This is a genomic window from Streptomyces speibonae (genome assembly GCF_984686075.1).
Map to the genome: position 1 here is coordinate 1 of NZ_OZ480260.1, position 57,671 is coordinate 57,671.

The window sequence follows — 57,671 nt, forward strand, 5'->3', positions numbered from 1 at the left end:
TGCGCTTCGAGCCGACGGTTCCTTCGTCGCTGCGCTCCCAGAAGGAACCCCTGGGGGTCCGTCCGCTGCGCTCCCGGACCCTGCCCGCGTTCGCGGGCGGCTGGCTACAGGGCCGGGTGGTGGTTGGGCAGGTTGCCTTGCCGCTCGTGTCGTCAACTTCGGGGTGTGTACCAGGGTACGAGCCGCAGCAGGAGGTCGAGGGTGTGGCGGGCTGCTGTGCGGGTGGCGGTAGTGGGGGCGAAGGCTGCGGCGAGGGCGAGGGTAGCGGTGGTCGCGCCGAGTGCGGCCGTGAGGATGAGCAGGATGCTCGTCAGGTGGCCGGGGTGGTGGAGGGCGCTGGCGATGAGGAGGGTGAGGAGCGCCGTGGTGAGGCCGGCGGCGGTCCTGGTTCGGATGCGGTTTCGGTGCTCTGGGGTCATGGACGGGCCTGCTGTCTGGAGTTGGCGGATTTCGGGGTGGTGCCGAGACCAGTGAGCCAGAGCCGCGGGACCGCAGAAAATTGCGCTTCTCGGGGTTGTAATGGAGGGCATGGCACGAGGAGCACCAAGTCCGGCTGATCTGCAGGTGGTACGTGAACTCGCGGCGCGCGATCTGGTTGTGACGGTCAGCCAGCTGGAGAGCTGGCGGCGGACGGGGCTGCTCCCGCGGCACCGGCGGCGAGGGCTGGGGCGGGGCCGGGGTTCGGTGGTGGACGTGATTGATCCGGTGGTGGTGGAGTGCGCGGCCGTGCTGGCGCGGCATCTTCGCCAGGGGCGGGATCGGCGGTTGGCGGTGCTGGAGTGGTTCGCCGAGGCGGGCGTGGCCGCGCAGCCGGGAGCGGTGCAGGTGCCGGAGCCGCCGCTGGCCGCCGTGCGGGAGGCTCTGGTGTGGGTGCTGCGGGGGTCGATGTCGCATCGGCTGGTTGAGGTAGCACGTGGTGCGGCGGGGGCGGGTGAAGAGGCAGCCGATGGGCTGTATGAGGACGCCGGCCGGCTTCTGGCGGCACATCGGTACCGCGGGGCGGCGAATCCCGCCCTGGTGCGCTCAGCGCTCGAGGCCGATGAAGACGTTGATGAAGACGTTCCGGACGGGCCGGACTTCAAGGGGATGGTGCACCTGGTCGCGGCGATCGGTCTGGGGGCGCAGGAGGTGGGTGCGGATGCGCTGGCCGAGGCGTTCGCCGCCTTCGGCTTGTTCGGGCTGACGGGCGAGGACTGGGCGCAGATGCTGGGGGCGGTTGAGCGTGGTGAGGGCCCGCCGGTGGACTGGGGGCTGCTCCAGCAGCGTGCGGACGTGTTGGGGCCGGTTCAGCAGGCCGGTGATGAGGAGTTGCTGCGGGCCCGGACGGTGCTGCTCGGGCTGCGGTGGTTCTACGGGCTGTATGCGATGCACGCCTTGTTCATGCCGGATACTCCGGCGCTGGCCGCGTTGCGGGCGCGGATCGACGAGTGGGGCATGTTCGCGCTCTTGGACCACGTCATCTCTCTGAGCCCCTCCCCCAGGCACTTCGCCCAGGGCCTGGTCATCTGTCTCGAGCCGCTCTTCGACGGGCTGTACGAGACGCTCATGGAGCAGCTCGCCGCCGACCCGGCCCTCTTCGAGATCCCCGGAGACGAGGCCGGCGGCGCGGCTAGCTTCATGGAAACGTGGACCCGTACCCTGCGCGAGCAGACCGCAAGGGCCCCGGGAGCGGGTGGATGAGAGCGGTGAGGGGCCCTTGTAGGGGGTGCCGTTTCCGCTTGGCCTGGGCGATACGCCCAAATAGTGCTGTTTCCGCCATGTCGATGGTCCGGGTCGAGGTGTATCGGTCAACGCCCGTTTTGATCGTTGTAGCAATTCGGCAGGGGTAGGGGCGGGCTGACGTACACTCGGTGGTTGTCGGCGCTAAGTGCCGGCCGCGCACCGCTCTGGATACACGGAACTGCATGCCGCAGGGTTCGAACTGAGGCATGAAGAGCGGCTGGCACCCGTCGTCGACGGGAGTTCGGTCCTAGGACCGGCTGACCAGCAGCTCGCCTGGAACCGTGGAATGCCGGTCGGCACGGGACATCACGGCGTGGGAGCCGCTGATCGAGCGTGACGGCGCTCGCCGCCCCCTGTGGACGGCGCGCAGTGGAGGCAGGGGTGTCCCTGCCCGTGGGTTTCCTGCTGCGCGCTACGCCCGGGAGGGCGAGATCATGACTTCTTTTGACGCTTTCGACGGTCTGGACGGGGCCGAGCCCGATGACGGCCTGCCTCCGCTGCTGCGCCGTCCCCAGCCGGTGGCGGACCCGCTGCCGGTGACCAAGCTCCGCGGTACGCGCAAGGTGCTGCTCGACAACCCCGACACCTCGCTGGACGAGAACGCGGCGAGCGCCGTCACCTCAGGTGCCGTGGATCCCGTGCGGTTGCGGGCCCTGGTGGACGGTGAGCCGGTCAGCCTGCTGACGGCCAAGCCGGTCGTGGGCGGCACGCTGTACGCGACAGCGCCGCACTTTCGCTACCTCGACCTCGATGTCCTGCCGGACTTCATCAACCAGCGGTGGGCGGACCAGCTGCACACGGCCATGGATGTGGCGCCGTCGCCGGCGCTGGTGACGTCGTATGAGACGCTGACCGATGCCGAGACCGGCACGCCGTACGCGGTCTTCACCGTCCACATGCAGGATCGCAAGGCGCTGGCCCAGGCGGTCGCCGAGAGCATGCGCAAGACGTTCAACGCCCAGAAGCGCGAGAACGACTACACCGCGAGCGTGCTCCAGCAGGGCGTGAAGGAGCCGCTGATGCTGTTCGTGATGCGCGTCACGTACACCGACGGCACCACGGACACGTATCTCGTCTCAGGCGACGGCAACAGCCGGCTGGTGAGTATGTGGCTGGCGCGTACCGGCGGTGACATCGAGGCGGCAATCTCGGCCTGCACCGCCTCCGTCATCGGCTCCACCGAGCACTCCGGCGAACGCAGCCGCGCGGAGCAGACGGCGGCGCGGCGGCGGGTGGGCGAACTGACCGCGCGGGTTCGCAAGAATCTGGCGGCGCCCACGCTGACCGAGGCCACCCGCCGCGAGGGCCACACGGTCGCCTTCCCTGCGACCGTCGTGGTCGGGGCGCGGGCGGACGACGGCGCTCGCCTGCCGGACCTGGTGGCAGCCCGCGACGACCTGCTGGCCAACCTGCACGTCCACGTCACCGCGTGGACCCCGGGAGCGCAGAACACGCAGGGCATGCAGCGCGTCTACCGGCATGCCCGGGGCGAGGACCTGATCACCCCGGACGTGTACCGGGTGCTGTCGGGCACGGTGGGACCGCAGCTGATGCACGAGCTGCTGGGGATCCCGGCGCACCGGCTGTGGTCGGCTGCGGTCCACCAGCACGCCGTGCTCGCGGCCCCGCACGCGGACGGCATGAACCGCCTGATCAAGCAGGAATTCGGGATGGGCAAGGCCGACCGGCAGCGCATCAGCGACCACCTGGCTCCCATGGCGCTGTCGGCCTACCGCAGCCAGGAAGGCATCGAGCAGCCGCTGCGGGCCTTCGGCAACGGCGGCACCATCACCGACACGGTGTGGAAGCGGGCGTGGGAGCTGACGAAGGGCGACGACGTCTTCGAGGTCCTCGACGATGTCCTTCGCCGGGCCCTGGCCGGTGAGGCGGGCGCGGTGGCGGAGCTGACCGTGCTCGGCGGGACCGCCGCGATCCTCGACGGCTACATCACGCGGGACCGCGGCTCGAAGGAGGGCACCGACCGCGACAGCCGCAAGGCGCCCTTCCGGGCGACGCCGGTGAAGCTTTTGGAGCTGCTCTCGAAGACGGCCGGGGGCCTGCAGATGCTGCACTCCATCGCCCACGCCCACGTCGCCGCCGACCCGGCCGTGCTGCCTAAGCTGTACCACACCCAGGACCGCGACGTCGACGGGGTGCGGGTCCGCGACGGCGAGCCCATGCTCGACAAGACCGGCGAGCAGATGATCATCGACTACGAGTGGGACCTCGTTTACGCCGCCGACCCGGCCCTGGCTGTGGCCACCGTCGCCAAGAACCGCGCGGAGGCCAAGGCCAAGACGGACGGCAAGCCGGAGGATCCCGAGGCGGAGGACGCGCGCCAGCGCCGGATGCTCGAGCAGGGCATCACCTCCGCGTCCAAGGCCGCGCGGGCGCTGGCCCGGATGAGCCGTCAGCGCGGCAAGGGGGTCTTCGGCACCTTCGACGGGGTCCAGGCTCTGCGTGACCAGCTGGACAAGCTTGACGAGATCCTCGTCGCCTTCGGGCCGGCCGACACCTCGATCATCGTGATCGACGACGAGGACGAGGAGGGCGGCGAGTGAGCGCCGGTCTTGCCCTGCCCGCGCAGATCAGTCGGGCGCTGCGGCCGGTGCTGCGGCTGGTGGGCCCGGTGCTCGACCTTCCCGCGGCCGGAGACGGCCGCGGAGGCTCGCCAGTGGTGGTGTGTCCGGCCGGTCCGGCACTCGTGCGCCGCCGGGTGGCGGCGAGTTGCGCGGTGTATGTCGCGTGGGACAGCCGCCGCGGCTGCCGGTATGTGGGCAGCGTGTGCCGCCAGGGAGCGAGCGCGGTCGGCGACCGGCTGGCCGAGCACTACAGGCACCCCACGGCCGGACTGGCCCGGCAGGAGGCCTGGACCCTGCTGACCGTGCTGCCGCTGGCCGACCAGGCCGACATGGAGGTGGTCCGCAGCGCCGAGGGATGGACGGCCCGGCTACTGAACCCGGTGGACGGATCCGCCCACCCGCGCGTCGACCTCGCGCAGACGCCCGCCGAGCTGGTCTCCCGGCCGTCCCGGCAGGCGCAGTTCACGGCCACCGTCGGTGCCGAAAGGGACACGGCGTAGCTGTCATCGAGGCCCGGTCGGCGGCCCCGGGGTTCCACGACACCCGGGGCCGCCGACCGGCCGCAGGACGGGCACAGGAATCGGCCCGGCCAGACCGGGGGCCGACCGCGGCCCCCGGAGGATGTCTGGGGTCGCGGTCTTTCACGGGAGTGGAAAAGGGGGCATCTGCCTTCCGTGCCCGTGTCATCCTGGCTGGTTGGCCATGGGACGAGGGGAAGGGGGCGGGACATGGCAACACGTCACGAGCCTTGGCCGGCAACAGTCGTCACGGCGGTGGCAGGTGTGCTCGGCGACACCGCTCACGGCTTGACCGGGCGGGAGATCGGGCAGCTGCTGGCTGTCGTGAAGGTGCCGGACGCCGACGGCGGCAACAAGCGGGACCGGCTGGCCGCAGCGCTGCTGGCGCAGCAGGCACGCCAGGGTGTGTCGAACTGCGTGATCGCGTTCATCAAAGTGGCGATGGCCCCGGTGCGCTACGTTCAGCAGCCGCACACGTTCTCGCGCCGGCAGGACGACCTCAACGAAGTCCTCGTCCATGTCGGGCTGCGGGTGAACGACCAGGGGCAGGTTGCCAGGGGGCCGGCGGCTGCCACGCTGAGCGAGGCCGCACGGCACGCCAGTTCCCTGCGGGCCGAACTGCGCCGCCGCTCCACGCATCCGGAGGTGCTGCGCTACTGCACCCTGGAGATCCTGGCCAAGAACCCCTTCCACGCCAGCCTCGAGGCGGTCAAGTCGGTGGCCGACCGGCTGCGTCAGCTCACCGGCCAGGGCCTGGACGGGGCGCGGCTGGTCGACGCAGTGCTCACGCCCGGCCATGGCACGGCCCGGGTAGCCATCAACGCGAACGCCACGGGGCCCGAGCTGGATGAGCAGAAAGGACTGGCGAACCTGGTCAAGGGCCTGTTCAGCATGTACCGCAACCCGGCCGCACACGAGCCGCGCCTGCACCGCGCCGTCACCGACGAGGAACTGCTGGAACTGCTCACCACGCTGTCGATGGTGCACCGGCGGCTCGACGGCGCGCACGTCACCCCCTGATGACGTGTGGGCGGTGAGCCCACCTTCTCGGTGCTGGCCCGTGCCGCGAGCCGCGGGCACAGTCTGTCCGCGTGTTCCGAACTGCGACGCCAGCCGGAAGGGAGTTCGTAGGCTGGCGGTGGACTCGGAGATCAGGCTATAGCTGAGTGAGCCCTAACCGAGGCCGCCGCCACCCAGGGAGGACAGGATGAGCAGCCGCGATGACATGCACTTCCCGGTCATCATCAACGGCCTTGACTACCTGCACAGCTCAGTCACCTCTCTGATCGACGAACCGGAAGGCCGCGCGCTGAAGTACGCGGTGCTTCACCTTCAGTTCGCGGCGGAGACCCTGTTCAAAGCGCGTCTGGAGCTGCATAACCCCGCCCTGGTCTGGGTGAAACCCGAGAAGTTCGACGAGCGGCTCCACCGCCAGGGTGACTTCAAGAGCGTCGGAACACCGGTCGCACTGGAGCGCCTGCGCGACGACGTGAAGGTCTCGAACCCCATCGCTCCGGAGGACGCCGCCCTCAAGGCGCTCGTCGAGCTACGCAACCGTCTCACGCACTTCGGCGCGACCGACACCGCCGTCGCCGTGGAGGCGCGCGCCATACCGGTCCTCGACCTGCTTTTGACGTTCATCGACGAGGAACTGCTGCCCAACGACACCAGTGATGCAGCAGAAGAGGCATGGGAACTGATGGAGACCATCCGGCCCCTGGTCGGCCGGATCCGCGGACTGGTCGACCACCGCCTTGGCCCCCTGGGCGAGAAGCTCGGGCCTGCCAGCGAGTACACACTGCGTTGCCTGTCCTGCGGCCACTTCGCAGCGCCCGTCACCCCCGGAAACGACGGTGTGCGGCCCGTCGGCTGCCTGCTGTGCGGCAAGGCATACGACGACCTCGAAAGCACAGTGGACGCGTACGGCGCGGGGAGCTTCTACGAGGCGGTCACCCAGGGCGGTGACCCACCGGCCTACCCGTGCGCAGAGTGCTTTACGGCTGAAGCGTGCGTCGTGCCGACCGCGACAGCCGACGAGCCTGACGGTTACGTTCTGGTGTGCTTGTGGGGCGCGCATACGCTGGAAGGAGTGTGCGACTTCTGCCAGCGGACGGCTATCCTCGCACTCCCGGAAGCGCAAATGTGCAGCGACTGCCTCGATGTCCGGTACGCCAAGTTCTGACCGGCACGCCCGGGCCCGATCTGCGTGCGTCCGCCCGTGGCCGGCCGATGCTGCAGCCGCCGGGCAACCGGGCACACACCCGCCGCACCGGCGCCGCGACACTGACGGGGCGCGGCCGTCCACACGAGCGTTGTCAGACACCGGGCGGGCCAGGAGTAGGACGGGACGGACTCTGTGGAGCTGCTCCGCGTCGTCGGCGGCGGGACCGGCGTCGTGGGTGGCTCGGCCCACACGACAAATCGCTGAGCAGACACTTCATCGGAACGCAGTGGCCGGGTGACGTGTCAGGCCGGCACCGCGATCGGTGCCGGCCTGAGCAGAGGGCAAGCGCGGGCCAACGCGCTTGCCGAGTCCTGAAGCGGTTTCGGGTGTGCGACCAGTAGCCGTGTCAGGAGCACCGGCGGCGGGCCGTCGGTGCGGTGATGTGGCTACCGTCTTCGGAAGGGGGTCTAGGCCGCAAGCCTGCTGGAACAAAAGGCGGGCCGGGGCAGGGGGTGGGCGGCATGCGGCTGTCCGCTGCCAGAGGGACGGCGCTTGTAGCCGACAACGCCCGGCAGGTCTCCCGCGGAGCGCGGAACACCAGCGAAGCCGTGATGCCGCAGAGCGGACATACCGGCCATCGGTAGCGGGCGGAGGGGGGCTGCCAGGTGGAAGACTGTCTGCCGCGCAGCCGCTCCCGGGCAGGGCCAACTGCCCCTGACTGCGCACCTTTTGCGACCAGTAGCTCCCCGGGCCCGGCGTGTCCGCCGACGGCCCCTGTCAGGACGGACCCCCTCCCCCATGAACGAATTCGGCCCACTTGCCCGCTCCGGCGGCCCGAGTCGGCTCTGCGCCTGCGCGGCCTCCACCGGGCGCCTGGGACCAACCCACGCGTTGATCCTGCTGATCGCCCTCCAAGCACTGGGCAGCGGCCTGTTCCTCGCCGGTACCTCCCTGAGCACCGTCTTCGCGCTCGTGGGCGGCCTGGGGGCGATCGGCGCAGGCACCCTCACGCTGGCGCGCGGGGGCCGCCGCCTTGCGGCAGTGGTGGTCGAGGCCGCGGTGCGCTCCGGCACGGGCAAGTAGGGGGCGGATGTGTCCCGTTCTGCCCTTGCTTGCGCTCCGGAGCGCCCGTTCGCGGCTCTCGCCGAGCACCTCATCGGCCTGCGCCGTGCCGCGCGAATGCCCCAGCGCGCCCTCGCCGACGTCGCCGCCATCTCCCGCACGGCTGTCCAGCGCGCCGAGTCCGGTTTCGCGGCGCCTTCGCCCAGCGTCCTCGACGCCTACGTACAGGCCTGCCGTGCACGCCCCGAAGACCTGTCCCGGGCGCGGCTGTTGCGCCGCTTTGGTCGGATCGCCCAGCGCGGCCGGCTGCGCCTTCTGAGCGCGCCCTCCCCCGCGCTCATTCACAGCGCAGACGACCTCGGCCTGGCGCTCGCAGCAATGTACGAGCGGGATGGCGCGCCCGCTCTGCGCGAGCTCAGCCGCCGTGTGCCGCACCGGCCTCCGCTACCGGTGACGAGCATGTGGCGTTTCGTGCACCGCAAAGGCCTGCCGGCCAGCACCGAGCAACTGGTGACATACCTGCTGGCGTGCGGGATCAGTCCGACGGAGCAGCGCCTGTACGTGAGGGCCTACCAGCGGATCGTCGCCGGACGCGGGGAGCGTCCCGGGCCGCCGCGGACCGCCCGCCCCGACGAGCTCGCCCACTACACCGACAAGATCAGCCCGACGTACCGAAGCCTGATGGACAGGATGTCCGCCGTGGACGTCGAGACAGCTCTGACCGTCGGGGTGGCCTACGTCTATGCCGAGCAGTCCCAGCGCAACGGCGTCGCTCCCATCACTGACCAGCAGCTCTTCCGCACCGCCCGCCGACTGTTCGGTGCCGACACCAGGCCCGCCCAGCTGAAGGCAGTTCCCACGACTGCGTCCCCCGGCGGTGACACCCCGCCCTAGTCCAGGCGTCCGTCCTCCGCGGTAGCGCCCGATGACGCAACCGGGGCGCCTGCTCGGTGATCGGCCCGCTGACCCGGCGGCGCGGCCAGGTCAGGCACTGGGCAGCCGGTCCGGGACGGTGAGCCGTTGACGCTGAGGGAGACGGGCCGGGCGCCGGGCCCACGGCCATGGTGACGACGGCCCGGGCGGTGCAGCGCGCTGCCCAGCTCGGGCGGCGGGCCGCCTACAGCGGGCCCGACTCGATGGAGGTGTACAACAACCTGGTCGTCGGCAAGTACAGCTGGGTCCCCGACGACGCTCACCCCGGGTCCGCGGCCGCTGAGATGGAGAACCTGCCCGTCCACTGGCTCAAGGACTGGATGCTGCACCTGGACGTCGAGTGCGGGATGCGGGACGAGACCGTGCTGCACCGCCTGTACGGCACGGTCACCTCCTACGAGCCCAGCACCGGCCGCGTGGGATTCTCCCCCGCGGGCGGCGACCCGGCCATCTCGGTGCCCGTCCACCGGATCGTCGCGCCAGCGGTGACCGGCAGCGGCGCAGTGACGGGCAGGTGCCCGCCCACGAGCCCTACGACGAGTAGAGGGCCGTCCGCCTCGCCCGAGAGGGCACGTGTGGGGGCCGCTTTTGGGCGACGTTCATGCCTGTCGGCTGCGGCTGACCGGCTGGCCGACTCCACGAGGTGTGACGCGGATCACAGGATGATTCGGGGTGTGCGTTGTCGGATCGGGTCCGTGCCGGGACCGAGAGGAGAAGGATTTTCCCCGACAAGGAGGCACCCATGGCCACCGAGGACCCGACGCCCAGTTACACCATGGTCGAGGATGACTGCTCCGTCCAGAACGATCTGGCGGAGCGGATCAGCCAGTTCAACTACGAGTCCAATACCGGCGCGGCGGTCATGGCCTTGTTCCCGGCCCAATGGAGCGGGAGCGCCGGCGATACCGTGACTCTCCGGGGGGACGGGAGCATCGCCCTCGACATGGACGGCGTGTTCGGACTGCCGGAGCCGTTCGACCGTGTCGCCCCTCCCACACTGATCACCACCACGACCGGTATGGCGGTACTTAAGGCCGACCACCCGGCCAACCAGACCATCGAGTCCGGGTTCCGGGTTCTGAACATTCCGGTCCCCGAGGTGATCCAGGCGCTGAGCGCCCGCGAGGCCGCGCTCGCCAGCGACGGACCCACGATTCGCTCCTTCACATCGGAGGTGCTGGGGAGGTGGCGCGGATGGAACGAGCCGGTCTCCACCGCCTTGCTCGGCAACTGGGCGGATCCTCTCTACGACCAAGGCCGTCTGACCCCTGAGGCCTTGGACAAGCTGAGGTCAGAGGCCAGTGTCATCCACCGGCAACTCACCCCGGTCTGGCGCCGCAAGGTCGACCAGTCGCGGCTGCTGCTGCTTGACACCCCGCTCGGCGACGGGCTGACCCTGTACGACCTGGTCTGCGGACAGGCCGCCGTCGACCCCGGCTTCGAGACCGGCTTCGAGACCGGCTTCGAGGACTCGCGCCTGATCGAGATTCTGAAGGCCCTCTCCCCAGCCGAGCGAGCGGTGACTCTCGCTCTCGGTGCCCGTGGGGTCACCACCTGGGCCGAAGCGGCCATGGCCGCTGGTGCTGCGGAGCCGGAGAGGCAGGGCGAGAGGGTCCGCCGGAAGGTGAAGCGGCTTGCTGGGCGCATCACCGACCCCTCTACCGCGGCCGAGGCGGCCACGGCGAGCGGCCGATGAGCGCCCCCGCCCCTGTCCCAGCCCGCCCGGCCCGGCGCCGGGAGGTGGTGTTGCGGATTGCCCTGCCGGGGATTCCGGCCTGCACCGCGGTACTCGGCAGCGTCGGCGCGGCCCTGGTCCACGGCGCCATCCCGGCAGCATCCCCTCTCGTGTGGCCGCTCGTGGTCCTCGCCCTCGGCACGATGGCGTACGACGTCGGGCTCCGCGCCCTGCGCCGCCGCGACGGCTGACCACGCTGCCGCACGGCAACGAGGTCCCTCCCGGGCCAAGGTGCGTGCGCCCCACCCCGCGCCTGGCGCACCCTGGGCCTGGGCCACGTAGTGCTCGGCCGGCTCCTGCTTGTGCTGAGCCTACGTGCCCGCCGCCTCGGCGGCAGACACCTCGACTTCGGCGAGGCGCGCCCACGCTGCCTGCCCCCGGGCGGCGCTCGGGCTCGGGGACCGGGGCGGCGCCGGTGGCCTGGGCGGCGGGCGGTGCGGCCCCTGCACGCCCCTGCACGCCGTTCCGGCAATTCCTGCACCCCGCACAGATCTGCGGGGTCGTCGACTTTTTCCGCAAACGTATGTGACGCACTTCACAACGCAGGGTCGCTTTTCACCTGCCGGGGGGAATTGAAAAGCGGTCATATCACCCGCCACGGGGTCACTCAAGCATGATCACGACAGGGTTCGATCATGACGAGAATAGGGACCAGACCCCTTTCCGGATAAACTGGCCTGCGCCAGGCAACAGGGCCTGCGGAAAAGAGAGGATCGGCACCATGGCCGACGACGAGAAGGAACGACAGTCGGCCGAGACGAAGAAGCCCGCCCCCGTCGGGAAACCGGCCGCGGTGCCGGATCAGACGCCGACCTTCTACAGCGGCGAGCGGCCGTTGATGGAGAAGGCGCACTGGACGCTGGGGGTTGTGTACTACGGCAGTCACATCGCCGCCTCGGCGTTGGCGAAGGTGCAGGAACACCTGTTCCCGCTGGTCCAGCCGTACCTGTAGGGGCCGCAGAACCCGGGACCACCTGGTCCGTGGGACCGGGTCCTGCGACTGTCTCGGCCGTCCCGGGGGTCTTGGATTGCTACGTCCTCGCAGACTCCCCGGGATGTGAATCACATCCGAGACTGTGTCCGGTGAATCATCGTTGACGGTTCACCGGACACAGTCATTCTAAGCGCTGCGAGAGTGGCTTTCCACTCCCGCAGCAAACTTTTTCACGGATGACATTTTCACATCCGACGACGAAAATTTTTTTCATCCCCCGCAAAATGCAATCCACATTGCGGTGAGCAATCTTTCCGGATCAATAATGCAGGACCATTCGCGGTTCCCCCGGGGCAAATCCTTGATGCGGGCGGTACGGGTCATCCATGAAAATTGCGTCTGCGGAGGCGAACCGGGTACGGAGGAAATCATTGGTTCAGCATTGTGTCGCCTGGAATGTTCATCCTCGACGGCGTGGGACGTCCGGCTCTCGCCTGGCGCCAGGCCTGGTGAAAGCGTTCGGAGGCGGCCGCGGCCTGCCGGTACACGTGACGCTGTTCGTGGGCAGCGTGGGGTGCGTGCCGGCTCCCTGTCCGTCGTGTCGCCGGGCGCGTGCCCAGCAGCACCCGCGGCTGTTCAGGAGGTCTGCTCGTCGCGGATGACGACGTGACCGGCCCGGCACTCGCGCACCGCTTGGTTCAGTGCTCTGACCGCGGCCCGTCTGCGGTGCGTGTCCCGGCCATGGTCGATGGCTTCCAGCGCTGCAGCGGCGGCGACCCGTACGGAGGCCGGCAGGTCGTCGTGGGCGGCGAGCTGGTAGGCGATGGTGCGCCGGGCCTGCCGCTCGGTGATGCTCGCTCCCTGGTCAGTGAGCGGGAAGACCGCGGCTTCATACAGCGTGATCCCCCGCAGGACGGCATCGGCAGTCGCCTCGACCTTCCCGTCGCCCACCACGATGCGCTCTAGGAGGGCCTTGGTGCGCAGGTCGCACAGTGAGATCGTGATCCTCGCGCACAGGAGCAGCGTCCCCGTTCCTGCGGCCACTCCGGCCGCCGCTCCCCACGAGCCGCCCAGCAGGGACCCGGCATACATCCCGCCGCATCCCGAGCAGCCGATCAGCAATGCCAACGCCGCGTACATCAGGCTGCTGCGCGACGGTTTCATGCCCAGGAGTATGCCCGTCCGGGCAGCGCGGCGGCGCCGGACGTGACACACTCGCGTCCGGCTCCGGCCGGCTCTCGGGGGCGGGCACCACAGCACGCGGGCGCCGAGGGAACCGACGGTGCGGCCGTCACCGCCTGGCGCAGCGGGGCCCGTTGCACGTTCCGCGTACGGTACGGACCGCGGCACGCCTCGTGGACCGGGTTCGCGAGGCGATGGGGTCTGCGGGAGCGGCTACGCGAGGACGGCCGGGGTGGCGTTCTCGGCCGTCCAGTCTCCGTCGAAGAGCGCGGCGACCAGACGGACATGGTCGTCGGGGAGCTGGCCGGTGCGGTGCTTGGTGCGGGTCTTGGCGAGCCAGGCGCCGAGGTTGACGGTGTCGCCGTCGACGCGGACGCTCTCGCGGGCGGCGGGGGCGCGGCCTTCGCGGTGCAGGAAGAGTTCCAGGAGCTGGACGGTCTGTTCGAAGGTGCGGCGGGCCCGGCGGGCGGGGGCGAGCGGGTTGTTCTCGGGGGTGAGGCCGAGGGCGGTCATCATCTGTTGCTGGCCGTCGGCGAGGGCCGGCCAGGTGGTGAGCTGGCGGTGCAGCCAGGAGCCGATCTTCACGCCGCCGAGCTGGGTGTCGCGAGTCAAGGTGGCAGGGTCGGCTCCGGATGCGAGGTGGGCGCGCAGCAGGTGGTATTTGCGGTGCCAGTCCGCGCCGTGGGGCAGGCGCCAGTCGGGTGCGAGGGTGGTCAGGGCGTCGGCGCGGGCCTGATCGAGCTGGTTCTTGGCTGCAAGGTGGCGATGTTCGGCGAGCCATGCGCCCACGGGGGTGGTGGCGGGTGCGGCAAGGTGGCCGTGGGTGCGCAGGTAGTCGGCGGCCGCGGTCAGGCGGGCGCGCCAGGCGGCGTCGTGCTTGTCCCAGATCATGCCCAGCGCGTCGAGTTCGGCGATCCAGTCGGCTTCGAGGCGGCCGGCTTTCGCCGCGTCGCGCATGGTGGTGATGAAGGTGCCCAGGGTGTAGCCGGCGGGGTCGGTGTAGTCGGCGGGGACGTCGAGGTGGCCCATTTCGTCGCGGTAGGACTGGGCGGCGGCGAGGCCGAGGCGCCGGGAACGGGAGACGGCCGCCTCGCGGGGGTCGAAGGAGGCCAAATCCATGGCGCGGGCGATGCGCTCGGGGTGGACGGTGAAGTCGAAGTGCCAGCGGCGCTCGATGACGTCGCTGGTCTCCCTGGGGAGACGGTTGGCCTTGTCGGGCAGGCGCTCCAGGATGCGGTGGTCGTGGCTGGCCAGCGCGCATGCGATCGCCCACACCGGCTCGTAGGCGGTACCGAGGATGTTCTCACCGTCCGCGCCGGGCGGGACGTAGACGGGCACGATCAGCGAGGCGGTCTTGCCGGACACGTCCAGGCGCAGGGCGCGGCCGAGGGCCTGGACGCAGCGGATGACGCTGCGGGTGGGGTCGGCGAAGACGATCGCATCCACGCTGGGGATGTCGACACCTTCGGCGATCAGGCGAGAGTTGGCAAGGATCGCGCAGTCGGCGGCGGCGAAGGCGGCGAAGGTGTCGGCGCGTTGGGCGGGGGTGTGCTCGCCGTGGGCGAAGAACAGCTGCGGGGTGATGTCCGGGACGAGGCCGGGGTCGGTGCGGGCCAGCAGGCGCAGGGTGTGCGGGAGTTCGCGGGCGAAGCGGCGGGCGTCGGAGACGAGGTTGAAGTAGACCAAGACCTTGCTCAGACGGTGTTCGGTCATGGCGCGCAGGACAGACAGATGCAGGGCGGTGGTGCGCAGCGCGCTGTCCTGCTCATCACCATCGCCGGGAGGGGTGCTGGCGGGGGCGGTCAGGTCCAGGCGGCGGCACAGGTCGGCATCGGTGAGGGTGGGCACCACGATGCGGTAGTCCGCAGCCCGGCCGTCAGCCACTGCCTGCGCCAGGGGATACTCGAAGACCTTCCTTCCGTACACCTGCTCGTTATCCATGGAGTTGGCGAACGCATCCACCTCCGGGCCCTGCGGGCGTCGGCGGCGTGGGCGGGTGGTGTCGGCGGACTCCGCCAGCTCCGGCGCGGCGAAGATGCGGGGGGTGGCGGTCATATAGAGGCGGCGGTCCGCGCGGATGCGCTGCGCGTCGTTGACGATGGCCCACTTCTTGTCGGCCCGTCCCGCGATCCGGTGTGCCTCGTCCATGATCGCGAGGTCGAACGGTGGCACGGTGTACTTCGTGCTGTGGGTCTGCTCGATTTTGTCCAGGGAGTCGTAGGTGCAGATCACCGTCAACGCCGGGATCTGGTCCTGCTCCTCCCCCACGACCGACATCAGGGCGGCCAGTGTGTGCGGGTTCGTGGTCGAGCCGACGCGTGCGGCCGCGAGGTCCTCGTGGCCGGCGGTGTCCATCGAGGAGGCGATCACCATGTGCTCGCCGTGGCCGTCTCGGCGCCACGCCAGAGCGGTCTGGGCTGCCAAGTCCAGCGTGGGCACGACGAACAGCACGAGTTTGGCGTCGAGTTCGTCCGCCACCCGGCTGGACACTACCGTCTTACCGGTTCCTGTCGCTGCCACGAGAAGCCCTCGCGTCCCGGGGCGCCGGAGGTGTCGGACTGCTCGTTGAACCGCCTTGAGTTGATGCGGGAACAACGGGCGCTTCTTAGGGCCGCCGAGTGGGGGCGTCTCAACCAGCGTCATATAGGCAACCTCAACACAGGGGGCGCGGCAGTATCGGTGTCCAGGGGTGTCTGGGACATCCTGGCAAACTGATGCTGCAGCTCGAAGCGGAAATGCGAGGAACTGCGACTCAGCTCACCGCTGCCACGCGTAGGGCCCTGCTGAGCAGGGCAGGGTTGCCCAGGCGGCGGCGCAGTTCCCTCTCCAGCCCAGCGACCGGCACCAGGTTCTGGGGGGCCCGGGCGTCTTTGTACTCGCAACTGGCGTACCGCGGCAGTACCAGTTGCGAGAGGTTAGCCAAGGCGATCGCCTCCGGGGCGGGGATGTCGGCGGCGCATTCCAGCCTTACTATTCCGGCCCACGGGGCGCCGGGCGTACACGGTAGGCGTAGGTACCAGGCGTGCCGGTCCCAGGAGGTGCCCATCAAGAACACCGGGGTGCGTTCGCCGGCGGCCAGGGCGCTGACCATCGCGTGCAGGTCGGGCGGCAGGTAGGCGGTGCGGTGGGACTTGATGAGCCCCACCGCTCGCGGCAGATGGGTGCGGCCGCGCAGCGGACCGTCCACCACCAACAGGTCCGAGCCGGCGGCGACGCCGTGGCCGGCCAGGGCAGTGCGGGCGTTGGCGGCGACGAGAATTTCAAGGTCGCCGAGTCGGCGTTGCAGCGCCGTAGAGAGCAGCACTGCAAGGTTTTCTTCCTGGTCGTCAAAGGTGATGTTGGCCTGGTAGGTACCGGCCGTGGTGGGCACGTCGACGGCGTTAGTGGCGGTGGTGAACAGGCCGCGCCGGGATTCGATGGTCAGCAGGTGCGCGCCACGGTCGGGGCAGCAGCACACGGTGCCGGCCGCATAGGAGGCGCATAGTGCCATCTGGGCGTCGTCGGCGCGGTTGCTGGCGCTTGGGGCTGGTTCGGCGGCCGGGGGCTGCTCGATCCAGATGCGGGCCTCGACGCGGCGCACGCCGTCGACGAACAGGACTGCGCCGGGGTCGGGCACGTGGGAGGGCGAGATGGGCTTCCAGTCGGCCGGGGCGAGTTCGAGGTCGGGGATGACTTTGGCGGTCGAGTCCCCGATGGTGTTCTCGGCGTTTTCGACGCTGGAGCCGTAGGTGGGGTCCCAGCCGTCGACATGGAATCGCATCCGGGCCGCATGTGCCGTGCTTGTCATGTGCCTTCCCGGGTGACGACGGAAGTGTGGGGGTCGCGGTGTAACTGGAAGCGGACCGGTACCCGTTCGGCGAGCCCGGTGACGTGGGTGATCACCCCGACCATCCGCTCCCCTTGGGCGAGATTCTCCAGGGTGTCGGCGACCATCTCGAGCGAGTCGGGATCAAGGGTGCCGAATCCTTCGTCGAGGAATATGGACTCGAGCTTCGTTGCGCCGCCCATGCCGGCCAGCTGGTCGGACAGGGCCAACGCCAGTGACAGGCTGGCCTGGAAGGTTTCGCCGCCGGACAGGGTGCGAACCGAGCGCTGTGAGTCAGCGTCGGAGTGGTCGATGACGTAGAACTCGCCTTTGTAGTGGCTGAGGTCGAATCGGTCACCCGACAACCGGCGCAGCGACTGCGAGGCACCCGCGACCAGGGTGTCGAGGGCTGAATCGGCCAGCCACTGCGGGAACTTGTTGGACCGCATCAGCCTGGCCAGCTCGGCGGCCACCTGTTGCCGGGTGCGGGCGCTGTCGATCTTGTCCTGCACTGCGGCGGCGTCGGCGAGGCTGCGCTGGATCATCTCTACCCGGCCCCGGGCCCGCTCGGCTGCGACCGCTACTACCCGGGGGGCCTGGGCGGCGCGCCCAGGCCCGTCGCCGAGGTCTTGGGGATCCAGGTCGTGGTCGCGCAGCAGACCCTCCAGTTGGCCCAGGAGCTGCTCGGCTTCGCTGTGTGCGGTGTGGGCATCGGCTTGCGCGCGCAGGGTGTCGGCCTGCCGGTCGTCGGCCGCGCGGGTGGCCCAGGCGGCCAGGCTAGCCCAGGCGGCGGCGAGGTCGTCGGTGTCCAGGCTCGGCGGTTTGAGGGCCGCCACCGCGTCCCGGGCAGCAGTCAGCTCGGACCAGGCGGTCGTGGTGCGAGCCTGCCACTGCTGCTGTTCGGCCTCCGCCGCCTTGAGTGCCTCGCGTGTCTGGCTTGCCTCGGCTGTGGCGGTCTCCACGGCCGCTTCGAGGCGGTCGCATTCCTCCAGTAGGCCCGGCAGTGCATCTGTGGGCGGCGCCTGATCCAGCAGCGTCTGCAGTTCACTCAGGCGGTCGGTCAGCGTGCTCTGCGCGTGGTCGGCGGCTGCGCTCTGCTGGACGGCGGTGGTGTGGGCACTGTGGGCGGTGGCGTGTGCTTGCTCGGCAGCTTCCAGCGTGGCGGTCGCGTCCTGGTGGGCCTGATCGGAGGTGGCAGCCTCGGCCTGGGCGGCTGAGAGGTCGTTTTCCACCGTGGACCTCTGGGCGTGGGCCCACGCTTCCAGGGCAGACCATGCGGCGGTCACGTCATGGGTGTCGACGGCAGGCGGGTCGAGTTCGGCCAGAACACCCAGCTGCGTGTGGACGTCGCTGCGGGTGCGATCGATCTCCCTTTGCAGCGTGGCGACGGCCGCCGTGGCGGAGGTGTGCGCGGCTTCGGCCTCCTGTGCCGCGGCACGTGCCTGCTGCTCGGCGGCAGCCAGCTGGTCACGGGCTGCGGCGCGTTCGTCAAGATGGGCGCGGTCGGCGTCGCAGTCGCGTTCGGTGTCGGCAGGACGATCGGGCAACAGCGTGCCCAGCCGCTCATCGAGCAGGGTGCGCCGCTGGGTCAGGGTGTCCGCGGCGCGCTGCTTGACGGCAACCGTCGTGGTGGCGGCCTGACGCTGGGAAAGCAGGTCACGGTGTTCGCGGACCGCAGTGTCACGCGCGGCCTGGGCGGCGGCCAGGGCCGGGTCGGACAGCGACGACGGGAGGGTGGTGACGCTCTGCTCGCAGACCGGGCAGGCGTGGCCCACCTGGAGCTGAGGGCGTAGCTGGGCGGCACCGGCGAGGGTGCGGGCTTCCTCGAGGGCGGCCGTGGCCGCGTCGAGACGCGCCTGCGCGTCGGTGACCGCGCTGTCGGCCTGGGCGGCTGTCTCCACGGCGTCATCCAGCTCGCTGGTGGCGTCGGTGAGGGAGCTGGTGATGTCAAGGAGCTGGTCGAGTACCTCGCGCGCCTCGGTGAGTCGGCTGCCGTCGCCGGCGGCGGTGAGCGCGGAAGCGGACTGGTTGTGCCGGTCGCGGGCCGCGGCCAGCTGGGTGGCGGCGGCGTCGGCCTGCCGTGCCAGAGCCGCTGCCCGGCTGGTCAGGTCGGTGACACCGTCGGGGGTTCGGACGGGAGCCAGCAGCTGCTGGCGACGCTGCAATGCCGCGTACGCCTGTTGTACCTGGTCGCGGCGACCGCGGGTCTCCTCGGCGGTGCGGCGGGCCTCGGTGACGGCGTCTGCCAGCGCCCGTAGCCGCTCCTCGCTCTGCGCTAGCTCTTGGCGGGCACGCTGTGCAGCCACGATGACTACGTCGCGGCGCCCGACCAAGCCGGCCATCTCGGTGTAGCGGTCGCGGGCGATGTTGAGGACAGCGCGCTGCGGGCCGGATTGGGCGGCTTTGGTGGCGTCGGCCAGGGTCTGGGCGGCCGCGTCGGCGGCGTCGCGGGCCTTGTGGGCGGCTGTCTGGGCCTCCACAGCATGGCGCTGCAGCTCTTCGATACCGTCCGGGGTGCGCAGGGGGGTGAGCCGGGCGAGTTCGGTGCGCAGCGCGGCGAGACGTGCCTGGGCATCGCTGGCGCGGGAGTGTGCCTCGGCGACGCGGGGCACGAGCTGGTCGACGGTGGCGGCCAGCTGTCCCAGCGCGGAGAGGCGTTCCTGGGCGTCGGCCTCGGCTTGCAGGGTGGCGTCGGCGTGCCGGCTCAGCTGGTCGGTGAGGACCTCGATCTCCTTGGATGCTTCGGCCGCCTGGGCGCCGGCGCGTTTGCCGATGCCTTCGTAGTGGGCGGCTCCGAGCAGCTTGAGCAGGATCTGCTGCCGGTCGCGGGCGTTGGCGGACAGGAACCGGGCGAAGTCGCCTTGGGGCAGGACGACGCACTGGCAGAAGTCGTCGAAGGACAGGCCGAGCAACTGCTCGATGGCGGCGTTGAGTTCCTTGATTTCTCCGGCCAGTACTTCCGGCTGTGGCCCGTCTGCGTCGGTGGCGACCGCCGTGGGGTCGGCGAATTTCACCAGGCTGACGGTCTTTTGCTGGATCTGTTGGCCGACGCGGCGGACTTCGCGGGCGACTTGGTAGCGCTGGGATGCGACGTCGAAGGTGAGCGAGACCGTGCAGCGGTTGCTCGTGGGGGCGAGCGCGTAGGCGATGGCGTTGCTGCGGCCCCACCGGTAGGCCGAGCCGTACAGGGCGAAGGTCAGGGCGTCGAGAACGGTGGACTTGCCTGACCCGGTGGGGCCGACGAGGGCGAAGTAGTCGGCGTCGGTGAAGTCGACCACGGTGGGAGCGCGGAAACCGGCGAAGCCGTTGAGCTCCAGGCGAACGGGGCGCATGTTGAGGGATTCCTTCTAGCGGGTGTCAGGGCCGCTGGGTCAAGAGCGGGCGGTCGAGCGGGTCAGGTCGTCGTGCAGGTGGTTGAACAGGGCCGTGACCCGGTCGTCGCTGACGCCGACGCTGTGGCAGTAGTCGGAGAACAGTTGCGCAGGCGTCTTGGTGGGCTGGTGGGTGGCGATGCCCGCTTTGGCGCCGGTGCTCGCGTGGTCGGGGTGGATGCGGATTTCGAGGGCGTTGGGGAGGGCTTCGAGCAGGTCGTCGCGCATGCCGGCGTAGGCGGGCTGGGTGACCACGAGCCGGAGGTAGTCCTCGCCGTAGACGGCGGGGTCGGCGGTGAGCTGGGCGACGGTCCCCTCGATGGTGCGCAGCCTGCGGCCGGCAGTGACCGGGATGTCAGTGATCTTCGCGGGGGTTCCGGGAGAGGCTTCGACGAGGCAGACCACGTGGGTGTTGTTCTGCTCGCCGAAGTCGATCGCATAGGGGGATCCGCTGTAGTGCACCGGGCAGGCGGCCGGGATCGTCTGCCGGCGGTGCAGGTGGCCCAGGGCCACGTAGTGCGCTTCGACGGGGAAGATAGCGGCGGGCACGTGGTATTCCATGATCGATTGGGCGGCCCGCTCACCGCCGCCGAAGACACCGCCAGTGCACGTCAGGTGGGCCATGACAAGGTTGACGGCGTCGGAGGTGAAAGCCCCTGTCAGGTTGTCCAGGACATCACGGATGAGCTGGTCGTAGGCGCCGACGTTCTGGGACGGGGTGTTGGCGATGATCTCCGCGGCGCGGACGGCGTAGCGCTGGGAGAGAAACGGCAGAACGGCGACGTTGACGCGCTCGTTGGTGGACTTGGCGCGGAAGCTGTGCACGCCGCCCTTTGCGGCCGGGCGGGCCTGGCCGTAGACATGGATGCCGGCGATGTCCATCAGCGGCTTGTAGGCCTCGAGTGTGGCACCGTGGTCGTGGTTGCCGGCGATCAGGACGACCTCGATGTCCTGCTTGGCCAGTTGCAGCAGGGTGCGCACGACAAGCCTTTGGGCGTCCGCGGTGGGCGCGGCGTTCTCGTAGAGGTCGCCGGCGATGAGGACGGCATCGACGTCGTTGCCGACGGCTATCTGGGTGATCTCACGTAGTACGCCTGCCTGCTCCTCGAGCCGGTTGCGGCCCTTGAGGGTCTTGCCGACATGCCAGTCGGAGGTGTGGAGAAACTTCACCGGGTCGGTCCTTTTCGGATGGCTGAAGCAGAGAAGCGGGTGGCGTCAGGCGTGATCTGAAAGCGCGTCGGCGGACGTCAGAAGGGCGGCTCGTCGATGGCCCCGTCGTCGGGATCGTCGAACCACGAGTCGCTCTGGGTCTGGGGCAGCTTGCTGAACGGGTCCGGTCGCGCCGCACCACCGGCGTTCGAGTCAGCAGGCGAGATGCCGGTAGTAAAGGTGGGATCGGCGACCTCGGAGAGGCGGGTGGCCCAGGCGGGGAAGGGGAATTCGACGGCCAGCGGCACCGGGATCTCGGGCTGGGAGACGAACATGGTGCCAGGCTTGGCGAGGGTGGCGCGCTGCCGCTGCGAGGCGGGCAGGAAGCCGTACTCAGGGCGGCCGGCCTCGGCGGGATCAAGCCGACCGACGATCTTGATCGAGGAGTTCGACACGATGCGCCGTTCCACCTCGGAGGCGGTCTGCTGAGCGCCGATGAGGATGATGCCGAGCGAGCGGCCGCGTTCGGCGATGTCGAGCAGGACGTCCTTGATCGGGGAGGAGCCCTCGCGCGGCGCGTACTTGTTCAGCTCGTCGATCATCGTGAACAGCAGCCCGCCCGGACCGGCTTGCTCCTTGCGGTCGGTCTCCGCGGCGAGCACGACACCCACGACGAACCGTTGCGCCCGCTCCGGCAGGTTGTGCAGGTCCACCACGGTGACCTGCTGCCCCAAGGTGTCGACGGAGTGCGCGATGGGACGGTCGGTGACCGTGCTCAGGTCGCCACGAATCAGGGGGCCCAGCGGTCTTTGGGACGACCGCAGCCGCCGCACGAACGCGTTGACGGTACCCATCCCCACAGCAGGCCCCGCCCAGTGGGCGCGAGTGGCCTCGTCGGTGACCTTCTCGCTGATGAACGCGATCATCTCCGCCCAGGTGCGGATGGTGGCTCCGTCGATGGCGACCGCGCCGTCGTTCCCTGCGGCCTGGGCCTCGCGGTACAGCCTGCTGGTGACCTGGTGCACGACAATCGTGTACTGGTTCTTCTCGTCTTCGACGTCGGCGAACACGTACGGGAGCAGTTCGCGTTCGCAGAACTCCGCGAGCGTCCACCAGAACGCGGTGACGCCGCTGGTCCGGCCGGTGACGTGGGGGCGGCCGGTGGTATCACCAGGCAGCGGCGGGGCGTAGAAGCCGGCGGAGGCAAAGGGTCGAGCGGGCAGGCCGAGCCGCGCGTACGCGGCGCGCAGTGTCTCGTCGAGGCGGGCGTTGGGCTGGTCGACGAACAACAGGTCCTCGCCCTTGACCGAGAAGATCAAGGCCTTGGCGTTGACCGCGCGGGCTCCCAGGGCACCCGAGGTGAACAGCGAGTGCAGCAGGAACAGCGCGAAGCTGGTCTTGGTCGCCACCCCGGAGATGCCCGAGATCGACACGTGGGCGCCGCGGGTACCGTCAAGGAACTCGAGGTTGAGATAGATCGGTTCGCCGTCACGACCGATGCCGGCGGGGATCCGCGCGTCCATCTTGTCGAAGTACAAGGCGGCGTCCCGGTCAGCACCCGCGGCCCGAATCGCGACTGCGCCGGGGCGTGGCGGGACGTAGCACTCGGGCTCGACGCGGGTGGTGGTGACCTCGGCGATCTCCTGCACGGTCGCCGGCAAGATCCCGTCCGCAATGAGGAACACATCCGAGCCGAACGCGGCGCCCTCGTGGCGGGCAACCACCTCCGTCACCACGCCTGAGGTGACGACCTCGCCGTAGCCGGGGATCTGCCGACGGGTGCTGACCACGTCGTCGAGCTGCAGGTACGCATCGGGGGAAAGGGCGACGTGAAACTTCAACGGCGTGGAGTCCTCGGTGCCTGCAACCTTCCCCACCTCCTGCTCGGTACCCCCGCTGGGGGCAGGCCTCCAGGCGGCTGCTGGCTCGTCAGGGGCGCTGAACCGCGGCCTGAGGTAGTGCTGTCGACGCCAGGGGTTTCGGAGTCGGTGTCGGTCATCGGCGGTCCCTGTGCCTATCTCATCGTGCGTCGGGGCGGCCCTGACGGCTGGCGATGGACACCGTACGCCGGGGCGCCGAAACTACTGAGCGGTTCCACAGATTGGCGGGACTCCAAAGGTTCCCAGTCCCGACTGACACGGGGGGCGGCTTATCCTGCAGACGCGCAACCCGGGCAAGGCCGGTACCCGTCAGTCCCGCCCAACGGTCTCCGAACTTTGGTTGCAACTCAAGGCGCGTCAGGGCCCGTTGGCGAACTTCCCTCACCGAAGCGCTGCGCCAACGACACCGGACCACCCACGCGTTGACCGAAGGCGCGTCGCTGATCACCGACGGGTGATGTCGTGGTCGGTCTATCTGTGCCACAGGGCAAAGGCGGATGGCGTCGGCGAGAAACGGTCTCGCTCTGTTGTTCGTTCTCCCCGACCGCAGCATGTGTGGCCGGCCCGAGGTCGGCCCGCAGATGTACGTCCTGACCCGCCCGTTCTGCCGTGCGCAGCCGAAGGGCAGGAAGTCTTCAACACACAGAGATGCCAGATACATCCACACCCCCGGCGCGCTGGGGCCCGCACCACGAACGGCACAAGCGGTGAATAACCGCCTCAAGCACCCCACCCGCACGCGGCCTTCGCGCATCCTACACACGACCCCTTCACCATGCACACACATTTCGCAACCTCTCGCACCGACCCTGGAAGCGACACAGCGGCGGCCTCCCGGACGCAGCGCTGATCGGTCATGCTGCCGTGCGTCCCAGGCGAAGCTGTCCGGTCGACTCCGCTCCTCCGGCAGACGCGTAGTCCTCCCTCGGCACGAGACGTGCGGCGCTGGCGCGAGATCACAGGTGAGACGGACACCCCGCCCGAGAGCACCCCGCCGACGACAAATCGTTCGCCTACACCGAAGCGCAGCTCGACGGCTCATGCCGCTACGGCAAACAACTCCCACCCTTCAGCAGGCGAGACCTGCACGGGGAGACGGCATCCGCCACCGGACTGCACACCTTCGACCACAACCCCGACCAGACACTGCTGGAGCCAGGCCAACCCATCGCGCTGCGCCTGCCCCCCCCGTTACGGCCCCAGCAGCCGCAAGGCATGACCCGCCTGCCGCCTCACCACCCGCCAGCAATAGCAGGCACCCCGAAGAGTGGTCCCTGTCGCGATGCCGCTTCTCACTGCCAGGTGCTGTCAGTTCTCGGAGCTACTGGACGTCACAAAGCACAAGAGCCCGGTGCACCGGCCGTGATGTCGGCCAGCAACGCGGGAAGCAGATCCTCCTCGTAGACCGGCACAGAGTGTTTGCGCATCACGGGTACCAGGTGGTCGTCCCAGGGAGCATCTGAGCCCTGCAGATGCAGGACGTCACTGCCCTCGGGGACGGCCGCGAGGTAGTCAGCTGCGCCCATCCGCCACGCAACCGCGGAAGGTGCTGCAGCCAGGAGGGCACGCATGTGTGCCAGGCCGGCCTGGTCGAAGTCAGCGCGGACGGCGATGTTCCATCCGGTGTCCGCCAGAGCGCCAATGGCTTCGCATTCCCGTTGGGATGGTGTGCCGGCGGTGCAGATCACCCGTGGTCTCACGAGGTTGTCCCGGGCCAGGGCCTGGGTGCTGGCTGCGGCCAGCACGGAGGGGTTCTCGGTAACGAAGACCCACGTGCCGGTGGTCTCGGGAGGCTCGCCTTGGCCCGGGCTGTCTTCTTGCCGGCGCCGACTTCTTCGGCGCGGGCCTTGGCCGCGGCGCTCACGGCCTCGATGGTCGTGTTGTCCCCGGTGATGGCCTCCTGGTCGTCCTCTTCGTCGACGCCTGCTTCCTCGAAGACGTCCGCTAGGACATCCTCGAGGGCGCAGTGGACATTGGCTCGGAGGCTGCCGTCGTAGAGGCGGGAGGCCGTGATGTACGCCTTCGCTGGCGGCCGTACGCCGAGCAGGTCCTCGATCGCGTCGAAGTCCGCATCCTCCAGCCTGAAGACGGCAGTGACGGGAGCGACCGTGTCGAGGTCCTTCGTGCGCCGATGCCGGGACAAGTCTCGCCGCGGGTAGTCAGTGGTGACGTGGAAGTCGTCGGCGTTGTTGGCCGGGTTCAACCGGTGCAGAGCCTTAAGCACCGTCGTCTTGCCCGACTCGTTCTTGCCGATCAGGCACGTGACCTCGGGGTCGACCACCATGGCCTGCTTGTTCGTGATGTTGCGGAACGCCTCGATCTCCACCGACGTCACCAGCATGGCACTCCCCTCCAAGGGCCCCGTTGCCCTTGTGTAATCCGCGCAGCGTGGGGCCTGTGCCAGACGGGACAGGTGCGACCGCGCGATGTGGCTAATCAGCCAGTATGAATCCCGCCACTGACAACGGTGCCTCTGATGATCGGTTGGAAGCGGTGCTCGCCCAAGGGCTCGTAGCCTGCGTCAGCCAGCGCTGTCCCGAGAATGCAGAAACTGGCAGGCGGAAGCAGACGACGTGGGAGAACTGACGCTACGGACTGCAGGATGCTGGCCCTGTCGGCTGGCCGCTTGGAGGGGCGGACGTGGGACAGATCGAGCAGGGTTTGGAGCGTGCGTTGCGCACCCGGCCTGTTCCTTCAAGCACCCAGGCCCGCCTGCGGTTTCTGCTGGCGGCGCACCGAGGTTCCACCCAGAGGGTCGCCGCCGTGCTGGGGGTGTCGCAGCGCACTGTGCAGCGGTGGGTGACGAAGAAGCCAGGAGCGCGTCGTCCGCCGGGTCCGATGCAGGTCCGGGCGATCGAGAAAGCGGTTCTGACTCGGTGGCAGCCCCGGGTACGGGCCCGTCGGCGTGCCCAGGCAGAGGCGGAGGGCTTCGTCTTCCATACCCGTGCGCGATTCGGGTTCGCGGCTCCTGCGGGGTCCTCGGACGACCCGCGGGTGCGGTGGATCACCCAGGACTTGCCGGGAGAGGTAGCCCGGGAGTTGTTCGCCGCCCGGGATGCCGGCGCAGGCGAGCAGCAGCAGACGGTGATACTCGCCCGTGCGCTGGGACACGCCTACTTTCGCGAGTGGGGCCGCCGCGCCCATGGCCTGCACGTCTCCTTCAGCGACGTCGAGTTCGCCGACTTCTCGATCGGCTGAACCTGGCCCATCGAGCGAGCACAGCAAGGTGATCAGCGTCGCGACGGCCTGGCGCGCCTGGCCGGTATCGCTTCGTACCTCTCGGCTTCCTGCCGCTCGCGCCAGTCCCACTCCACACGGCCGACCGGGCCTTTGCGGCGGGCTGTGGGCGGCTGTGGCGGGCGCAGTCTGGCCGTCTCCGCCACGCGCAGCAGGTGCGCACGGTCACCGGGCGCGGCGAGCAGCTCCTGGTCTTCGCCGGATACGAGCCGGGTGAAGCAGGCCGCGGCCCTCAGGTAGATGCCCGCCCAGGGTGGTACGGGGTAGGCGGCGCAGCCGTCGGTGTAGCGGGCGCGGTCGTGCAGGGCGAGCGTGGCCGCGGCGTCGTCGTAGTCGCGAGGGCGTGCGGTGGCGAGTTGCTGGAGGGAGGCACCGGTGAACAGCGCAGCGGCGACGGCCGCGGCCAGGCGAGGATGTGCGGTCGCCGCATGCAGCTGGTGGGCAACACGCAGCGCGACGACCGCGGTGAGAGGCACGGGCGGTGGCCGGTGCCGCCAGGTGATCGGCGGTGGCGTGCACGGGTCGGCGCAGGGGCGGGGGCTGTCGTAGGAGACGAGGCGGTCAAGTGCCGGCAGGGTGAGCCACCGGCTGGTCGGCGCGGCGGGCTCGTCTGGGGGCGGGGGCTCGGCGATAGGCGTGCCGTAGTAGTGGCGGCGGGCAGCTTCGATGTCGGCGGTGACGGAGTGGTCGGCCGTCCGCAGGGCCTGGTGCAGAGCGGCGGGAAGGTGAGGGCGGTGGCAGACCAGGGTGAGGTGGATACCGGTGCGGTCCTGTAGTTGCAGGAGGCGCATCGTGCGGCGGGCGGTGAGGCGGTGAGCGCGCAGGACGGTCAGCCGGGTGACGGGCAGGGCGGTCATCCAGGCCGTGGCGGCTTCCCAGGCGGGCTGACGGCCGCCGGGAAAGCGGCCCGCGAGCAGGGGCGGTTTGCCCAGAGCGGCGAGAAGGTCGTGGGCGAGGCCGGTTTCGCTGGTGGTGCCCGGGCCGGGGTGCAGGGTGATCCGGCCGGACGGCGGATGGTGGGCGGCCAGGGCGGCGTGCGTGTGCATCGCGTCGTCGTGACGGTCGAGAACCACGGTGACGGACGGCAGCGGCGGGATAGGAGGCATGGGCGGTGTGGTCAGGCGAGGCGGCTGAAGGCCCAGCGCAGCAGCTCCTGGTCGACGCGGGCACGTCCCGTACGGGCCAGTGCGGTACGGGTGTGGGCGGTCAGCTGGGCCCAGGCGCGGAAGTTGCCGTGCGCGGCGTGGCTGTCGGCGAAGGTGATGTCCTCGGGGTCGGCGTCGGCCCAGATGGGGTGGAACAGCGGGATCACCTCGAGGACCTCGTCGGGTGTGAGTCGGGTGAACTGCTGCCAGATGAAGACACGGGAGGACAGCATCGGTTCGCGGCGCAGCACGGTGTGGCAGCCCGCGCCGCCGACGAAGATGATCGCGAGCTGGGTGGAGGGTTCGTCCCACAGGTAGCGGAAGTATTCGAAGGCCTCACCGTTGAGCCACTGGGCCTCGTCGACGAGGAAGGTGCGGGGGCGTTCGGCCAGGGCCGTCTTCAGCAGACGGTCGAACTCGCTGGGGTGGCGCGGGGGCTCGCCGGCCAGGTCGAGGGCGGTGAACAGTTCGTAGCGCACTGCGCGGGCGGTGGGCCGGGCCCGGAAGGTGATCTTTCGGACGTCCTCGCGGGGTTCGAGTGCGCGCAGGCAGGTGTTGACGGCGAGGGTCTTGCCGAAGCCGGCCCCGCCGTGGATGCACATCATCGCGCGGGCGGTGACCGCGTCGGTGATGTTGTCCCGGGCGGTGAGCAGGGCCCGGGTGGTGACCACGGAGGCGTCGGGCAGATCAACGTACTGGTAGGTGGCCGCGGTCACGAGGCATCTCCGTCTTCATCGGTGGTGGGAAGCGCGGCCCGCCCGTCACGGCCGTCCGGGGCGGGAGGGCCATCACGACCGGGCGGATGCGGGACGGGCGGGCCCGGCGTGGTCAGCGCGGCCAGGGAAGCCGGGGTGCGCCAGTCGGCCGGGGGTGCGGCGGGCGGGACGACGTCGGGCAGCGCGAGCTGCGACAGGCCGGCGTCGGCGCTCTGGGCGAGTTCGGCGTCGGCCTGTGCACCGGTCAGCGCGCCGAGCTGCCGAGGCGGCTCGGCCCGGGTGGCAGCGGCGTAGCGCTGTCGCTGGGAAGCTTCGAGGTCCTTCTTCAGACGGCGGCTGCGGGCGGCCCGTGCCCGCCGTACCGCGCTGACCTGTTCCTCGGTGGCCTGATCGGCCAGATCCGCCGGCCCCAGGTAGCGGCCGGTGGCGGCGTGGTAGACCTCGATGCGGTGATCGTGGTGAGGCATGAAACGGACCCGGACCCGAATCCCGGCCTGACCGGTCATCCACGCACCCACGTAGTCGCGTCTGCGGAAGCGGACTCCGCGGGTGGTCAGCGTACGGATACCGGCGTCCTCCAGAGTGAACGTCCACAGATCCGCGGCCGACACGTCCCGCAGCGGAGTAGGGTCCTCCTGCCACGCCTGAAGCGGAGTCCTGCCCCGCAACGGCGCTGGGCGGTGCTCGGTGTTCCACCACCGCGTCCAGTCCAGCAGCCGGGCGGTGAAGTCCTCAAAGCCGAGCAGCACCTCGTCCTTCGGCCGGGAAGGGCGTCTGCCGGGGCGCGGCTGACGGGCGTAGCCGGGCAGCGCGGCCAGGAACATGCCTTCTACCGCCCGGTTGAGGCCCTCCACGGTGCCCTTGAGGTGGGGGGTGTAGGCGGGCAGGTCCTCCACCGTCACGTCGAGGAGATCGAAAGCGGCAGTCACCGTCCGGGACAGGAAATCCTTGCCTCGGTCCACCCGCACCTTCTCGGGCAGAGCGCCGAACGGGCCGTAAGGCTCATGGCGCAGGACCGCGGAGCGCAGCGCGGCCAGCACCGACTCCCGCGACGGATGCCCGGGCGTGACCGCGACACCGGTGATCGCGTTGGTGGCGCAGTCGGTGAACCAGGTGATCGACGGCCTGCGGGGCTTGCCGTCGACATCGACCAGCACCGGGGCCTGCATGTGGTCGGTCTCCCACACCTGGTTGCGCCAGCCCCGCGGCCGGGCCAGGAACACATCGTGCTTACGCGCCGCCCGCTCCCCGCCCGCAAGCCCTGCCCGCTCCCCCGGCGTCAGATCACGGCGGATCGCCCGGTGCAGCGTCGGAATCGACGGAGGCGGCTGCCCCTCGCCCCTGGCTGCACGAGCGGTCAGCTCACGATGCACCGCCGCGACGTTCCCCTCCCACAGTCCCAGCAGAGCCCGGACCTCATCAGTAACCGTGAACCGCCCGGGGTACGCGGCACGCTCCCCCGGCGCCAGGGCCGCAGCCTCGTCCCGCTCGGCGGCCGCCAGCCACCGCCACACCGCACGCTCCCGCACCCCCAGCACGTCCGCCGCCGACCTCACCCGCCCACTGGTGAGCTTCCCCTCCCGCCGCAGGGCCAGCAGACGGCGCACCGCAGGCCCCCGCAACGCCCGAACCGACACAGCCGGCAAAGCCCCGCTCGAATCTCCACCCGCCCCTTCCGGGGCCGGCCCTTGCTCTCCCTGATCCACGCCCCGAGCACACCAACACCCATTCGGCCAGCGGATCAGAACTCGCGAAACTGAGACAGCGTCACCCCTCATGCAATAACGCCCCAGGACAGCAATACCCCGTGGTTCTCTCACCCCCAAGACAGTGACCCCACACCCCGAAACCGCCACCGACCAGCATCAACTCACCCCGGTCCACTGTCTCTCACCCCACTGTCACAAACCGAGAGATCGCAACCAGCGCGCCGCACTCGCTGAACTCGGAGTCGAGTGGGCCTAGCAGCAGGTCTGTCGGGTTGCTGAGGCGTGGCGTGGCCTGCGGATGCTTGGACCCGCCTCGGCCGTTGGTGTTCTCCTCTCGGATCATCCGTCGCAGGCTGGTGCGTGCTGCCGCCAGGTCTGTTTCCAGGGTGCCCACAACGTGGCGGTGGTGCTGCGGGTGCGGGCGGGCGAAGGGGCGGCGGGGTGCGGGCGTTGCCGAGCGGCCTGAATGTGCTCGCGGATGTCTTCGGCGTAGGTGAGCCATGTGGAGACACCGGCTGTGCGCGCGACCGCGGCGTGGGTGATTTTCTTGCCCTGCTGCTCAAGAGCCGTCAGCGCGGTCAGGACGCGCTGACGTTTCTCGAGGCTGACGCGGCGGCGGGCCTGGGCGAGGGTGTGCGGGTTGCCGCGGGGGTTCATGCCGGGTCGGTCCTGGTGACGGGGGTGAGCGGCGGGAGGGTGTGGGTGTTGCCGGCGCGGGCTTTGCGCAGGATGGTGCTGGCCTCTTCGATCTCCTGGCGTTCTGCGGCGAGGAGGCGGCACTGCATACGGTCCGTGACCTGCTCGAAGGCGGTGATCTGAGCGGTGAGGGCGGCAATGACGAATTCGGCGGCGGCCGTGGCCTGGGCTGTTTCGCGGTCGGCGCGCAGTTCGTTGATGTGCTGTTCGATCGCCGGAAGGTAGGAGGGGTCGGGGCGGTAGAAGCCGCAGCCGGCGCACTAAAAAGCGGATGGGGCAGGAGCTCTCTGCGGCTTTGACGTTACTGGGTTCGGTGCATCCTCCGTAGGGGACGGCGACGGAGCGCAGTTCGTAGGCGGTCTCGGAGCTGGGGCTGGGGCGGCCGTGGTTGTCGACGACGTGGGCGGCGAGCTTGGTGACGGCGTCGCGTTTTCGTTTCAGGGAGACGGTGTAGTAGCGCTGGGTGGTGCTCGCCGACTTGTGATCCATCAATTCACGCAGGACGTCGAGCGGAGTCCCCGCGTCGGCGTGACTTGGGCTGGCGCGGACAACCGACGCGCTAGGGACCGGGGTCCTCATCTGATCCGGGATTTCGTACGGGTCGTCATCGATCTCTCGTCGGTACCCTTGCGAGCCGATCAGTGGCTGGCGGGGCAGGTTCGACTACGTCTTCCTGCGCGGCATCGGCCCGCTCGATCATCATGTGCATCCCCCTTCGTGCTCGGGCCAGCACTTGGTGCAGAGCGGCCTGGAGCCGGCTCAGCCGGGCTGGGCGGTCAGGGTTGTCGTGATCAGCCCGGCGATCCGAGCCGTGTGCTCGGTGAGGTAGAAGTGACCGCCCGGGAAGGTGACCAGGTCGAAGGCGGAGGTGGTGTGCTCCTGCCAGGCGGCGGCCTCCTCGGCGGTCACCTTCGGGTCGTCGGAGCCGGTCAGTGCGGTGATCGGGCAGTTGAGGAGCGGTCCGGGGGCAAAGCGGTGGCTCTCGACGATGCGGTAGTCCGCGCGGATCGCCGGCAGCACCATCCGCACGAGCTCCTCGTCGGCGAAGACCCGGGAGTCCGTGCCGCTGAGCGCGCGGATTTCGCGCAGCAGACCGTCGTCGTCGAGGCGGTGGGCGGTCTCGGCGCGCTGCCGTGAGGGCGCGCGGCGGCCCGAGGCGAACAGGGCGGCCGGTGTGCGCCCCGCGCTCTGGAGCCCGCGTGCCACCTCGTAGCCGAGGACGGCGCCGAGGCTGTGTCCGAAGACGGCGAGCGGCCGGTCCGTCCATGGCAGCAGTGCGCTCACCACATCGCGGGCGAGCGCGTCCATGCTCGGCGCGAACGGCTCACTGCGGCGGTCCTGGCGGCCGGGGTACTGGACCGCCAGCACCTCCACGTCGTCGCCGAGCAGGGCGGGCAGTCCGGCGAAGAAGCTGGCCGAGCCGCCGGCGTGCGGCAGGCAGGCCAGGCGTATCCGGGGCTCGGGACGCGGCCGGAAGCGGCGGGTCCACAGACTGTCGCGCGGGTCGCCACTGCCTCCGCTGACGCTGTTGCTGCTGATGCCGCCGCTCATGCGGTCCGCGCGGTGTCGTAGCGATGGAAGCCGTGTCCCGTCTTGCGGCCGAGCCGGCCCTCCTCGATCAGCCGGTCGAGGAGCGGCGGTACGGCGTGCCGGGCGTCGCCGGTGCTGTGCTCCATGCTGCGAGCCACGGCGGCGATGACGTCGAGGCCGATCAGGTCGAGGACGGCGAGCGGGCCCATGGGGTGTCCGCAGCCGAGGGTCATGCCCCGGTCGATGTCCTCGGCTGTGGCGATGCCGGATTCGTACATGCGCACGGCGGCCATCAGATACGGGATGAGCAGTGCGTTGACGACGAAGCCGCTGTGGTCCTCGGCCCGCACGATCTCTTTGCCGAGTGTCTGCGTGACCAGTTCCTCGGCGCGCTGGGCGGTGCGGTCGGTGGTGTGCGCGGAGCGGATGACCTCCACCAGCGGCATGGTCGGCACGGGGTTGAAGAAGTGCAGGCCGATGACGTCGCCGGGGCGGCTGGTGGCGTTGGCCAGATCGGTGATGGACAGGGAGGAGGTGGTGGAGGCGAGGACCGCTGCGGAGTCCTCGACGGTTTTGGCGAGCGCGGTGAACAGCCGAAGTTTGGTGTCCCGTTCCTCCGGTGCCGCCTCGATGACGAAGTCCCGGTCGGCGAGCGCGTCGGGGTCGGCGCCGAACTGTGCGCGCCGCTCGGCGTCCCGGCGTCCCGCGTCGTCGATGCGGCCCTTGGCGTGGGCCCGGTCGAGCAGCCGGAGGACGCGGGTGCGGGCCCGGTCGGCGGAGCCCGGGGTCGAGGTGAGGACCCGTACGGCGAGACCGGCTCGCAGGCACTCGGCGGCGATTCCCGCGCCCATGGTGCCGCCGCCGACGACACCGATCCGGCGGGCGCTCATGCCGCGCTCCGCAGGGCGGGCGCCGACCAGCGCAGCAGACCGGCGGCGACCGCCATGCCGGCGCCGAACCCGGCGAGCAGTACCAGGTCGCCGGGGTGCAGCGCGCCGGCGCGGTTGGCCTGGTCCAGGGCGATGGCGACGGATGCGCTGCCGGTGTTGCCCGAGTGGTCGAGCGGCAGGTGGGTGGCGGCGCCGGTCAGTCCGCAGGCGTCGACGAGTTCGGCGACCATCATGCCGTTGGCCTGGTGGGGCACGAAGTGATCGATGTCGGTCGCCTTGTGGTCGCAGCGCTCCAGCAGGGCGTCGATGATGCCGGGCACGTTGTCCATGACGTAGTCGCGGACCTGACGGCCCTTCATGTGCAGGATGTGTCCGCGGTCGGCGAGCGTCTCGGCGGAGGCGGGGCGGCGGCTGCCGCCGGCGGGGATCTCGATGAGGTCGTGGGCGTCGCCGCCGCCGACCATGTCGAGGTCGAGGAAGCCGGGGCCGTCGTCGACGGCGGCGACCACGGCGGCTCCGGCGCCGTCGCCGAAGAGCACGCTGGTGGCCCGGTCGTCGAAGTCGACGAACCGTGAGTAGACGTCGGTGCCGATGACCAGGGCCTTGGCGGTGGGCCGCAGGGTGATCAGGGCGCGCGCGAGGGCGAGCGAGGTGACGAACCCCGAGCAGGCGATGTTCACGTCGAAGCAGCCCGCGCGGTGGGCGCCGAGCGCGTGCTGGACGAGGGTGGCGGTGGCCGGGATGGGTGCGTCGCCGGTGGTGGTGGAGACGATGAGGTAGTCGATGTCACCGGCGCCGAGTCCGGCCGCGTCGAGTGTGGTGCGGGCGGCGTGCACGGCGAGGTCGGAGGCGGCTTCGTCGGGGGCGGCGAACCGGCGCTCGACGATTTTCGTCTTGCGTTCGATCCACTCCTGGCTGGTGCCGGGTACGAGCCGGACGACATCGGCGTTGGTGACTACCCGTTCGGGCAGGTAGGAGCCGGTCGCGAGGATGCCGACGGTCGGCGGGTCCGTGGTCATGTGCGGGTCCTGCCTTTCGGGGGTGGTTCTGAACGGGTCAGCCCGCGGCGGCGGCCGTGGTGAACTGCCGCAGCGGGGTGAGGGTGTCCTCGCCGATGCGGGCGCGTAGTTCGGGTGCGGTGACGCCGAGGCCGGGCGTGGGGGCGAGGCAGAGCACGCCGACCTTGCCGATGTGCCGGTTGAGCTGCACGAGGCGGGTCGCTTCCCCTATCTCGGCCAGCGGATACGTCTCGGATACGACGGGGGCGATGCGGCCCTGCTCGAAGAGGCGGACGCAGTCGGTCATCTCCTGGAGGTTGGCGATGTGGCTGCCGATGATCCGTTTCAGCTTCATCCACAGGTAGCGGTTGTCGAAGGTGTGGTGGTAGCCGGTGCTGGAGCCGCAGGTGACGACCGCGCCGCCGCGCCGGACGACGAATACGGAGATGCCGAAGGTGGCGCGTCCGACGTGTTCGAAGGCGATGTGCGGGTCCTCCCCCACCTCGCGGCGGATGACTGCGCCGAGCCGTTTGCCCGCCTTGACGGCCTGCTCGGGGTCGTCGCCGGCATCGCCGCCGATGCCGATCTCCTCGCGGTTGATCACCACGTGGCAGCCGAGCTTGCGGGCGATGGCCTCCTTCTCCTGGGAGCCGACCACACCGACGGCGATCCCGCCGCCGTTGCGGACCAGTTGGGCGGCGTAGGCGCCGAGGCCGCCCGAGGCGCCCCAGATCAGCACGATGTCGCCCTGCTTCATACGGGCGCCCCGGTCACTGACGAGCATGCGGTAGGCGGTGCCGCCGCACACGGGGATGCTGGCGGCCTCCTCCCAGTTCAGCAGTGCGGGTTTGGGCACGAGCTGGCTGGCGCGGGCGACGGCGTAGTGGGCGAGCCCGCCGTAGTTCGTCTCGAAGCCCCAGGCGAGCTGGGCCTGGCTGAGCATGCCGTCGGTCTGGGTGGCCGGTTCCTGGTCGTCGACGTGTGCGGGGCTGACGATGACGTGGTCGCCGATCCGCCAGCGCCGTACGCCGGAGCCGACCCGTACGACGACCCCGGAGCCGTCGGAGCCCAGGACGTGGAAGGGCTGGTCGTGCCGGGCCGCCCAGCCGCCCTGCCGGCCGTAGGCGCGCAGGAAGCGGAAGGTGGACATCGGCTCGAACTTCGCCGACCAGACGGTGTTGTAGTTGACGGAGCTGGCCATCACGGCGACCAGTACTTCGTCCGGTGCGAGTTCGGGCATCGGGACCTCGCCGACGTGCAGGGTGCGGCGTACGTCCTTGTCGGTGGTGTCGGCGAAGACGCCCTCGTCCTCGATCCGCAGATGCGCGGCGGTGTAGCGGTCGGGCAGCGCGGCACGGGCGAGGTCGTCCGCGGGTGCGCCGGACAGCACGGCGTCGGTCAGGGACATGGATACCTCACTCGCCGGTGGGTGGTTCGACGGACAGCGCGTGGTGGAAGATGTTGCGGGGGTCGTACGCTGCCTTGACTCGCTGGAGCCTGGGGTAGTTGTCCTTGTAGTAGAGGGTGGGCCAGGGCACGCCCGAGTCGTTGTGGGCGGGGTCGGCGAGGTCGGCGTCGGCGTAGTTGATGTAGCAGCCGTCCCAGGTGCCGTCGGGCACGGGCACCCCGCCGGTGCCGGCGTAGACGTCCTTGTACATGCCGCGCACCCAGGCCAGGTGCTTGTCGTCCTGGGCCGGGTCCGTCCACCATGCCTGGTACTGCATCTTGACGACCGAGTCGCGCTGCGGGATGGCGGTGGCGTCCGGGGCGACGGTGGCGATCTGCCCGCCGTACGGGAAGATGATCAGGGAGGCGCCCGGGTTGCTGTAGTCCGTCGTGGTCAGGTAGCGGTGGATGACCGCCGCCTGCTCGGTGGTGAAGTTGCCCTTGAGGTAGGCCGACTTCGCCTTGACGCGGACGGCGGGGGCCGCGTAGTTCGAGGTGGAGATGTACCGGGTGACCTGGCCCCAGGTGGCCTTGGTGGGCGCGGCGGTCAGTGCCGCGCGGACGTTCTCGGCGGTGCCCTCGCCGATCGCGGCGAGGTGGTCGGCGAGGATGTCCCCGGCGCCGTCCACGGTCGCGTCGACCTGGGTGATGAGGGTGAGGACACCGGTGGCGACGTGGTTGAGGCCGAACAGGCTGGACAGTGCGGTCTCCGGAGTGCCGGGGGCACTGTGGTCGTTCAGCCAGCCGATGTAGTTGCGCAGCAGCCGGGCGAAGTCGGCCTCGTCGACGGCGCTCCAGGGGATGGCGGTGACGTTGAGCAGGACGTGCGAGGGCGGCTGGGGCAGCAGGGTGCGCGGGTCGTCGCCGGTGGCGCCGGGGGTGCGGAACCAGTATCGCGTGACGACGCCGAAGTTGCCGCCGCCCCCGCCGGTGTGCGCCCACCACAGGTCGTGGTGCGGGTCGTCGGGTTCGGCGGTGGCGACGACGGCGCGGGCGCGTCCTTCCGCGTCCACGACGACGACCTCGACGGCATGCAGGTGGTCCACGACCAGGCCGAACTGGCGTGACATCAGGCCGTATCCGCCGCCGGCCGCGTGCCCGCCCATGCCGACTGAGTAGCACAGACCGGCGGGCAGGGTGACGCCCCAGCGGTGCAGCAGGGTGTCGTAGACGTTCATGAGGATGGCGCCGGGCTGGATGGCGAAGGCGCGGCGCTCCTCGTCGTATGTCACTTCGTCGAGGGTGGACAGGTCGAGGACGGTTTCGATCTGCGGGTTGTAGACGAAGTTCTCGAAGCAGCCGCCGCCGCTGCGCACCGAGAAGCGCTTGTTGGTGTCCACCATCTCCTGGACGGCGGCGACCGCCTCGGCGGTGGAGCGGATGACCCGGATGTGGTCCGGGCTGCCGATCCAGCGTTTGTTGTAGCCGCTGGTCATGTCGGCGTAGCGGCCCTCGTCGGGTGTGACGACGATCGGTGCCTCGGTCGTTTCGCCCGCCCGCGAGGGGGTGGCGGCCTGTGCGGTGCCGCCTGCCGTTAGTGCCACGCCCGCTCCTGCTGCTGTCGCCATCGTGTATCCGAGTAGCTGTCTGCGTCCCGGTTCAGGCACGGGCCACCGCCGGCATACGGGTGATGGCGCTGACGAAGTTGCTGGTCACGCGAACCGGCTCGCCGATGTGGAAGTCCGGGGTGACACGCAGGAGTTCCTTGAGCAGCACCCGCATCTCGATCTTGGCGAGCACGTTGCCCAGGCAGTGGTGGGGCCCGCCGCCGCCGAAGCTGATGTGCCGGTTGGGGGTGCGGGCGAGGTCGAGCACGTGCGGGTCGGTGAAGACACGCTCGTCGCGGTTGCCCGAGGGGTAGAAGAGGGCGACCTTGTCGCCCTGGTTGATGCGCAGCCCGTGCAGCTCGGTGTCGCGGGCGGCGGTGCGGCGCAGCGTGAGTACCGGGGTGGCCCAGCGCAGCAGTTCGTCGATGGCCCTGCCCGCGCGGGCGTCGAAGTCGGCAGCGAGGAAGGCGCGCTGCTCGGGGAAGTCGGACAGGGCCTTGCCCGCGTGGCTGATGGTCTGGCGCGGGGTGTCGAAGCCGGCGCCGATGAGCAGCAGCAGGAAGGCGCTGATCTCGTCGTCGGTCAGGCCCTCGCCGTCGACCCGGGCCTGCACCAGGTCGGTCATCACGTCGTCCTGCGGGTGCGCGCGGCGGGCCTGCGCGAGCTCAACGGCCTTGCCGGAGACGAGTCCCACGACCTCGTTGACGATGTCGCCGCGCTCGCGCCCCGACTTCTGTGCCTCGTCGCGGCTGGAGAGCATGATGGTGATGGCCTCGGTGAAGCGGTCCAGTTCCTCGGTGTCCAGGCCCAGCATGTACGTCATCGTCCAGCGTGCCATCGGCATCGAGACCTTGGCGACGAAGTCGCACTCGCCGGCGGTCGCGAAGTCCTCCACGATCCGGCGGACCTCGGCCTCCATCGAGCCGCGCATCTGCTCCATACGGGCGGGGCTGAAGGCGGCCGTGACCAGGCTGCGCACCTTCAGGTGGCGGGGTGCGTCCATGGCCACGATGGACTGGGTGGCCTGGAGGATGTCCTCGGGCAGTTCCTCGAACTGCACGCCCTTGCTGGAGATGAAGAGGTCCGGCTGACTGCTGACCGCCACGATGTCGGCGTGCCGTACGACCGCCCAGAAGCCGTCGTCCGGGGGTGTCGGCAGGAGGCTGCCTTCCGGGGCCTTGTGCCAGGAGACCGGGCGTTCGTCGCGTAGGACGCGGAAGGTGTCGTCCCAGGCCGCCGGGGGCTGCGACCAGAATTCGATGGACGAGATGTCGGCGGTGTCGAACTGCCGGGCCGCGGTGGTCACCTGGGTCTCCTCCTCGGGGAAACGGCACGCGGGGGGGCCGTGGGCTTCGGCACGGCCCGGGTGTGCCGACGCACCGCCGAGCATGCGGCCGTCCCCTTGCCGGGTCCTTGTGGGACCACTTGCGGCTTGCTTGCGGGGACGGCGTCGCGGGACGAGGGAGGAACGGGTGGGGGAGGAGGAGCGGGACGTCGGAGGAAGGGGGTCTTAGAGGTCCGAGGGGTGGGAGGAGGGCCGGGGCGGGGGAGGGGAGAGCGACGAGGAAGAGGCGAGAGGGGCCGTGCGGGGGCTCGTCGCGAGGGTGGGAGGGGGAACCGCGGGTGGCCTCAGGCGGTGCGGGGCGGTAGACCGACGAAGCCGGACCAGCTCTCCGGGCGGGCCTGGCGGGCCATGTCCGGGGTGTCGGTGGACCCTGGGGGGACACGGCGGGGCGGGCGGCGGGTCTGGTCGCGCTCGGTGATGACCGGGCCCGGTTTGTCCAGGACGGCCCGCAGTGCGCTCGCACGCAGCCGCGTCCGCTCCGTGCTGCTCAGCTCGGTGAGCAGTACCTCCTGGATCAGTCGTTCACGGAACGCGAGCCGGAACGGCGGGTGTGGCTCCTTGCGCAGCAGCCCGCACCGCGCCGCCGCCTCGATGGCCGGCTCCGGATCCGTGTCCGCCGGCACTACGTCCCTGACCAGGCCCAGGTCGAAGTGGGCGCCGAGCGCGGCGCAGCAGCGCAGTACCTCCACGACCGGCTCGGGCAGCGCGGCGATCCGCCGGCCCAGTGCCTGCCGCACCCCAAGCGGCACGTCCACCATCGCCGCCTGCGTCGTCGACCGGTCGCGCAGGGACTGCGGGTCGCCGCCGCCCGCCAGTAACTCGTGCAGGAAGTACGGGTTGCCGCGGCTGCGTTCGTGCAGGACGTGCAGCACGTCGTCCGGCACCCTGGTGCCCGTCCTGACTTCCATGAGGTCGGCGGTCTCGCCGGGCGAGAGGCCGGTCAGCCGGAGAGTGCGGGTGCGTGGGTCGCTGAGGATGTCGGTGACCGCGCCGCCCTTCATGAAGTCCGCGGCGACACCGGTGTCCTCCGCGATCACGATGACGCCCAGCGGTTCGCCGTGCAGTCGTGTGCGCAGCAGCCCCAGCAGTTCGAGGGAGCGTTCGTCGGCCTGGTCCAGGTCCTCCAGGACGACGACCAGCGGCTCGTCGGCGGCCAGCGAGAGCAGCGTCTCGCACATGGCGTCCTGGATGAGGAAGCGGGCCAGGGTCGGCGGGTCCTCCGCGGTCAGGGACCGCCGGCCCGCCTCGGGATCGAGCATCAGCGGGGCGAGCAGGCTTCCGAAACGGGCCTCCGCCCGGCGGAACGCCTTGGGGCGGGAGACCGCCAGCTGACGGAAGACCTGCGACCACGCCCAGTACGCCGGTACGCCCTCCCCGGAGGTACAACAGCCCCACACCACCTCCTGGAGCAGGTCGTTGAGGTCCGCGGTGACCTTCTCGACGAGCTCGGTCTTGCCGACGCCCATCTCCCCCAGCACGGCGGTGAGATGGCTGCCGCCGTTCAGCGAGTCCAGGACGTGCGCGCCGAGCAGGGCACTCTCGCGTGTCCGCCCCACGAACAGTTCCCTGGCGCCGCGGGTGACGCCGGGTATGAGTGTTCCGGGCGGGGGTGCGGGTGCGTCGGCGCCCCCGGCCTCCGGGTCACGGTCGGTGGTTTTTGCGGTCTCTGTGCCGTCCATGGGGCCCGTGTCGTCCGCGGGATCCACCGGGCCGGGCGTTTCCGGCTGCGGTACCGCCGGGTCCGTGGCGGGGCCGGTGGGGTCGGGGGTGGCGGGGCTCACCAGCCGTACCGGTGGCCGGAGCAGATCGAGGCGCTGGCGGAGGATGTCGGCGTGGACGCGCTGGAGTTCGCCGCCGGGGTTCACGCCCAGTTCCTCGGCCAGGTGGAGGCGGGTCTGTTCGTACAGCCGCAGCGCCTCCGCCTGGCGCCCCAGGTGGTACAGACCGGTCATCAGGTGACCCACCAGGCGTTCGCGGGTGGGGTTGTGCTGGACCTCCGGGTACAGCGCGCGTACCACTCCGTCCGCGTCGCCGAGGGCGAGGCAGGCGTCGGCCTGGGCTTCCAGGGCGGTCAGGCGCAGCTGTTGGAGGCGCTGGTTCTCGTCCGCGATGGGGCCGTAGGAGACGAGTTCGAGGTAGGGCTGGGCGCGCCAGAGGGAGAGCGCCTGTGTCAGGTCGTTACGGGCGCGGTCGAAGCGGCGGTCGGTGATGTGCCGGCGGCCGCGCTCCAGGAGCCGTTCGAAGCGGTAGGCATCGACGAGTTCGGGGTCGAGTTCGAAGACATATCCGGGGGCACGGTAGCGGAGCCGGGCATGGCCGCCGCCGCGTTCCTGGGCCCGGGCGAGGGCCCGGCGCACATGGGAGACGTAGGTCTGGAGGGTGGCGACAGGTTGACGGGGCGGGTGGGTGCCCCAGAGTTCATCGACGAGCTGCCCGGCCGTGACAACGTTACCCAAGCGTACTAGCAGCAGTCCGAGCAGGGCACGGTGGCGCAAGGGCCCCAGGGGCAGCGTCATTCCGTCATCCACTAGAGCGAGTGAACCGAAGACGCGTAACTCCCATCCGCAGTGGTCGGTTTCGTCTCTTTGGCCTGGAGCCCGGGCGGCCCCTCTCGGTGCGAGCGCCGTCACGCTCGTTTCTTCCACGGTCACGCGCTCGGAGGGTTCAGCCATGCCCTTCCTTCGTTCACGGGGTGGGGGTGGGCCAGTCGCACACTGGCCGGTCGAGCACGGCGCGAACTGACCCCGAACACCGGAATCCTGCGTTCAGTGGTACTGGCGCGATCGTAGAACACTTGTCGCCCCAAGGGCACGGCGTCTTCTGTTCAGGAGTTTTCGGGCAACTCGGCCTCCTGGCCCGAGAAAAGCACCCGCGACTTGCGGGAATGCGAATGCCGGGTTCATATCCGGTGCATAAGTTACGGCGCGGTTTTTTCGGGGGCCGATCCCGCGGCTTAATGACATGGGCATGGTATAAGCGCGTTCGATCGACCGGCCGGTGTTTGCCGTTCCCCGGCCGCAAGGCCCCCGCAAGGCCCGGTCAGCGTTCCGCAAGGCATTCCGCCAGCGCCTCGCAAGGAGCGCGGGACATGCTCCCCGCAGCAACCCGGCAGGACCCGGAGCAAGGAAGCGATCCCGTGGCCAGGAGGGCGCAGTCGTGCAGGAGATGCAGGTGACCGAGGAACTGGACGTCAGCTTCGTCCAGACTCCCCACGAGGTGCTGAAGCGGCTCCGCGAGGCCGGGCCCGCGGTGAAGGTGATGCTGCCGAACGGTTCGCTGGTGTGGATCGTGACCCGCTACGACGAGGTGCGGCAGGCACTCGGCGAGAACGGGCTCAGCAAGAACTTCAAGGGCCTCAACGAGCTGATGACCAAGCACACCAAGGAGGGTCACGCCCCGAAGCAGTACGACGAGGCCCTCGTCGGCCACATGCTGGCCAGCGACCCGCCGGACCACACCCGGATGCGCCGCCTGGTCAACAAGGCCTTCACCCCGCGCCGGGTGGAGGGCATGCGGCCCATGCTGGAGGAGCTGACCACCCAGCTGCTCGACGAGATGGACCGGCACGAGGAGATCGACCTGCTGGAGGCGCTCGCCTACCCGGTGCCGATGGAACTGCTCTGCACGCTCCTCGGCGTACCGGAGGCCGAGCGGCTCGCCTTCGGCCGGTACGCGGCCACCGTACTGTCCGACCTCGCCCCGGAGGGCTACGAGGAAGCCACCCAGGCGATGCGCGAGTACCTGGTGAAACTGATCCGGGTCAAGCGCGAGAATCCCGGCGACGACCTGCTGAGCGCGCTGATCGCGGCCCGCGACGAGGACGACAAGCTCACCGAGGGCGAACTGCTCGCCACCATCTACCTGATGTTCTCGGCCGGCACCGAGACGGCGGTCAACCTCATCGGCAACGGTGTACTGGCCCTGCTCACCCATCCCGGTGAGCTGGCCAGGCTGCGCGCCGACCGCTCGCTGCTGCCGCAGGCCGTGGAGGAGTTCCTGCGCTTCGACGGCCCGGTGAACCTCGCGACGTTCCGGTACACGGTCGAGCCGGTGGCACTCGGCGACGTCACGATCCCGGTCGGCGAGGTGGTCATGGTGTCGCTGATGGCCGCCAACCGCGACCCCGACCGCTTCGACCAGCCCGAGCTCTTCGACATCACCCGGCCGATCGGCGGCCAGATGACCTTCGGGCACGGCATCCACTACTGCATGGGCGCTCCGCTGGCCCGTCTGGAGGCCGAGATCGCCATCGGCATGCTCCTGGACCGCTTCCCCGGCCTGTCCCTCGCCTGCGACCCGAACGAGCTGCGGTGGCGGCTCAGCACGGTCACCCACGGCCTGGAGAAGCTGCCGGTCCGGCCGCACGGCGGCGCCTGACGCCGTGCCACCCGCACAGCGTGTCCGGGTGGTTCCCAGCAGGACGGCACGGCGGAGTACGGCGGCACAGCGAAGTACGCGTACGGCGGCACGGCGAAAGGGATGTGCGTGATGGGTGCGGTCCACGACGCGGCCACGGGAACCGGCGCCCCTACGGCAACCGGCGCCCCCACGGACCGGCCGGACCCGGGCGGTGACGAGCCGGTCGCGGTGATCGGCATCGCGTGCCGGCTGCCGGGCGCCCCCGACCCGGCCGCCTTCTGGAACCTGCTGCGCGAGGGCCGCGACGCGATCTCCGAGCCGCCGCCCGACCGCCACCCGGCGGGCGCCGACGACACTCCGCCGCCCCGCAGGGGCGGCTACCTGGACCGCGTCGACGGCTTCGACGCGGCCTTCTTCGGTGTCTCGCCCCGCGAGGCGCCGGCCATCGACCCCCAGCAGCGACTCGCCCTCGAACTGGGCTGGGAAGCGCTGGAGGACGCCGGTATCGCCCCCGGCTCCCTGGGCGGCACACCCGCGGGCGTGTACGTCGGCGCGATCGCCGACGACTACGCCACCCTGCTGCGCCGCGGCGGCCCACACGGCATCACGCGGCACGTGTTCACCGGCGTCCAGCGAGGCGTGATAGCCAACCGGCTCTCCTACTCGCTGGGACTGCGGGGACCGAGCCTGACGGTCGACTGCGGCCAGTCCTCGTCACTGGTCGCAGTCCACCTGGCCGCCGAGGCCCTGCGCCGCGGCGAGTCGGCGCTCGCCCTGGCCGGCGGCGTCCACCTGAACCTGGTGCCCGAGAGCACCACGGCCGCCGACCGATTCGGCGCGCTCTCCCCCGACGACCGCTGCCACACCTTCGACGCGCGCGCCAACGGGTTCGTACGGGGTGAGGGCGGCGCCCTGGTCGTCCTCAAGCCGTTGTCCGGCGCCCTGGCCGACGGCGACCGCGTCTACTGCGTGCTCAGCGGCTCCGCGGTCAACCACGACGGCGCCGGCGAGGGCCTGGCCGTACCGAACGCCGAGGCTCAGCGGGAGGTCGTCACCGCCGCGCTCGCCGCCGCGGACATGCGCGCGGCGGACGTGCAGTACGTCGAACTCCACGGCACCGGAACCCCGGTCGGCGACCCCATAGAGGCCACCGCGCTCGGTACCGCGCTGGGCACGGCGCCCGGCCGGACGGCTCCGCTGGCGGTCGGCTCGGCGAAGACCAACGTCGGCCACCTCGAAGGCGCGGCCGGTGCGGTGGGCCTCCTGAAGACCGTCCTCGCCCTGCACCACCGCGAACTCCCCGCCAGCCTCAACTTCGAGACACCGAACCCGGCCATCCCCTTCGAGCGGCTACGCCTGCGGGTGCAGACGGACACGGATTCCTGGCCCCTGCCCGACCGGCCACTGGTGGCCGGCGTGTCGGCGTTCGGGGTGGGCGGCACCAACGCGCACGCGATCCTGACGGAGGCACCGGCGGCGGAGCCGGGTGGAGCCCTGCCGGGGTCCGTGGAGCCTGGCGAGACGGGGCCGCAAGACGCGGTGCCGAAAGGCGCGGTGCCGCTGGTGGTGTCGGCGGCGAGTGCGCAGGCGCTGGCGGCGCTGGGCGGGCGGCTCGCGGAGCGGCTGGCGTCCGACCCCGCTCTCCGCCTCTGCGATGTCGCTCATGCGCTGGTCACCACGCGGACCTCGCTGCCCCACCGTGCGGTCGTGGTCGCCGACGACCGCGACAGTGCCCTCGGCGGCCTGCGGGCCCTGGCCGACGGCGTCAACGCACCCCACGTCGTCAGCGGAGTGGCCACCGGTCCGGCCGGGCCCGGGCCGGTGTTCGTCTTCCCCGGCCAGGGCTCCCAATGGGCCGGCATGGCCCGCACCCTCCACACCGACCACCCCATCTTCCGCCAGGCCCTCGACGACTGCGCAGCCGCACTCGACCCGCTCACCGGCTGGTCACTGACCGACACCCTCACCGGATCCGACCACAGCTGGCTGCACCAGGTGGACAAGGTCCAGCCCGCCCTCTTCGCCGTCATGACCAGCCTCGCCCGCCTCTGGATCGCCCACGGCATCCAACCCGGCGCCGTCATCGGCCACTCCCAGGGCGAAATCGCCGCCGCCCACCTCGCCGGCATCCTCACCCTCCAGGACGCCGCCCGCATCGTCCACACCCGCTCCACCGCCATGCGCCACCTCTCCGGCCACGGCGGCATGGCCACCATCAACACCAGCGCCGAACAACTACAACACCAACTCCACGGCCTCGACGCCACCATCGCCGCCCACAACTCCCCCACCACCACCGTCATCTCCGGCACCCCGCAAGCGCTGGACGAACTCACCACCCGCTGCGAGTCCGACGGCCTGCACCTGCGCCGCATCCACGTCGACTACGCCTCCCACTCCCCCCAAGTCGACGCCTACGAAGACGAAATCACCACCGCCCTCGCCGGCATCCGCCCCCGGCCCGCCACCACCCCGATGATCTCCACCGTCACCGGAGAACCGGTCCAGGGACCCGAACTCGACGCCGCCTACTGGTACGCCAACCTCCGCCGCCCCGTCCTCTTCCACCAAGCCCTCACCCACCTCACCGGCTCGGGCCACCACACCACCATCGAAACCAGCCCCCACCCCGTCCTCACCCCCGCCATCCAGGAAACCGCCGACCTCACCACCCTCCACACCCTCCGCCGCGACCACGGCACCACAACCGACTTCACCACCGCCCTCGCCGCAGCCCACGTCACCGGCACCACCCCCACCTGGACCACACAACTCCCCACTCCCACAAGCCGGGTGCCCCTGCCCACCTATCCCTTCCAACGCCGCTCGTACTGGCCGAAGCCCGTCGCACAGGCCGGGGCGACCGGGACCACTGCGGATCTCACGCCCGCCGACCCCGGGGAGGAAGAGCCCGCGAGACCATCCGGCGCAACCCCGAGCGGCGGCCGTGTGCTGGACATCGTTCTCAATGAATGCGCGCGGGTGCTCGGGCACGCCTCCGCGGCCGACGTACCGCCGCAGGCCACCTTCAAGGACCTCGGTTTCGACTCGTTCGCCGGCACCGAGCTGTGCAAGCACCTGTCCGCGCTGCTGGGACGCCGGGTGCTGGTCAACTCGACGTACGACCATCCGAGTCCGGCCGAGCTCGCCGCGTTCCTGGAGGGAGAGCGGGACACCACGGCCACCGGCGTGGTCCACGGCGGCACGGCGGCAGCACAGGACGACGAGCCGATCGTGATCGTCGGGATGGCATGCCGCTTCCCCGGCGGTGTGCAGGGGCCGGAGGACCTGTGGCGGCTGCTGGTCGAGGAGCGGGACGCCATCGGCGACTTCCCCGCCGACCGGGGCTGGAACACCGATGAGCTGTACGACCCCGATCCCGCCAACCCGGGCACTTCCTACGTCCGTCAGGGCGGGTTCCTTGACGATGCCGCCGGGTTCGACGCCTCCCTCTTCGGCATCGCGCCGCGCGAGGCACTGGCGATGGACCCGCACCAGCGGCTGCTGCTGGAGACCGCCTGGGAGGTGTTCGAGCGGGCCGGCATCAGTCCCGCCTCGCTGCGCGGCAGCCGTACGGGCGTGTTCGTGGGGACGAACGAGCAGGACTACGCCACCTACACCACGTCCGCTCCGGCGCAGGGCAGCGAGGGCTTCCTGCTCACCGGGCACGCGGCGAGCGTGGCGTCCGGCCGGCTGTCGTACGTGTTCGGCCTGGAGGGCCCGGCCCTGACCGTCGACACCGCCTGCTCCTCGTCGCTGGTCGCCCTGCACCTGGCCGTCCAGTCACTGCGGGCCGGCGAATGCGACCTCGCCGTGGCGGGCGGCGCCACCGTCATGTCGACACCGGGCATGTTCCTCGAGTTCTCCCGGCAGAAAGGTCTGTCGGCGGACGGCCGGTGCAAGGCGTTCGACGAGTCGGCGGACGGCACCGGCTGGTCCGAGGGCGTGGGCACACTGCTGGTGGAACGCCTCTGCGACGCCCGCCGCAACGGCCACCCCGTCCTCGCCGTCGTACGCGGCACGGCCGTCAACCAGGACGGCGCCTCCAACGGACTCACCGCACCCAACGGCCGCTCCCAAGCCCGCCTGATCCGCACCGCACTCGACAACGCCCAGCTGACACCCGCCGACGTCGACGCCGTCGAAGCACACGGCACCGGCACCCGACTCGGCGACCCCATCGAAGCCCAGGCCCTCCTCGCCACCTACGGCCAGAACCGCACCACCCCACTGCACCTCGGCTCGGTCAAGACCAACATCGGCCACACCCAGGCCGCCGCCGGCATCGCCGGGGTCATCAAGATGGTCCTCGCCCTGCGCCACGGAGTGCTGCCGCGCACGCTGCACGTCACCCGGCCGACCTCGCACGTCGACTGGTCGTCAGGAGCGATCGAGCTGCTGACGCGGAGCCGGACCTGGCCGCAGGTGGCACGACCACGCCGCGCCGCCGTCTCGGCGTTCGGCATCAGCGGGACGAACGCACACGTCATCCTGGAACAGCCCGAGGAGCCGGAAGAACCGCAACAGCCCGCCGCCGAGGACACACCCTCCGATCTGCCCCTGCTGCTCTCCGCGGCGAGCGCAGAAGCACTGGCCGCCGCCGGGAAACGCCTGGCAGACCACCTCGAACAGACGCCGGGCCTCCCCCTGCCCGCCGTCGCCCACACCCTGGCCACCACCCGCGCCCTGCTCCCCCACCGGGCAGCCGTCCTCACCGACGACCACGCCACCGCCCTGGACGGCCTGCGCGCCCTCGCCGACAACCGGCCCGCCCCCCACCTCATCACCGCCACCGCCACCCTGGCCGGGCCCGGGCCCGTGTTCGTCTTCCCCGGCCAGGGCTCCCAATGGGCCGGCATGGCCCGCACCCTCCACACCGACCACCCCATCTTCCGCCAGGCCCTCGACGACTGCGCAGCCGCACTCGACCCGCTCACCGGCTGGTCACTGACCGACACCCTCACCGGATCCGACCACAGCTGGCTGCACCAGGTGGACAAGGTCCAGCCCGCCCTCTTCGCCGTCATGACCAGCCTCGCCCGCCTCTGGATCGCCCACGGCATCCAACCCGGCGCCGTCATCGGCCACTCCCAGGGCGAAATCGCCGCCGCCCACCTCGCCGGCATCCTCACCCTCCAGGACGCCGCCCGCATCGTCCACACCCGCTCCACCGCCATGCGCCACCTCTCCGGCCACGGCGGCATGGCCACCATCAACACCAGCGCCGAACAACTACAACACCAACTCCACGGCCTCGACGCCACCATCGCCGCCCACAACTCCCCCACCACCACCGTCATCTCCGGCACCCCGCAAGCGCTGGACGAACTCACCACCCGCTGCGAGTCCGACGGCCTGCACCTGCGCCGCATCCACGTCGACTACGCCTCCCACTCCCCCCAAGTCGACGCCTACGAAGACGAAATCACCACCGCCCTCGCCGGCATCCGCCCCCGGCCCGCCACCACCCCGATGATCTCCACCGTCACCGGAGAACCGGTCCAGGGACCCGAACTCGACGCCGCCTACTGGTACGCCAACCTCCGCCGCCCCGTCCTCTTCCACCAAGCCCTCACCCACCTCACCGGCTCGGGCCACCACACCACCATCGAAACCAGCCCCCACCCCGTCCTCACCCCCGCCATCCAGGAAACCGCCGACCTCACCACCCTCCACACCCTCCGCCGCGACCACGGCACCACAACCGACTTCACCACCGCCCTCGCCGCAGCCCACGTCACCGGCACCACCCCCACCTGGACCACACAGGCTCCCGACCGCCCCGTCCCGCTGCCCACCTATCCCTTCCAGCACCAGCGCTACTGGCTGGACCGCACCGGACCGACCGCCGCTCAGCCCGGTGTCGACGTGCGCGACCACCCGCTGCTGAGCGCGGCCGTGTCGCTGGCGGGTGCGGGCGTGGTGCTGACGGGAACGCTGGGCGCGGGGTCTGCCGAATGGTGCGCCGATCACGCGGTCGCCGGGACGGTGCTGCTGCCGGGGACCGCCTTCGTGGAGATGGCGGTACGGGCCGGTGACGAGGTCGGGTGCGGGGCGGTCGACGAGCTGACACTGCGGGAACCGCTGACGCTCACCGGGCCCGTGACCGTACAGGTCGCGGTGGGCGGGCCGGACGCGTCCGGGCGCCGTCCGGTGACGGTGCACTCCCGGCCGGGACCGGCCGGCGCGGACGCCGCGTGGACGCTGCACGCCGAGGGGCTGCTGACCGAGGGTGCCCCGGACGGTGCCGACGGCCCGTCCGCCGCTCTCGCCGCCTGGCCGCCGTCCGGAGCCCGCCCGCTGCCGACAAGCGCGCTGTACGACGACTTGGCCGCCCAGGGGTACGACTACGGCCCCGCGTTCCGGGGCGTCCGTGCCCTGTGGCGCCGCGGGGACGACGTGTTCGCGGACGTCGAACTGCCGGCAAAGGCGGGCGCGTCCGACGGCTTCCTGCTGCATCCGGCGCTCCTCGACGCCGCCCTGCACGCCGTGGCGGCGAGTGGCCTGCTGCCCCCGGCACCGGGCATCCGGCTGCCGTTCGCGTGGTCAGGGGTGTCGCTGCACGCCACCGGTGCGCGGGCGCTGCGGGTGCTGGTGCGGCGTACGGGGCCGCAGTCCGTGCAGCTGACGGCTGTGGACGGCACCGGTGCGCCGGTGGTGTCCGTGGCGTCGCTGGTGCTGCTGCCGGTCGCCGTGGAGGCGCTGCGCGCGGCCTCCCGGTCCGAGGCGCTGCTCGCGGTGCGGTGGGAGGAGGCCGGGCCGGCCGGTGCGGCGGTCGGAGTCCCGGCGGCCGAGTGGGCGGCCGTGGTCCCCGTACCGGGTGGACTCGGCGCACTCGACGCACTCGGCGCACTTGACGCACTCGGTGAACGCGCTGGAACCGGTGGGGCCGACCGGGCTGACGGTCCCGCCCCCGTGCTGCTGGATCTCGCCGGTGCCTCACCTGCCGAGGTCGGCGAGCTGGTCGTGTCCGTGCTGGACGTCGTCCGCCGCTTCGTGACCGACCCGGGTCTGCGCAACCGCACGCTGGTGGTGCGGACCCGGGGCGCGGTCGCGGTGGGCGACGGCGATGAGGTCACCGATCCGGCCGCGGCCGCCGTATGGGGTCTGGTGCGGTCGGCGCAGAGCGAGCATCCCGGCCGGTTCGTCCTCGTCGACACGGAGCCGGACGAGGGTGAGGACCCAGACCTGGACGTCATGCCGACGGCGGTCGGGGCGGAGCCCCAGCTCGCCCTGCGGAACGGCACGGCATACGTGCCGCGCCTCGTCCGGCAACCGCTCACCGAAGGCGCTGCCCCGCTCGCCGGAGGCGTCGCGCCGTCCGTCTTCGATCCCGGCCGTACGGTCCTGGTGACCGGTGGCACGGGTGGCCTGGGCTCGCTCGTGGCGCGGCATCTCGTGACGGCGCACGGGGTGCGGCGGCTGCTGTTGCTCAGCCGCTCGGGGGCGGGCGCGGCCGGTGCGCCCGAGCTGGTGCGGGAGTTGACGGAGTCCGGTGCCGTGGTCGACGTACGGGCCTGTGACATCGGGGACCGACAGGCGCTGGCCCGCGTTGTGGCGGAGGTGCAGGGATCGGGGCATCCGCTGGGGGCCGTGGTGCACCTGGCGGGGATCCTGCAAGACGCGACCGTCGAGGGGCTGGACGGCGCGGCCGTGGCGGCGGTGCTGCGGCCGAAGGCCCTGGCCGCCCTGTATCTGCACGAGCTGACCGCCGGTCTCGGCCTCTCGGCCTTCGTGCTGTTCTCGTCGGTGGCGGGCGTGCTCGGCAACCCGGGGCAGGCCAACTACGCGGCGGCCAACGCGTTCCTCGACGCCCTGGCCGCCCACCGGGCACGGCTCGGGCTGCCCGCACTGTCGCTGGCGTGGGGGCTGTGGGAACAGCCGTCCGGGATGACCGGACAGTTGGACGGGCGTGACCTGGCGCGGATGCGGCGCGCCGGGCTGCTGCCGTTGCCGGCTCGGGAGGGGCTTGCCCTGCTGGACGCCGCCCTCGCCGGGACGGCGCGGGCGGGCGGTCCGGCCGCTGTGGTGCCGGCGCTGATCGATGCGGCGGCGCTGGTGCGGTCCGGGCGGCCCGTGCCCCCGCTGTTGTCCCGCCTGGCGCCGCGGACCGTACGGCGGACGGCCGTCGAGGCCGCGCCGGCGGCGTCCCGGTCCGGGCTGGCGGAGCAGCTGGCCGGGCTGCCTGCGCAGGAGCGGGAGCGGCTGCTGCTCGGGGTGGTGCGCGACGAGACGGCGCTGGTGCTGGGGCACGCGAGCGGGGACGGCCTCGATGTGGTGCGGGAGTTCCGGGAGCTGGGTCTCGACTCGCTGATGGCGGTCGAGGTGCGCAACCGGCTGGCGGCGGTCACCGGTCTGGCTCTGCCGTCCACGGTGGTCTTCGACCGTCCCACGCCCCGCGCTCTGGCCCGGTTCCTGGTCGGGCGGCTGGCCGGCGGGGACACCATGCCCGGGGATGCGGAGGTCACCGCGGTGCGCGACGGCCACGACGAGCCGGTGGCGATCGTCGGGATGGCCTGCCGCTATCCGGGCGGGGTGAACGGGCCCGCCGATCTGTGGCGGCTCGTGCTCCAGGAGCGGGACGCGGTGGGCGAGTTCCCCGTGGACCGCGGCTGGGACCTGGGCGCGCTGTTCGACACGGCGGCCGACGCGCGCGGTACGAGCGCCACGCGGCACGGCGGGTTCCTGGACGACGCCGCCGGTTTCGACCCGGCGCTGTTCGGGATCTCGCCGCGCGAGGCGCTGGCCATGGACCCGCAGCAGCGGCTGCTCCTGGAAGTGTCCTGGGAGGCCCTGGAGAACGCGGGCATCCCGGCGCAGACCGTGCACGGCTCGCGCGGCGGGGTGTTCGCCGGGCTGATGTACCACGACTACGGCACCGGGCTGGCGTACCGCGGCTCGGGCGGTGGTGGGGTGCCGGAGGGTGTCGAGGGGTATCTGCTGACGGGCGGTGCGGGCAGTGTCGCCTCCGGCCGGATCGCCTACGCGCTGGGTCTTGAGGGACCCGCGCTGACGGTGGACACCGCGTGCTCGTCGTCGCTGGTGGCGCTGCACCTGGCCGCGCAGTCGCTGCGGCGCGGTGAGTGCGATCTGGCGCTGGCCGGCGGGGTGACGGTGATGGTCGCCCCTGACACGTTCGTGGAGTTCTCCCGGCAGGGCGGGCTGGCGCGCGACGGCCGCTGCAAGTCGTTCGCCGAGGGGGCCGACGGCACCGGCTGGTCCGAGGGTGTGGGCATGCTGCTGGTGGAGCGGCTGTCGGACGCGCGGCGCAACGGGCACCGGGTGCTGGCCGTGCTGCGCGGCTCGGCCGTCAACCAGGACGGCGCCTCCAACGGCCTGACCGCGCCCAGCGGCACCGCCCAGCAGCGCGTCATCCGTCAGGCGCTCGCCGACGCCGGGCTCGGCGCCGTCGACGTGGACGCGGTCGAGGGCCACGGCACCGGCACCGTCCTGGGCGACCCGATCGAGGCCGGGGCCCTCCTCGAGACGTACGGCCGCGACCGGCCCGCCGGACGGCCGCTCTACCTCGGCTCGGTGAAGTCCAACCTCGGCCACACCCAGGCCGCCGCCGGTGTCGCCGGCGTCATCAAGATGATCAGGGCCTTGGACGAGGGCGTACTGCCGCGCAGTCTGCACTCCGGGGAGCCCTCCTCGCACGTGGACTGGGCGTCCGGCGGGGTGGAGCTCCTGGCGAGCAGGCGGGAGTGGCCCGAGGTGGGCCGGCCGCGGCGGGCCGCCGTGTCCTCGTTCGGGATCAGCGGTACGAACGCGCACGTCATCCTGGAGCAGGCGCCGCCGTCCGCCGAGCCTCCCGAGCGCGGCCCGGATCCCGCCGTCGTCCCGCTGCTGCTGTCGGCGGCCGGCGGGGAAGCGCTGCGCGCGCAGGCCGCGCGGATCGCGACGGCCCTGGAGGACGAGACCGAACTCACGGACGTGGCCTGGTCGTTGACGGCGACCCGCAGCGTGCTGCCCTGGCGTGCCGCGGTCGTCGCCGACGGCCGGGAGCAGGCGGTCGGGCGGCTGCGGGCGGTGGCCGAGGGGCGGTCCGCCGCCGGGACGCTGACGGGCCGGGCCCGGGAGGACGCCGCGCTCGCGGTCGTCTTCAGCGGTCAGGGCAGCCAGCGGCTCGGCATGGGCCGGGAGCTGTACGGCACCCAGCCGGTGTTCGCCGCCGCCTTCGACGAGGTGTGCGAGCACTTCGCCCCGCATCTCGGCCGGCCCCTGCGCGACGTCGTGTTCGGTGCGGACGCGGAGCTGCTCGACCGCACCGACCACGCACAGGCCGCGGTCTTCGCCGTGGAGGTGGCCCTGTACCGGCTCCTCGAACACTGGGGGGTGCGGCCCGGACTGCTGGTCGGGCACTCCATCGGCGAGTTCGCGGCGGCCTACGTCGCCGGGGTGTGGTCCCTCGCCGACGCCTGCGCGCTGGTGGCCGCGCGCGGACGGCTGATGCGGGCCGTGACGGCGGACGGCGCGATGGCCGCCGTGGAGGCCACGGAGGAGGAGGCCCGCCGCGCGCTCGCCGGACACGGCGGCCGGGTGAGCCTCGCCGCGGTCAACGGACCGTCCGCCACGGTGGTCTCCGGTGACCGGGAGGCCGTCGAAGAGCTCGCGGAACGGTTCCGGGCCGAGGGCCGCAGGGTACGGCGGCTGCGGGTCAGCCACGCCTTCCACTCGGCCCACATGGACACACTGCTGGACGCCTTCGCGGACGTCGTGACGGGCGTGTCGTTCCATCCTCCCGTGGTGTCCGTCGTGTCGAACCTGACCGGTGCGCCGGCCGGCCCGGACGAACTGTGCTCGCCCGACTACTGGGTTCGGCATGTGCGCGAGACGGTCCGCTTCGCCGACGGTGTCGGCGCGCTGCACGCGGCGGGCGCGACGGCGTACCTGGAGCTGGGGCCCGCCGGTGTGCTCACCGGGGCGGTGCGCGACAGTCTGCCCAAGGGCGCCTCGTCCGTGGTCGTTGCGGCGCTGCGCGAGGACCGGCCGGAGCCTGCGGCCTTCGTGGAGGCGCTGTCGGCCCTGCATCTGTCGGGCGTGCGGGTGGACTGGTCCAAGGCGTTCGAGGGCACGGGTGCCCGCACCGTCGAGCTGCCCGGCTACCCCTTCCAGCACCGTCGCTTCTGGCTCTCGGCGCCCGCCCGGATCACCGCCCCCGACGGGCTCGCGGACCTGCTCGGCGAGGTCGGTCTCACCGAGGAGCAGAGGCGGACCCTGGACGCGCTGCTCGGCGCCCGGGACCGCGCCGAGCGGCTGCGCCGCTGCGCCCACCGGGTGGCGTGGGTGCCGGTGACCGCCGACGGGGCACGGCTGGGCGGGCGCTGGCGGGTGGCGCTGCCGGCCGGCACCGATCCGGCGGACGCACGGGTGACGGCTCTGCTGGCCGCGCTGGAGCGGGCCGGTGCCGAGGCCGTGACGGGCCCGGCCGGGGACGGTGCCGTCGCCGGTGTCGTGGTCGCCGCCGCCCTGGCCCCCGACCCCGGCCTGTTCGCGCTGGAGACCGCCCGGGGGGCCGGCGCCGGGACGCCGCTGTGGTTCCTCACCGAGGGCGCTGTCTCCACCGGGTCCCAGGATCCGGTGCGTGCGGTGGCACAGGCCGCGGTGTGGGGGCTCGGCCAGGTGGTCTCACTCGAGCGGTCCGCCGTCTGGGGCGGCCTGGCGGACGTGGGCGCCTTCGACGACCGCGACCTGGACGCGCTGTGCGCCGCGCTCGCCGCGGGCGGCCGCCCCGGCCGTGAGGACCAGATCGCGCTGCGCGCCGGCCGGATCCGGGGCCGCCGCGTCGTACCGGCCGCGCCCGAGGGCACGACCGATGCGGGTGCGGCAGCGGCGGGCGCGGGAGTGACCGGCACGGGAGCCTCCGGCACGGAAGTGACCGGCACGCCAGCGACCGGCACGAACGCGGCCGGCACACACGTGACCGGCACGAACGCGGCCGGCGCGCATGCGGCCGGCACGGCCGCGATGGGCGCGGACGTGACCGGTGCGCTCGCAGCCGGCGCGAACGCGCCCGACGCGGACGTGACCGGTGCGCACACGGCCGGTACGCATGTGACCGGTCCGCACGCGGACGGTGGGGCCGCCGGACGGACGGGGCGGCCGTGGCGTCCCGGTGGCAGCGGTACCGTCCTCGTCACCGGCGGGACCGGGGCGCTCGGCGCCCACGTCGCCCGGTGGCTCGCCCAGAACGGCGCCCGGCGGCTGATTCTCACCGGGCGCCGGGGTGAGGCCGCTCCGGGGGCGGCCGAACTCGTGGCCGCCCTGCGTGAGCACGGGGCCGAGGTGTCGGTGGAGGCCTGCGACACCGCCGACCGTGCCGCGCTCGCCGACCTGCTCGCACGCCACCGGCCCACCTCCGTCTTCCACGCGGCCGGTGTCTTCGAGGCGCGCCCGGTGACCGAGCTGCCCGCCGAGGAGTGGGCCGCGGTGCTCGCGGGCAAGGCCGACGGGGCGCGTCATCTCGACGAGCTGACCCGGGAACTCGGCCTGGAGCTGGACGCCTTCGTGCTGTTCTCCTCGATCGCCGGGGTGTGGGGCAGCGCGGGACAGGCCGCGTATGCCGCGGGCAACGCGGTCCTCGACGCCCTCGCCCAGCGGCGGCGGGCCGACGGGCTGCCCGCGGTCTCCGTCGCGTGGGGGCCGTGGGCGGGCGCCGGTATGGCGGCGGACGAGGAGAGGGCCGGCCTGCTGCGGCGCAGCGGCCTGTGTCCGCTGGACCCGGCGGACGCCCTGGCCGCGCTGGAGCAGGTGCTGGCGTCGGGACAGACCTGCCGGATCGTCGCCGATGTGGACTGGCCGCGGCTGACGTCGATGTTCGCCGCCGTGCGGCCCGGCCCGCTGTTCGCCCTTGTGGCCGCGCACGGCGACGTGGGAACGGCCGCGGCGGACGAAGCGGCGGCCGCCGGTGACTTCGCGCGCCGGGTGGGCGCGCTGCCGCCCGTGGAACAGGAGCGGGCGGTCCTGGCACTGGTGCGGGACGAGGTGGCGGCGGCCCTCGGGCACGACACGGCGCACGATCTCGATGTCACGCAGACCTTCAAGGGCCTCGGCCTGGATTCGCTGACCGCCGTGGAGGTCCGTGACCGGCTCACCGCGGCGACCGGGCTCACCCTGCCCGCCACCGTCGTCTTCGACCATCCCACCCCGCGCGATGTGGCCGCCGCGATCCGCGGCCGAGTGGCCGGTACCCAGCGCACGTCCGCGCCCGCCGTCACCGCGGCGACGGACGAGCCCGTGGCCATCATCGGTATGGCCTGCCGCTACCCCGGCGGGGCGGTCAGTCCCGAGGACCTGTGGCGGCTGGTCGCCGAGGAGCGGGACGCCGTCGCCGACTTCCCCGCCGACCGCGGCTGGGACCTGGCCGCGGTGTACGACCCGGACCCGGCCGCAACCGGCACGTCGTACTCGCGTGAGGGCGGCTTCCTGGACGACATCGCCGGTTTCGACGCCGGGCTGTTCGGGATCTCGCCGCGCGAGGCGCTGGCCATGGACCCGCATCAGCGGCTGCTCCTGGAGACGACCTGGGAGGCGTTCGAACGGGCCGGTATCCCGCCGACCTCGCTGCGCGGCAGCAGCACGGGCGTTTTCGTCGGCGCGGGTGAACAGGACTACGCGGGCGGGGTGGCAGACGCCCCCGAAGGGGTCGCCAACCACCTGCTCCTCGGGCACACCGCCAGCGTCCTGTCCGGCCGGGTCGCCTACGTCTTCGGCCTCGAAGGACCCACCCTCACCCTCGACACGGCCTGCTCGGCCGGCCTGGTCGCGCTGCACCTGGCGGTGCGGGCGCTGCGCTCCGGTGAGTGCGACCTCGCGGTGGCGGGCGGTGCGACGGTGATGTCGACGCCGGGCGGTTTCGTGGAGTTCAGCCGGCAGCAGGTGCTCGGCAGGACCGGGCGCTGCCGCTCGTACTCCGACGACGCGGACGGCTCCGCCTTCTCCGAGGGCATCGGCACACTGGTCGTCGAGCGGCTTTCGGACGCGCGGCGCAACGGGCATCAGGTGCTGGCCGTGATCCGCGGTACGGCGGTCAACCAGGACGGTGCCTCCAACGGGCTGAGCGCGCCCAGCGGTACCGCACAGCAGCGGGTGATCCGGCAGGCCCTCGCCGACGCCGGACTGACCCCGGCCGACGTGGACGCCGTGGAGGGGCACGGCACCGGCACCCCGCTCGGCGACCCCATCGAGGCGGCGGCGCTGCTCGCCACGTACGGGCAGGACCGGCCGGCCGAACGGCCGCTGTACCTGGGATCGCTGAAGTCCAACATCGGCCACACGCAGGCCGCGGCGGGCATCGCGGGCGTGATGAAGATGGTGCACGCCCTGCGCCACGGTGTGCTGCCCCGCACGCTGCACGTGTCCGCACCGTCGTCGCACGTCGACTGGTCCTCGGGGGGCCTCGAACTGCTCACCGGGACGCGCGCGTGGCCACGTCTCGAACGGGCCCGGCGGGCCGCCGTGTCGGCGTTCGGCATCAGCGGCACGAACGCGCACGTGATCTTGGAGCAGCCCGCGGAGCCCGAGCAGCCCGAGGAGCCCGTGGAGCCCGCGGAGACGCAGGCGGCGCGGGCGGTGCCCGATGCGCACCTGCCGTCCGGCCCTGTGGCCCTCGCCTCCGGCCCCGCCGTCCTGCCGCTCTCCGCGGCGACCGCGGCCGGGCTGCGCGATCAGGCCAGGCGGCTGCACGGCTTTCTCGCCGCCCGGGCCGAACTGGCACCCGCCGCGCTGGGGCGGGCCCTGGCCACCACCCGGGTGACGGACCTGGAGCACCGGGCGGCCGTCGTCGCCGGTGACCGGGACGAGGCGCTGGCCGCGCTCGCGGCGCTGGCCGACGGCGAGGCGCACGCCCGGCTGGTCGCACAGGCGGCCGCGCCGGGCGCCGGACCGGTGCTGGTCTTCCCGGGCCAGGGCTCGCAGTGGCCCGGCATGGCGGTCGGACTCCTCGACAGCTCGCCGGTGTTCGCCCGGTCGCTCGCCGAGTGCGACGCGGCGCTGGGCGAGTTCGTCGACTGGTCGG

At 71.4% G+C, this 57,671-nt stretch carries 34 protein-coding genes (1 of these 34 running past the window's edge); 14 read left to right on the plus strand and 20 right to left on the minus strand.

Annotated elements, in window-relative coordinates:
* Positions 1-152: 152 nt before the first annotated feature.
* Positions 153-419 carry a hypothetical protein gene (locus AC5L3C_RS00005; protein ID WP_493646174.1) on the minus strand — a complete coding sequence of 89 codons (267 nt, stop codon included), beginning with the start codon at positions 417-419 and terminating at the stop codon, positions 153-155.
* A 109-nt stretch (positions 420-528) separates the two neighbouring features.
* On the opposite strand from AC5L3C_RS00005, the gene AC5L3C_RS00010 reads away from it, so the two are divergent.
* The 10 genes from AC5L3C_RS00010 to AC5L3C_RS00055 all read left to right on the plus strand — a co-directional run bounded on the left by AC5L3C_RS00010 (position 529) and on the right by AC5L3C_RS00055 (position 11,668).
* A complete protein-coding gene (locus tag AC5L3C_RS00010) occupies positions 529-1,680 on the plus strand; it encodes a hypothetical protein (protein WP_493646175.1) in 1,152 nt (383 codons plus the stop codon).
* Between the two features lie 476 nt (positions 1,681-2,156).
* Positions 2,157-4,283, plus strand: a complete 2,127-nt coding sequence (locus tag AC5L3C_RS00015) for a hypothetical protein (RefSeq protein WP_493646176.1) — start codon at positions 2,157-2,159, stop codon at positions 4,281-4,283.
* Positions 4,280-4,804 (plus strand): hypothetical protein, encoded by a 525-nt coding sequence (locus AC5L3C_RS00020; protein ID WP_493646177.1) that lies wholly within the window; start codon positions 4,280-4,282, stop codon positions 4,802-4,804. Before AC5L3C_RS00015 ends, AC5L3C_RS00020 begins: the two co-directional genes overlap by 4 nt.
* A 228-nt stretch (positions 4,805-5,032) precedes the next feature.
* On the plus strand, positions 5,033-5,842 hold the full coding sequence (locus AC5L3C_RS00025) for a TIGR02391 family protein (protein WP_493646178.1): 810 nt from the start codon (positions 5,033-5,035) through the stop codon (positions 5,840-5,842).
* Positions 5,843-6,029: 187 nt separating this feature from the next.
* Positions 6,030-7,004 carry a hypothetical protein gene (locus AC5L3C_RS00030; RefSeq protein WP_493646179.1) on the plus strand — a complete coding sequence of 325 codons (975 nt, stop codon included), beginning with the start codon at positions 6,030-6,032 and terminating at the stop codon, positions 7,002-7,004.
* A gap of 780 nt (positions 7,005-7,784) precedes the next feature.
* Complete coding sequence (locus tag AC5L3C_RS00035) at positions 7,785-8,069, plus strand: hypothetical protein (protein ID WP_381089786.1); 285 nt, start codon at positions 7,785-7,787, stop codon at positions 8,067-8,069.
* 9 nt (positions 8,070-8,078) lie between these two features.
* Positions 8,079-8,942 (plus strand): helix-turn-helix domain-containing protein, encoded by an 864-nt coding sequence (locus AC5L3C_RS00040; protein ID WP_493646180.1) that lies wholly within the window; start codon positions 8,079-8,081, stop codon positions 8,940-8,942.
* 781 nt (positions 8,943-9,723) lie between these two features.
* Complete coding sequence (locus tag AC5L3C_RS00045) at positions 9,724-10,677, plus strand: hypothetical protein (protein ID WP_493646181.1); 954 nt, start codon at positions 9,724-9,726, stop codon at positions 10,675-10,677.
* A 50-nt stretch (positions 10,678-10,727) separates the two neighbouring features.
* Positions 10,728-10,907 carry a hypothetical protein gene (locus tag AC5L3C_RS00050; RefSeq protein WP_493646182.1) on the plus strand — a complete coding sequence of 60 codons (180 nt, stop codon included), beginning with the start codon at positions 10,728-10,730 and terminating at the stop codon, positions 10,905-10,907.
* A 530-nt stretch (positions 10,908-11,437) separates the two neighbouring features.
* Positions 11,438-11,668 (plus strand): hypothetical protein, encoded by a 231-nt coding sequence (locus AC5L3C_RS00055; RefSeq protein WP_493646183.1) that lies wholly within the window; start codon positions 11,438-11,440, stop codon positions 11,666-11,668.
* 618 nt (positions 11,669-12,286) lie between these two features.
* Here the strand turns inward: AC5L3C_RS00055 and AC5L3C_RS00060 are convergent.
* From AC5L3C_RS00060 to AC5L3C_RS00095, 8 genes are all read right to left on the minus strand, one after another.
* Entirely contained in the window at positions 12,287-12,814 is a 528-nt protein-coding gene (locus AC5L3C_RS00060; protein WP_493646184.1) for a hypothetical protein, read from the minus strand.
* A gap of 231 nt (positions 12,815-13,045) precedes the next feature.
* The gene (locus AC5L3C_RS00065) at positions 13,046-15,475 is read right to left on the minus strand and encodes a helicase associated domain-containing protein (protein WP_493646185.1); all 2,430 of its coding nucleotides are present in this window, start codon (positions 15,473-15,475) and stop codon (positions 13,046-13,048) included.
* A 109-nt stretch (positions 15,476-15,584) separates the two neighbouring features.
* On the minus strand, positions 15,585-16,619 hold the full coding sequence (locus AC5L3C_RS00070) for a hypothetical protein (RefSeq protein WP_493646186.1): 1,035 nt from the start codon (positions 16,617-16,619) through the stop codon (positions 15,585-15,587).
* A complete protein-coding gene (locus tag AC5L3C_RS00075) occupies positions 16,616-19,969 on the minus strand; it encodes an AAA family ATPase (protein ID WP_493646187.1) in 3,354 nt (1,117 codons plus the stop codon). The genes AC5L3C_RS00070 and AC5L3C_RS00075 overlap by 4 nt, the downstream gene beginning before the upstream one ends.
* 39 nt (positions 19,970-20,008) lie before the next feature.
* A complete protein-coding gene (locus tag AC5L3C_RS00080; protein ID WP_450285761.1) occupies positions 20,009-21,178 on the minus strand; it encodes an exonuclease SbcCD subunit D in 1,170 nt (389 codons plus the stop codon).
* A gap of 77 nt (positions 21,179-21,255) precedes the next feature.
* Entirely contained in the window at positions 21,256-23,034 is a 1,779-nt protein-coding gene (locus tag AC5L3C_RS00085) for an ATP-binding protein (protein WP_493646188.1), read from the minus strand.
* A gap of 1,334 nt (positions 23,035-24,368) precedes the next feature.
* Positions 24,369-24,782, minus strand: coding sequence for a DUF2399 domain-containing protein (locus tag AC5L3C_RS00090; RefSeq protein ID WP_493646189.1), 414 nt, complete (start codon positions 24,780-24,782; stop codon positions 24,369-24,371).
* On the minus strand, positions 24,734-25,378 hold the full coding sequence (locus AC5L3C_RS00095; RefSeq protein WP_493646190.1) for an AAA family ATPase: 645 nt from the start codon (positions 25,376-25,378) through the stop codon (positions 24,734-24,736). Before AC5L3C_RS00095 ends, AC5L3C_RS00090 begins: the two co-directional genes overlap by 49 nt.
* A gap of 299 nt (positions 25,379-25,677) precedes the next feature.
* Between AC5L3C_RS00095 and tpg the strand changes: the two genes are divergently transcribed.
* Positions 25,678-26,235 carry a telomere-protecting terminal protein Tpg gene (tpg, locus tag AC5L3C_RS00100; RefSeq protein WP_493646191.1) on the plus strand — a complete coding sequence of 186 codons (558 nt, stop codon included), beginning with the start codon at positions 25,678-25,680 and terminating at the stop codon, positions 26,233-26,235.
* A 32-nt stretch (positions 26,236-26,267) separates the two neighbouring features.
* Here the strand turns inward: tpg and AC5L3C_RS00105 are convergent, their stop codons facing one another.
* The 4 genes from AC5L3C_RS00105 to AC5L3C_RS00120 all read right to left on the minus strand — a co-directional run bounded on the left by AC5L3C_RS00105 (position 26,268) and on the right by AC5L3C_RS00120 (position 30,501).
* Complete coding sequence (locus AC5L3C_RS00105) at positions 26,268-27,380, minus strand: hypothetical protein (RefSeq protein WP_493646192.1); 1,113 nt, start codon at positions 27,378-27,380, stop codon at positions 26,268-26,270.
* A gap of 11 nt (positions 27,381-27,391) precedes the next feature.
* On the minus strand, positions 27,392-28,135 hold the full coding sequence (locus AC5L3C_RS00110; protein WP_493646193.1) for an AAA family ATPase: 744 nt from the start codon (positions 28,133-28,135) through the stop codon (positions 27,392-27,394).
* Positions 28,132-29,742 carry a transposase gene (locus AC5L3C_RS00115; protein WP_493646194.1) on the minus strand — a complete coding sequence of 537 codons (1,611 nt, stop codon included), beginning with the start codon at positions 29,740-29,742 and terminating at the stop codon, positions 28,132-28,134. Before AC5L3C_RS00115 ends, AC5L3C_RS00110 begins: the two co-directional genes overlap by 4 nt.
* A gap of 441 nt (positions 29,743-30,183) precedes the next feature.
* A complete protein-coding gene (locus AC5L3C_RS00120) occupies positions 30,184-30,501 on the minus strand; it encodes a hypothetical protein (protein WP_493646195.1) in 318 nt (105 codons plus the stop codon).
* A 41-nt stretch (positions 30,502-30,542) separates the two neighbouring features.
* Here AC5L3C_RS00120 and AC5L3C_RS00125 point away from each other — a divergent pair, with 41 nt between their 5' ends.
* Positions 30,543-30,839 (plus strand): hypothetical protein, encoded by a 297-nt coding sequence (locus AC5L3C_RS00125; protein ID WP_493646196.1) that lies wholly within the window; start codon positions 30,543-30,545, stop codon positions 30,837-30,839.
* Between the two features lie 460 nt (positions 30,840-31,299).
* On the opposite strand, the gene AC5L3C_RS00130 is transcribed toward AC5L3C_RS00125, so the two are convergent.
* From AC5L3C_RS00130 to AC5L3C_RS00160, 7 genes are all read right to left on the minus strand, one after another.
* Positions 31,300-32,091: a thioesterase II family protein gene (locus tag AC5L3C_RS00130; protein ID WP_493646197.1), complete on the minus strand. Its 792-nt coding sequence runs from the start codon at positions 32,089-32,091 to the stop codon at positions 31,300-31,302.
* Complete coding sequence (locus AC5L3C_RS00135) at positions 32,088-32,960, minus strand: 3-hydroxybutyryl-CoA dehydrogenase (RefSeq protein ID WP_493646198.1); 873 nt, start codon at positions 32,958-32,960, stop codon at positions 32,088-32,090. Before AC5L3C_RS00135 ends, AC5L3C_RS00130 begins: the two co-directional genes overlap by 4 nt.
* Positions 32,957-33,979 carry a 3-oxoacyl-ACP synthase III family protein gene (locus AC5L3C_RS00140; protein ID WP_493646199.1) on the minus strand — a complete coding sequence of 341 codons (1,023 nt, stop codon included), beginning with the start codon at positions 33,977-33,979 and terminating at the stop codon, positions 32,957-32,959. Before AC5L3C_RS00140 ends, AC5L3C_RS00135 begins: the two co-directional genes overlap by 4 nt.
* Before the next feature lie 37 nt (positions 33,980-34,016).
* Complete coding sequence (gene ccrA, locus AC5L3C_RS00145; RefSeq protein ID WP_493646200.1) at positions 34,017-35,366, minus strand: crotonyl-CoA carboxylase/reductase; 1,350 nt, start codon at positions 35,364-35,366, stop codon at positions 34,017-34,019.
* A 7-nt stretch (positions 35,367-35,373) separates the two neighbouring features.
* A complete protein-coding gene (locus tag AC5L3C_RS00150; RefSeq protein ID WP_493646201.1) occupies positions 35,374-36,948 on the minus strand; it encodes an FAD-binding oxidoreductase in 1,575 nt (524 codons plus the stop codon).
* Positions 36,949-37,003: 55 nt separating this feature from the next.
* Positions 37,004-38,257, minus strand: a complete 1,254-nt coding sequence (locus AC5L3C_RS00155; protein ID WP_493646202.1) for a cytochrome P450 — start codon at positions 38,255-38,257, stop codon at positions 37,004-37,006.
* Positions 38,258-38,580: 323 nt separating this feature from the next.
* Positions 38,581-40,968, minus strand: a complete 2,388-nt coding sequence (locus AC5L3C_RS00160; RefSeq protein WP_493646203.1) for an ATP-binding protein — start codon at positions 40,966-40,968, stop codon at positions 38,581-38,583.
* 493 nt (positions 40,969-41,461) lie between these two features.
* On the opposite strand from AC5L3C_RS00160, the gene AC5L3C_RS00165 reads away from it, so the two are divergent.
* The gene (locus AC5L3C_RS00165) at positions 41,462-42,673 is read left to right on the plus strand and encodes a cytochrome P450 family protein (protein WP_493653699.1); all 1,212 of its coding nucleotides are present in this window, start codon (positions 41,462-41,464) and stop codon (positions 42,671-42,673) included.
* 111 nt (positions 42,674-42,784) lie between these two features.
* Positions 42,785-57,671, plus strand: partial view of a type I polyketide synthase gene (locus AC5L3C_RS00170; RefSeq protein WP_493646204.1) — the 5' portion only. Its footprint extends 3,140 nt past the window's final position; the window shows 14,887 of its 18,027 coding nt (coding positions 1-14,887); the start codon lies at positions 42,785-42,787; the stop codon falls past the right edge of the window.

Bases quoted from the DNA above. Each gene is read 5' to 3' on its own strand.
- AC5L3C_RS00005 (WP_493646174.1), bottom strand. From the start codon at position 419: ATGACCCCAGAGCACCGAAACCGCATCCGAACCAGGACCGCCGCCGGC.
- AC5L3C_RS00010 (WP_493646175.1), top strand. From the start codon at position 529: ATGGCACGAGGAGCACCAAGTCCGGCTGATCTGCAGGTGGTACGTGAA.
- AC5L3C_RS00015 (WP_493646176.1), top strand. From the start codon at position 2,157: ATGACTTCTTTTGACGCTTTCGACGGTCTGGACGGGGCCGAGCCCGAT.
- AC5L3C_RS00025 (WP_493646178.1), top strand. From the start codon at position 5,033: ATGGCAACACGTCACGAGCCTTGGCCGGCAACAGTCGTCACGGCGGTG.
- AC5L3C_RS00030 (WP_493646179.1), top strand. From the start codon at position 6,030: ATGAGCAGCCGCGATGACATGCACTTCCCGGTCATCATCAACGGCCTT.
- AC5L3C_RS00035 (WP_381089786.1), top strand. From the start codon at position 7,785: ATGAACGAATTCGGCCCACTTGCCCGCTCCGGCGGCCCGAGTCGGCTC.
- AC5L3C_RS00045 (WP_493646181.1), top strand. From the start codon at position 9,724: ATGGCCACCGAGGACCCGACGCCCAGTTACACCATGGTCGAGGATGAC.
- AC5L3C_RS00055 (WP_493646183.1), top strand. From the start codon at position 11,438: ATGGCCGACGACGAGAAGGAACGACAGTCGGCCGAGACGAAGAAGCCC.
- AC5L3C_RS00060 (WP_493646184.1), bottom strand. From the start codon at position 12,814: ATGAAACCGTCGCGCAGCAGCCTGATGTACGCGGCGTTGGCATTGCTG.
- AC5L3C_RS00065 (WP_493646185.1), bottom strand. From the start codon at position 15,475: ATGACGCTGGTTGAGACGCCCCCACTCGGCGGCCCTAAGAAGCGCCCG.
- AC5L3C_RS00070 (WP_493646186.1), bottom strand. From the start codon at position 16,619: ATGACAAGCACGGCACATGCGGCCCGGATGCGATTCCATGTCGACGGC.
- AC5L3C_RS00075 (WP_493646187.1), bottom strand. From the start codon at position 19,969: ATGCGCCCCGTTCGCCTGGAGCTCAACGGCTTCGCCGGTTTCCGCGCT.
- AC5L3C_RS00095 (WP_493646190.1), bottom strand. From the start codon at position 25,378: ATGCTGGTGACGTCGGTGGAGATCGAGGCGTTCCGCAACATCACGAAC.
- AC5L3C_RS00105 (WP_493646192.1), bottom strand. From the start codon at position 27,380: ATGCCTCCTATCCCGCCGCTGCCGTCCGTCACCGTGGTTCTCGACCGT.
- AC5L3C_RS00120 (WP_493646195.1), bottom strand. From the start codon at position 30,501: ATGAACCCCCGCGGCAACCCGCACACCCTCGCCCAGGCCCGCCGCCGC.
- AC5L3C_RS00130 (WP_493646197.1), bottom strand. From the start codon at position 32,091: ATGAGCGGCGGCATCAGCAGCAACAGCGTCAGCGGAGGCAGTGGCGAC.
- AC5L3C_RS00135 (WP_493646198.1), bottom strand. From the start codon at position 32,960: ATGAGCGCCCGCCGGATCGGTGTCGTCGGCGGCGGCACCATGGGCGCG.
- AC5L3C_RS00140 (WP_493646199.1), bottom strand. From the start codon at position 33,979: ATGACCACGGACCCGCCGACCGTCGGCATCCTCGCGACCGGCTCCTAC.
- ccrA (WP_493646200.1), bottom strand. From the start codon at position 35,366: ATGTCCCTGACCGACGCCGTGCTGTCCGGCGCACCCGCGGACGACCTC.
- AC5L3C_RS00160 (WP_493646203.1), bottom strand. From the start codon at position 40,968: ATGGCTGAACCCTCCGAGCGCGTGACCGTGGAAGAAACGAGCGTGACG.
- AC5L3C_RS00165 (WP_493653699.1), top strand. From the start codon at position 41,462: ATGCAGGTGACCGAGGAACTGGACGTCAGCTTCGTCCAGACTCCCCAC.